At 58.0% G+C, this 49891-nt stretch carries 44 protein-coding genes and 3 pseudogenes; 22 read left to right on the forward strand and 25 right to left on the reverse strand.

From position 1 onward, the window contains the following. Positions 1–399 precede the first annotated feature (399 nt). Positions 400–1691, forward strand: a pseudogene (locus tag AF71_RS21905) (IS66 family transposase); the annotation flags it as partial. Positions 1692–1886: 195 nt separating this feature from the next. On the opposite strand, the gene AF71_RS21910 reads toward AF71_RS21905, so the two are convergent. The 6 genes from AF71_RS21910 to AF71_RS21935 all read right to left on the reverse strand — a co-directional run bounded on the left by AF71_RS21910 (position 1887) and on the right by AF71_RS21935 (position 7630). Beyond that, positions 1887–2312, reverse strand: coding sequence for a BA14K family protein (locus AF71_RS21910; RefSeq protein WP_169683063.1), 426 nt, complete (start codon positions 2310–2312; stop codon positions 1887–1889). Positions 2313–2644: 332 nt separating this feature from the next. Further along, complete coding sequence (gene hydA, locus AF71_RS21915; protein WP_169683064.1) at positions 2645–4057, reverse strand: dihydropyrimidinase; 1413 nt, start codon at positions 4055–4057, stop codon at positions 2645–2647. Beyond that, positions 4057–5328 carry a cysteine desulfurase-like protein gene (locus AF71_RS21920; protein WP_169683067.1) on the reverse strand — a complete coding sequence of 424 codons (1272 nt, stop codon included), beginning with the start codon at positions 5326–5328 and terminating at the stop codon, positions 4057–4059. Before AF71_RS21920 ends, hydA begins: the two co-directional genes overlap by 1 nt. Positions 5329–5356: 28 nt before the next feature. Further along, positions 5357–6094, reverse strand: coding sequence for an amino acid ABC transporter ATP-binding protein (locus AF71_RS21925; protein WP_025662401.1), 738 nt, complete (start codon positions 6092–6094; stop codon positions 5357–5359). Beyond that, entirely contained in the window at positions 6091–6765 is a 675-nt protein-coding gene (locus AF71_RS21930; protein ID WP_113161976.1) for an amino acid ABC transporter permease, read from the reverse strand. The genes AF71_RS21925 and AF71_RS21930 overlap by 4 nt, the downstream gene beginning before the upstream one ends. A 70-nt stretch (positions 6766–6835) precedes the next feature. Next, complete coding sequence (locus tag AF71_RS21935) at positions 6836–7630, reverse strand: transporter substrate-binding domain-containing protein (protein ID WP_018116614.1); 795 nt, start codon at positions 7628–7630, stop codon at positions 6836–6838. Positions 7631–7793: 163 nt separating this feature from the next. Here AF71_RS21935 and AF71_RS21940 point away from each other — a divergent pair, with 163 nt between their 5' ends. After that, on the forward strand, positions 7794–8480 hold the full coding sequence (locus tag AF71_RS21940) for a FadR/GntR family transcriptional regulator (RefSeq protein ID WP_018857933.1): 687 nt from the start codon (positions 7794–7796) through the stop codon (positions 8478–8480). Between the two features lie 427 nt (positions 8481–8907). Next, positions 8908–9063, forward strand: a complete 156-nt coding sequence (locus tag AF71_RS21945) for a hypothetical protein (RefSeq protein WP_245271729.1) — start codon at positions 8908–8910, stop codon at positions 9061–9063. Positions 9064–9108: 45 nt separating this feature from the next. Here the strand turns inward: AF71_RS21945 and AF71_RS21950 are convergent, their stop codons facing one another. The 4 genes from AF71_RS21950 to AF71_RS21965 form a co-directional block, all read right to left on the reverse strand. Then, complete coding sequence (locus AF71_RS21950) at positions 9109–9531, reverse strand: type II toxin-antitoxin system VapC family toxin (protein WP_169683069.1); 423 nt, start codon at positions 9529–9531, stop codon at positions 9109–9111. Continuing rightward, a complete protein-coding gene (locus AF71_RS21955; RefSeq protein WP_025661968.1) occupies positions 9528–9782 on the reverse strand; it encodes a type II toxin-antitoxin system prevent-host-death family antitoxin in 255 nt (84 codons plus the stop codon). The genes AF71_RS21950 and AF71_RS21955 overlap by 4 nt, the downstream gene beginning before the upstream one ends. Before the next feature lie 891 nt (positions 9783–10673). Then, the gene (locus AF71_RS21960; RefSeq protein ID WP_169683071.1) at positions 10674–12611 is read right to left on the reverse strand and encodes a DUF5054 domain-containing protein; all 1938 of its coding nucleotides are present in this window, start codon (positions 12609–12611) and stop codon (positions 10674–10676) included. 29 nt (positions 12612–12640) lie between these two features. Beyond that, the gene (locus tag AF71_RS21965; RefSeq protein ID WP_169683073.1) at positions 12641–13678 is read right to left on the reverse strand and encodes a LacI family DNA-binding transcriptional regulator; all 1038 of its coding nucleotides are present in this window, start codon (positions 13676–13678) and stop codon (positions 12641–12643) included. A 274-nt stretch (positions 13679–13952) separates the two neighbouring features. Here AF71_RS21965 and AF71_RS21970 point away from each other — a divergent pair, with 274 nt between their 5' ends. The 5 genes from AF71_RS21970 to AF71_RS21990 all read left to right on the forward strand — a co-directional run bounded on the left by AF71_RS21970 (position 13953) and on the right by AF71_RS21990 (position 19655). After that, a complete protein-coding gene (locus AF71_RS21970; protein WP_169683075.1) occupies positions 13953–15317 on the forward strand; it encodes an extracellular solute-binding protein in 1365 nt (454 codons plus the stop codon). A 78-nt stretch (positions 15318–15395) separates the two neighbouring features. Continuing rightward, positions 15396–16304 carry a sugar ABC transporter permease gene (locus AF71_RS21975; protein ID WP_062368862.1) on the forward strand — a complete coding sequence of 303 codons (909 nt, stop codon included), beginning with the start codon at positions 15396–15398 and terminating at the stop codon, positions 16302–16304. Then, positions 16304–17134 (forward strand): carbohydrate ABC transporter permease, encoded by an 831-nt coding sequence (locus AF71_RS21980; protein WP_018857924.1) that lies wholly within the window; start codon positions 16304–16306, stop codon positions 17132–17134. The genes AF71_RS21975 and AF71_RS21980 overlap by 1 nt, the downstream gene beginning before the upstream one ends. Positions 17135–17147: 13 nt before the next feature. Then, on the forward strand, positions 17148–18248 hold the full coding sequence (locus AF71_RS21985; protein ID WP_169683077.1) for an ABC transporter ATP-binding protein: 1101 nt from the start codon (positions 17148–17150) through the stop codon (positions 18246–18248). Between the two features lie 6 nt (positions 18249–18254). Continuing rightward, the gene (locus AF71_RS21990) at positions 18255–19655 is read left to right on the forward strand and encodes a CehA/McbA family metallohydrolase (RefSeq protein WP_169683079.1); all 1401 of its coding nucleotides are present in this window, start codon (positions 18255–18257) and stop codon (positions 19653–19655) included. A 34-nt stretch (positions 19656–19689) separates the two neighbouring features. Here AF71_RS21990 and AF71_RS21995 read toward each other — a convergent pair whose 3' ends face one another. From AF71_RS21995 to AF71_RS22020, 6 genes and pseudogenes are all read right to left on the reverse strand, one after another. Then, positions 19690–20733 carry a glutathione synthetase gene (locus AF71_RS21995; RefSeq protein ID WP_018857921.1) on the reverse strand — a complete coding sequence of 348 codons (1044 nt, stop codon included), beginning with the start codon at positions 20731–20733 and terminating at the stop codon, positions 19690–19692. After that, entirely contained in the window at positions 20734–22620 is a 1887-nt protein-coding gene (locus tag AF71_RS22000) for a flavohemoglobin expression-modulating QEGLA motif protein (RefSeq protein WP_169683081.1), read from the reverse strand. Then, positions 22617–23453 (reverse strand): N-formylglutamate amidohydrolase, encoded by an 837-nt coding sequence (locus tag AF71_RS22005; protein ID WP_192241108.1) that lies wholly within the window; start codon positions 23451–23453, stop codon positions 22617–22619. The genes AF71_RS22000 and AF71_RS22005 overlap by 4 nt, the downstream gene beginning before the upstream one ends. A 383-nt stretch (positions 23454–23836) precedes the next feature. After that, positions 23837–24149: pseudogene (locus AF71_RS31845) on the reverse strand (sulfite exporter TauE/SafE family protein); the annotation flags it as partial. A 61-nt stretch (positions 24150–24210) separates the two neighbouring features. Beyond that, positions 24211–25470: an arsenite efflux MFS transporter ArsK gene (gene arsK / locus AF71_RS22015; protein ID WP_169683083.1), complete on the reverse strand. Its 1260-nt coding sequence runs from the start codon at positions 25468–25470 to the stop codon at positions 24211–24213. Further along, positions 25412–25771, reverse strand: coding sequence for a metalloregulator ArsR/SmtB family transcription factor (locus AF71_RS22020; RefSeq protein WP_025661954.1), 360 nt, complete (start codon positions 25769–25771; stop codon positions 25412–25414). Before AF71_RS22020 ends, arsK begins: the two co-directional genes overlap by 59 nt. Positions 25772–25813: 42 nt before the next feature. On the opposite strand from AF71_RS22020, the gene AF71_RS22025 reads away from it, so the two are divergent. The 10 genes from AF71_RS22025 to AF71_RS22070 all read left to right on the forward strand — a co-directional run bounded on the left by AF71_RS22025 (position 25814) and on the right by AF71_RS22070 (position 35121). Then, a complete protein-coding gene (locus AF71_RS22025; RefSeq protein WP_169683085.1) occupies positions 25814–26329 on the forward strand; it encodes a DUF6428 family protein in 516 nt (171 codons plus the stop codon). A gap of 178 nt (positions 26330–26507) precedes the next feature. Then, positions 26508–26777 carry an acylphosphatase gene (locus tag AF71_RS22030; RefSeq protein WP_169683087.1) on the forward strand — a complete coding sequence of 90 codons (270 nt, stop codon included), beginning with the start codon at positions 26508–26510 and terminating at the stop codon, positions 26775–26777. Between the two features lie 159 nt (positions 26778–26936). Continuing rightward, on the forward strand, positions 26937–27593 hold the full coding sequence (locus AF71_RS22035; RefSeq protein ID WP_169683089.1) for a Rieske (2Fe-2S) protein: 657 nt from the start codon (positions 26937–26939) through the stop codon (positions 27591–27593). Further along, positions 27586–28431 carry an aromatic ring-hydroxylating dioxygenase subunit alpha gene (locus AF71_RS22040; protein WP_018116632.1) on the forward strand — a complete coding sequence of 282 codons (846 nt, stop codon included), beginning with the start codon at positions 27586–27588 and terminating at the stop codon, positions 28429–28431. Before AF71_RS22035 ends, AF71_RS22040 begins: the two co-directional genes overlap by 8 nt. Next, complete coding sequence (locus AF71_RS22045; RefSeq protein WP_169683091.1) at positions 28428–29087, forward strand: glutathione S-transferase family protein; 660 nt, start codon at positions 28428–28430, stop codon at positions 29085–29087. Before AF71_RS22040 ends, AF71_RS22045 begins: the two co-directional genes overlap by 4 nt. Before the next feature lies 1 nt (position 29088). Beyond that, on the forward strand, positions 29089–30468 hold the full coding sequence (locus AF71_RS22050; protein WP_169683093.1) for an amidohydrolase: 1380 nt from the start codon (positions 29089–29091) through the stop codon (positions 30466–30468). A 23-nt stretch (positions 30469–30491) separates the two neighbouring features. After that, positions 30492–31589, forward strand: coding sequence for a BMP family ABC transporter substrate-binding protein (locus AF71_RS22055; RefSeq protein ID WP_026371865.1), 1098 nt, complete (start codon positions 30492–30494; stop codon positions 31587–31589). A gap of 3 nt (positions 31590–31592) precedes the next feature. Beyond that, complete coding sequence (locus AF71_RS22060) at positions 31593–33116, forward strand: ABC transporter ATP-binding protein (protein WP_169683095.1); 1524 nt, start codon at positions 31593–31595, stop codon at positions 33114–33116. Then, the gene (locus tag AF71_RS22065) at positions 33113–34213 is read left to right on the forward strand and encodes an ABC transporter permease (protein ID WP_018857910.1); all 1101 of its coding nucleotides are present in this window, start codon (positions 33113–33115) and stop codon (positions 34211–34213) included. Before AF71_RS22060 ends, AF71_RS22065 begins: the two co-directional genes overlap by 4 nt. Further along, the gene (locus AF71_RS22070) at positions 34210–35121 is read left to right on the forward strand and encodes an ABC transporter permease (protein ID WP_169683097.1); all 912 of its coding nucleotides are present in this window, start codon (positions 34210–34212) and stop codon (positions 35119–35121) included. The genes AF71_RS22065 and AF71_RS22070 overlap by 4 nt, the downstream gene beginning before the upstream one ends. Positions 35122–35303: 182 nt before the next feature. Here AF71_RS22070 and AF71_RS22075 read toward each other — a convergent pair whose 3' ends face one another. Continuing rightward, the gene (locus AF71_RS22075) at positions 35304–36050 is read right to left on the reverse strand and encodes a sulfite exporter TauE/SafE family protein (RefSeq protein ID WP_169683099.1); all 747 of its coding nucleotides are present in this window, start codon (positions 36048–36050) and stop codon (positions 35304–35306) included. A gap of 97 nt (positions 36051–36147) precedes the next feature. On the opposite strand from AF71_RS22075, the gene AF71_RS22080 reads away from it, so the two are divergent. Next, positions 36148–37029, forward strand: coding sequence for a LysR family transcriptional regulator (locus tag AF71_RS22080; protein ID WP_169683101.1), 882 nt, complete (start codon positions 36148–36150; stop codon positions 37027–37029). Between the two features lie 1689 nt (positions 37030–38718). On the opposite strand, the gene AF71_RS22085 is transcribed toward AF71_RS22080, so the two are convergent. Together AF71_RS22085 and AF71_RS22090 are read right to left on the reverse strand one after the other, a co-directional pair. Then, entirely contained in the window at positions 38719–39144 is a 426-nt protein-coding gene (locus tag AF71_RS22085; RefSeq protein ID WP_169683103.1) for a SyrB-like regulator, read from the reverse strand. A 245-nt stretch (positions 39145–39389) separates the two neighbouring features. Further along, positions 39390–39776: a hypothetical protein gene (locus AF71_RS22090; RefSeq protein ID WP_062368878.1), complete on the reverse strand. Its 387-nt coding sequence runs from the start codon at positions 39774–39776 to the stop codon at positions 39390–39392. 1543 nt (positions 39777–41319) lie between these two features. On the opposite strand from AF71_RS22090, the gene AF71_RS32165 reads away from it, so the two are divergent. Then, a complete protein-coding gene (locus AF71_RS32165) occupies positions 41320–41445 on the forward strand; it encodes a hypothetical protein (RefSeq protein WP_281412465.1) in 126 nt (41 codons plus the stop codon). Between the two features lie 533 nt (positions 41446–41978). Here the strand turns inward: AF71_RS32165 and AF71_RS22095 are convergent. Then, positions 41979–42905 carry a cation transporter gene (locus tag AF71_RS22095; protein ID WP_169683105.1) on the reverse strand — a complete coding sequence of 309 codons (927 nt, stop codon included), beginning with the start codon at positions 42903–42905 and terminating at the stop codon, positions 41979–41981. A gap of 270 nt (positions 42906–43175) precedes the next feature. Here AF71_RS22095 and AF71_RS22100 point away from each other — a divergent pair. Next, positions 43176–43625, forward strand: a pseudogene (locus tag AF71_RS22100) (alpha/beta hydrolase); the annotation flags it as partial. Between the two features lie 698 nt (positions 43626–44323). Next, positions 44324–45055: a hypothetical protein gene (locus tag AF71_RS22105; protein ID WP_169683107.1), complete on the forward strand. Its 732-nt coding sequence runs from the start codon at positions 44324–44326 to the stop codon at positions 45053–45055. 446 nt (positions 45056–45501) lie between these two features. Here the strand turns inward: AF71_RS22105 and AF71_RS22110 are convergent, their stop codons facing one another. The 5 genes from AF71_RS22110 to AF71_RS22130 all read right to left on the reverse strand — a co-directional run. Next, positions 45502–45762 carry a response regulator gene (locus tag AF71_RS22110; RefSeq protein ID WP_281412466.1) on the reverse strand — a complete coding sequence of 87 codons (261 nt, stop codon included), beginning with the start codon at positions 45760–45762 and terminating at the stop codon, positions 45502–45504. A gap of 65 nt (positions 45763–45827) precedes the next feature. Beyond that, positions 45828–46058: a hypothetical protein gene (locus AF71_RS22115; protein ID WP_169683111.1), complete on the reverse strand. Its 231-nt coding sequence runs from the start codon at positions 46056–46058 to the stop codon at positions 45828–45830. A gap of 18 nt (positions 46059–46076) precedes the next feature. Next, on the reverse strand, positions 46077–47288 hold the full coding sequence (locus AF71_RS22120) for an acyltransferase (protein WP_169683113.1): 1212 nt from the start codon (positions 47286–47288) through the stop codon (positions 46077–46079). Positions 47289–47362: 74 nt separating this feature from the next. Beyond that, positions 47363–49312, reverse strand: coding sequence for an acyltransferase family protein (locus tag AF71_RS22125; protein ID WP_169683116.1), 1950 nt, complete (start codon positions 49310–49312; stop codon positions 47363–47365). Then, the coding region (locus tag AF71_RS22130; RefSeq protein WP_169683118.1) for an NAD-dependent epimerase/dehydratase family protein at positions 49309–49891 on the reverse strand (583 nt) is incomplete at its 5' end. The genes AF71_RS22125 and AF71_RS22130, both read right to left, overlap by 4 nt.

The raw sequence follows: 49891 nt of genomic DNA on the forward strand, positions 1-49891 counted from the left end.
CCAAACGACGCGTGGAAGGTCGCTTGCGATTCTTGCGTGAGAGCCGCTTGCCACAAGCACCAGAGCCGCCTTTGTCACGGCCGCGAAAGAGGCCAAAATTAACGTCAATGCAAATTCGAAAACGTTCCGCGATCGGGCAGGGTGGCGGGTTTACGGTGATGACGTGCGGGCAGCGCTCGTCGTTGTTTGGGAGGCGTCGGATCGAATTTGCGGCAAGCGGCTACACATGGGGTAATCGCGGTGCGACTGCCCCCGGCAACTTTATGCAAGATGATGCTGGCTGGGTTGGTTGCCCCCGATAAGATGGAAATACGGGCTCACGATTGGAACCGGGGGCCCAAATATCGAATGGAGGCAACCATGGACCGATATATAGGGCTTCCGGACAAGGCGGTTCCTCGCAAGGAGCGTAAGGCCCGTGCACTGCCCGAACACCTGCCACGGGTCGAGAGAGTGATCGAGCCCGAGAGCATCGTTTGTCCCTGCGGTTGCGGCAACATGGTCCGGATTGGCGAGGATCGGACGGAACGGCTCGACCGGATTCCGGCGCGCTACGAGGTGATCGTCACGATCCGCCCGAAATACGCATGCCCCAAGGGTCGAACGGGCGTCGTCCAGGCGAGAGCGCCGGCACATCTTTTGGAAGGGAGCTGCCCGACCGAAGCCCTTCTGGCTGAGATTGCCGTCTCCAAGCATTCCGAACATATGCCGCTCAACCGGCAGGCTGAGGTCATGGCGCGACACGGGGTGCCGATAGACCGCACGGTCCTTTCCGATTGGATGGGGCGCACGGGCAGCGAAATCGCACCGGTGGTCGACCACATGGCAAAACGGCTACTGTTGGAAAGCACGCGGCTCTATGTCGATGAGACCACGGCTCCGGTGTTGGATCCGGGGCGAGGCAAGACGAAGACCGGTTATCTCTGGGCCGTGTTGCGTGACGATCGCGGCTGGAATGGCTCCGCGCCGCCGGGCGTGGTGTTCCATTATCGACATGGGCGTAAAGGCGAATATGCCGCTGAAATCCTCGAAGGGTTTAACGGGACAATCCAGGTCGATGCCTACGGTGGTTACTCTCACCTCGCCACGTCGGACCGGGTGGGCGGTGACCCGTTGAAACTGGCTTTCTGTTGGGCGCACGGACGCAGAAAGCTGATCAAGGCCACGCCAAAGAGTGGATCGCCCATCGTCGACGAGGCGCTGCTGCGGATCGCCGCGCTCTACAAGATCGAAGACAGTATCCGGGGCTCAGATCCCGATCATCGGCGGGCAGTTCGACAGCACCTGTCCCTCCCGCTGGTGGACGCGTTCTTCACCTGGCTGGCAGCGCAAGCCAAGCGTCTCTCACGCAAGTCTGACCTCGGAAAAGCCCTGGCCTATATGCTGACACGGCAGGACGGCTTCCGGCTGTTCCTGGACGACGGCCACGTCGATATCGACTCCAACCTGGTGGAAAACGCGATCCGCCGTCCGGCCATGAACCGCCGCAATGCCCTCTTTGCGGGGCACGATGAAGGGGGCCGTAATTGGGCCGGGTTTGCCAGCTGATCGGCACTTGCAAGATGAACGGCGTTGAACCCTGCGCCTATCTGTGCGACCTCTTCACCCGCCTCGCAAATGGCCACCTCGTCAAAGACATCGATACCCTGATGCCATGGGCCTATGTCGCCCGCATCAAGGCCTCACAATGAGCTCGTCAGGTACTCGTCGGTGAGCGCATTTGACGGCCCGTAGATCAACCTCAGATCGCTGCAACTGATTGAGAAATCGATGGGGCGTGGACGTCGCATACAGAGAGGCGAACGGCATCGCCGCAATAACGCTCGAATCCGCCAGAAGGGCGTTCGAACGTAGACTAGGGGCACCTGGCGGTAGGAGATAGGCGATTAGCGCCATCGATATGGTCCGACACATTCGCGACGGGGGCCGTAGTACGGCTGGAACGTATTGTCGAATGCCCTGTACGTACGATAGCGCGCATAGCACCAACTCACATGGCCGCCGCCCTCATAGGCGACTGACGGTTCATACCCGCGGTACGGCCAATAAGAGCTATCTGGCCGGCGCTGATACCCGTAGAACGAGCCGTAATATGTAGCCCCGTAGGGACCGTAGCGAGGCCGTGTTAATGCGCCGCCGACGATTACACCGTAATCGCCGTATGCGCCGCCGCCTCCGTGACGCCATTGCACGGTTTCTGTTTGCTGCGGCAATTGGATCCCGGGTGGACTAATTGCCGGAAACGCTTGAGCTGATGTGATGCCGAGAACGCTTATGATCAGTCCAAACGCTACCGGGCCTAACTTGTCCATGGTCTGCCCTGCTCCTCAACCGACGTTGAGCGTAGTATGACGACAATCGTTCCGTGTAGCTACAAGCAAATAGGTGCTCCCGAAGCGATCCTTGGCCACCTTGCACGCGACCGGCCGATGATGAAATGCCCCTTGGCAGACTTCTCTACAACAGTTGCGCTTTCGATGGCCGCTTTCGTGCCAAGGCAAAGACCTGCATCGGCTTCCCCCAAAATGCGAAAACGCCGAGAACGGGAAAGGGCTATGGCTCTGCGGTAGCACCCTCAGCCGCTCTCCAGCTTTCAACCACCATACTTCGCCAAGCTACGCAAAACCAAAGAGCGTTTTCGCATTTATCTATTTTGCGATACGACGCCAACTTTCGCCCGGCGAAGATAGGCACCCTGACCCGCAGCGCCGGTGAACGCCTCTCCATCAACGATGGTCGCGCCACGCAGGATGACGCGCACGGGCCAGCCCTCGACCTCAAGACCTTCATAGGGTGTGTAATCGGCGCCGTGATGCAGGATGTCGTTGGTGATGGTCACCTTCTTCGACGGATCCCAGAGGGCAATATCGGCATCCGAGCCGATCGCGATCGTGCCCTTCTGCGGATAGAGGCCATATTGCTTGGCATGATTGGTGGATGACAGCGCCACAAAGCGGTTGATATCGATCCGGCCTTTGCTCACCCCTTCCGAAAACAGAATGGGCAACCGCGTCTCGACGCCGGGAATGCCGTTTGGAATCCAACGGAAATTCCGCTTGCCCTTCTCGTTGAGCTTGCCTCCCTCATCCTCGTAACGGAAGGGGCAATGATCGGACGAGAAAAGTTCGAACGTGCCATTCTGCAGGCCTTCCCAGCAGGCAATCTGGCTTTCCTTGTCCCGCGGCGGCGGCGAGCAAACGAATTTCGCGCCCTCAAGCTCGGCAGCATCGAGATCGTCTGCCGTCAACAGCAGATATTGCGGGCAGGTTTCGCCCGCGACCTTGCCGCCGCGCTTGCGGGCCCGCTCGATTTCTTCCATCGCCTGGCGGTTCGAGACATGGACGATGACAATCGACGTATCGACGATTTCGGCAAGCGAAAGCGCCCGATGCGTCGCCTCGCGCTCAGCCGCGGCAGGCCTGCTCAGCGCGTGGAATTTCGGCGCCAGATCGCCATTCCGCTCATGTTTGCCGATCAGATAGCGGATTGCGTCTTCATTCTCGCAATGGACCATGACGAGCGCGCCGGAACGGCGGGCGCTGTCCAATGTATCGAGGATCTGGTCGTCGCGCAGGCGAAGGTTCTCATAGGTCATGAAGACCTTGAGCGAGGTATAGCCATCCTCGACAAGCGCCGGAAGCTCCTGCCCGAGCACATAGGCCGTGGGATCGCTAAGGATCAGATGAAACGATACGTCGATATGGCACTGGCCATCGGCCTTGGCATGGTAATCCTTCAGCGATTCACGCAGCGTCGTGCCCTTTTCCTGCAGGCAGAAAGGCAGGATCGTCGTGTTCCCGCCAAAGGCGGCCGAAAGGGTACCGCTCGCGAAATCGTCGGCCATGACGATCCCGTCGCCCGAGGGTTGGGCGATATGGACATGGCTGTCGATGCCGCCGGGCATGACATAGAGGCCGGTGGCATCGATGATCTCATCGGCATCATCAAGACCAGCGGCCAGCGCAGCGATCTTTCCATCGCGAATCCCGACATCGCTACGAAACGTATCGCTCGCGGTGAAGACTGTGCCGTTCTTGATGATGGTATCGAAATGCATCAGGCAGCCCCCTTGTTCAGGCCCGCATTGTCGCGCCCCAAGATTTCATCAAGCGCCGCAATCAGTCGATCGACCTCGGCAACCGTGTTGTAATGCACCATGGAAACGCGCACGGCGCCATTGTACTGTGGCAGGCCAACATGGTCGCCAAGCCGCCGCGCGTGGAAATCGCCAAAACGGATTGCGATCTTATAGGCGTCCATGGCCTTGCAGATATCTTCCGAATTGCGCCCCTCGAAGACGAAGCTGATCGTCGGGATACGCCGGCCATTGCGGTTTGCCGTCTCGCCAATGATGCGGCAATCGTTGCGGCTGCGCAGATAGGTTAGCAGCCGATCCGTCAGCGCGTTTTCCTGAATGGTGATCGCCTCGAAGGCCGCAAGGATCAGTTGACGCGGCGAGCCCGAGGCGCCGGATTTTGCGCCGAGTTCGCAGAGATAATCGACGATCCCCGTGACCGAATAGGCGAGCTCGTAGTTCGGATTGCCCGGCTCCAGCTTTCCCGGAACCTTGTCGCGCCCATAGAAGAAGTGATAAAGCGGATCGAGCTCCAGAAGATAATCATATTTGCCGTACATCATCGCGTAGTGCGGGCCGTAAGTCTTGTAGAAGCTGAAGACGTAATAATCGACATCCATCGCTCGGACATCGACGGCGCGATGCGGCGCATAGGCGACAGCATCGACACAGATACGCGCGCCGCGCGCATGCACCATGGCCGCGATATCGGCGATCGGATTGATGGCGCCGAGAATATTGGAGACATGGGTGACGCAGACGAGCCTTGTCTTCTCGCTCATCAGTGGTTCGAGATCGGCAAGGTCGAGCTCATAGGTCTTGGTGTCGAGCGGCCAGAACTTGACGACGACGCCCATGTCGCGCAGCCCGTCCCAAGGCCCGATATTGGACTCGTGGTCCGAAATGGTAACTATGATCTCGTCGCCGGCCGAAAGCTGGCTGCGCATGGCGCGCGCCAGATTCTGCAGCAGCACCGTGGTCGAGCTCCCGAAGATGATTTCTTCCGGTCGCGCCGCGTTCACCAGATGTGTGGCGGCGACGCGGCTTTCCATCAACGCCTTCGCCGCCTGCTGCGACACGTCGTAGCTGCCGCCGATCTGGACGTTCTTGTCATAGAGGAACGTATTGATGCGCTCGACCGCGCGCTTCAGGATCTGCGAGCCTCCGGCATTGTCGAAAAACGTCCATCCATGCTGAAGCCCCGGGAACTGGCTCCTGACAAAGTCGATGTCGAGTGGGCGTTGCGTCTCCATGTGGTCCTCCGGAACCTTGTCTTTATTGTCAGTGATTGAGAACGGCGCGCAGGAAGCTCTTCGTGCGCTCCTCCCGCGGATTGTCGAATATCTCGGCGGGTGTGCCGGCTTCCACTATCCGGCCGCCATCCATGAAAATGACACGGTCGGCGACCTGACGGGCAAAGCCCATCTCATGCGTAACCACGATCATGGTGACGCCGGTGCCGGCGAGCGTGCGCATGACGTCGAGCACTTCGCCCACCATCTCCGGGTCGAGCGCCGAGGTGGGCTCGTCGAAGAGCAGTACGCGCGGCTCCATCGCCAGCGCGCGGGCGATCGCCACTCGCTGCTGCTGGCCGCCGGACAGCTGTTCCGGATACTTCTCCGCCTGCTCGGTGATACCGACGCGGGCAAGTAGTTCGCGCGCCTTGCGGGCGGCCTCATCAGGCGGTGTGCCGCGTACCCGCATCGGCGCGATCATGATGTTCTTCATGACCGTCAGATGCGGGAAGAGGTTGAAGGACTGGAACACCATTCCGACTTCTGCGCGAACTTGCGCCAGATTGCGCCCGCGCTCCACCTTGATGCCATCGACCTCGACGTGGCTGTCGTTTGCGAAGCTCTCCAGGTGGTTGATGCAGCGGATCAGTGTCGATTTACCGGAGCCCGAGGGGCCGATGACGCACACGACCTCGCCTTCGCCGATTGCCAGATCGATGCCGTGAAGGACCTGGAAATTGCCATAAGACTTGTTGAGGTTGTGGATATTGACAATGGTTTTCATCGACCCCTCCCGGCACTGAAGCGTTTTTCGAGACGGGCAACGATGCTGACCAGCGGCCACAGGAACGCGACGTAGATGATGGCTGCGCCAATGAGCGGCGAGGGATTTGCCATCAATGCCTGCGCCTGCGTTGCCTGCTTCAGCAAATCGGGCATGGCGACAACGGACGCCAGCGCCGTATCCTTCATCACGTTGATGCAGTTGTTCGTCAGCGGCGGAATGACGATCTTGATCGCCTGCGGCAGAATGATTTCCACCATCATGTGACGATAGGAAAGTCCGAGCGCTTCCGAGGCCTCGAACTGGCCGCGCGGAATGGCTTCGATGCCGGCGCGAAAGATCTCCGCCGTGTAAGCCGTCGAAACGATCGTCAAGGCAGCGGCGGCCGAAAGGAACGGCGAGAGCCGGATGCCGACGAAAGGCAAGGCATAGTAGATCACGATGAGCAGCACTAGCAGCGGAATTGAGCGGAAGATGTCGATATAGATCTTGGCAAGCGCTTGGAGAAACGTCGCGCCATAGAGGCGCAGGAGTGCGAGGATCAACCCACCCGCCAGGCCGCCAACGATGCTGACGACGCCAAGTTCGAGGGTGATCCAGAGGCCGGAGAGGAGCAGCGGAAAAGAGCGCTCCAGCACCGCCAGATTAAAAAAGGTCGTAAAGATATCCATTTAGGCACCGGTCGGTCGTTGTGGGGCGGATGGCGGACAAGCCGCCATCCGTGGCCTGAACCATCCGGCCTTACTTAGCAGCAGGCATGTCGGCGACCTTGATTGTAGAGGTCGTATCCTCGGCCTTCGCGCCGAACCAGGTTTCGTGCAGCTTGGCGATGAAGCCCTCGCCCTTCAGTGTCGTAATCACGTCGTTGACCTGCTTGGCCAACGGGTCGCCCTTGTTGAACATGATCGAGTATTTTTCGCCGGTCGGGATACGCTCGACGACCTTGATTGTCGGCTTGTCCTTTACGTAATACTGCAGCGCCGGAATATCGCTGATATAGCCGTCGATGCGGCCGGCAGCGAGATCGAGCATGGCCGGTTGCAGGCCTTCGAAGCGGCGGATTTCGCCGAGGCTGTATTTGGCGGTGTTGGTGGTTGCCCACACGTCGCCAGTCGAACCCGTGTCGACGCCAACCACCTTGCCGCTCATGCCCGAGAGATCCTTGATGCCGGCGGTAGCCATGACAGTAAGCGACTGGTCGCTGTCATAGTAGGGCTGGGCAAAGCTAACCGATTCCAGGCGCTTCTCGGTGATGGTGATCGACGAGACGGCCATGTTGATTCGGCCCGACTGGACGGCAGAAAAGAGGCCGTTGAACGGGATGTTGACGAATTCGACGGACTTATTGAGGCGCTTGGCAATTTCGGTGATGAGATCGACTTCAAAGCCGACGGTCTTGCCGGTTTCGTCCTGGAATTCCCATGGCACATTGCCGATATTGGCGCCGACGGAAAGATCGGCGGCAAGGGATGCATGGCTGGCGAAGGCGAGAACGCCCGAAATCACCGCAGTCTTCAGAAAGGAAAAATGACGCATCTAGGTTCCCCTTGTTTTATGGCGCGTATTTTTGCTAATGGTCTAACCGGTCTGACCAGTCAGGCCAAATCAATCATGGTATCTTGTCATTTGCAAGCGCGTGATGGATTTAAATGTACGGGGCGAACCAGACGCGCCGATCAGATGTCGGAGAAGCGCAAGAATGCTGAACAGGACTTTGGTGCCGCAATCGGCGGCCCGACTGATACAGGACATGATCCAGAGCGGCGAACTCGCCGCCGGTCAGAAGATTCCGTCGCAGCGTGATTTTTCCCTGAAGCTCGGCATCAGCCGGGCCTCGCTACGCGAAGCGCTGCTGACTCTCGAAACTCTGGGCTTGATCAAAACCGAAGCCGGCCGAGGCACCTTTGTTGCCGACCCTGGCGCCCCGGGAAGCAATATGGCACCCTGGCGCTACTCCGACACCTATTCGGTCTTCGACGTCTTCCAGACGCGCATCATGCTTGAGGGCAATATCGCCGCACTCGCCGCCGGACGCCTCACCGGCAATCAGCTGCAGGCGATGGAAGCGGCAACGAAGCAGATGGAGGATTGCTGGGCCAAACAGGATCTGCTGGCCAATGTCGAAGCCGATCTCGAATTCCACGGCATCATTGCGTCTGCCTGCAGCAATGCCATGCTGCGGGCGCTTTACCAAGTCGTGCGCGAGCAGCTGACGGAAACGCAGCGCCAACCGATTCCGATCACAGAGCCCGCGCGGATGCAGGCCTCCATCGCCGAGCATCGCCGCATCATTGCGGCTCTAAGCGACAATGATGCGGCACGCGCCCGCCTTGAAATGGAAACGCATGTACTCAACACGGCGCGCTGCGCTGGGCTGAACCCGTGAACTTCAGTGGCGCGGCCATCATGACGGTTTCGATCGAGCAGAGGTGCCCCCCACAAGCAACGCGAGCCGCGTCAACAACGCCGGCCATATATCGCGGGCACGACTCGCCTGGTCTAGAGCGGGGTCGAACCTACGACCCACTGTTGTTTCGCGTCGATCTCATCCGAACTCTTAGAGACGTCAGAGGCTTAGAAATCCCAGTCCTCGTCCTCGGCCGCCAGTGCCTTGCCAATTACATAGGAGAACTGTCTCGAATTTCTGATAGCTGTCGTCCTCTCGCTGCAAAAGTCTGAATCCGCTCGAGTGAAGTCTGGGCAGTCATCTAGCTCGCGATCAACTGACAGACCTGACAAACTATCTCGTGGAAATTGGATGGAAACGGATGGATAAATAGTGCATGACAGTGTCCCAAGAATTGGATGGGAATATGGAATTTCTAAACACGGCGACCGTGCGGATCACGCCCGAAATCCTGTCGCTGATCACCGAAATCGACGAATTCAAAGGTGCTTGGCGTTCTATCGGCCGCATCGCGCCTGAGGGGCTATCCAGCCTCTGGCGATCACAAAAAACTCTGGGGTGATCTAAGGAATTAAAAGGACATCCCTAGCGGGTGCCCGCGCCGAGTTCAGTCTTGCCACGGGTCGACGACGATCACGCCCGTATCATCGAAATCCTGAACATTACGCGTGACTACAGTTAAACCGTGAACCAGCGCGGTAGCGGCGATCAAAGCATCAGCCTCGTTGCGGCGGTCTGGAATATGTAAGTGGGCACGACGCGTCGCTATCGCGTCATCGATTGGCAAAACTCGCTCGGCGAATTCAGGGCGAACACGACTATCCATCCATCCTCGCAAGCGAGAGCCCTGGGCGGCGTCGCGACGTTGGATAGTTAATATCCCGCGCTCAATTTCCAGGATCGTAATCGCGGAAATGAACAAGTCATTTGAATCTTGCGCCCCGACCCACTTTGTCACATTGGCGTCTGCTTTACCGTCTCCAACTTTTCGCAACTCGGAGACGACGTTTGTATCCAGCAGGTACTTCAAGACAGATCGACCTCGCGAGGTGCAATTTCGGCTCTCGGCGGATCCAATTCGATCGTCGACAAACCAGGCATTGAAAGAGCATCGACGAGATTGCGGCGCTTGCCGGTCAGGCGCACGAATTCGCTGTACGTCATCAACACATGTGACGGCTTCCCGCGATCTGTAATAACTACAGGTCCTTTTTTTGCAGCCTTCTTTGCCCTACTCACGTCGTGGTTCAACTCTCGGCTAGACAAACTTGTGATGCTCATAGAATGCCTCCATGTAGGAACATACCTACATATAGGATACGATTGGATGTGGAGCAATATCCAAAATAGCCGCCGTGAACGGGTTGGAACTGATGACCCCTTTGTTTTGTTTTCCTCTGACAACAAATTGTCCAGGCTGGGCAATGACCTGTAACGGGACTCACAGATTTCCAAGTTCGAGATTTACCAAACCTGGTGTTTCCGCTCACCTTCGACGGACGGTGCTGGAGTCCGTTTTGCTCGCACCGGTCCACAGACATTCGTTGTCAGGTAACGCTGAGTGAGACAGGCGCTATCGGTCGAAATGACCGTGCAGTAGTAAAATGCGGAGATTAGCCTCAACAATATCCGCATAAATGCGGAGATTATGCTTGCCATTCTCCGCATTCCGATTGCTAGAAGGAAACTTCGAAGGCAAGCTTACATCGACGAAATGGGCGAAATTGACGAACGCATCCCAGGACACAGCGTCTCGCGATATTGCGGACCTGTTGGCGAAAGGGATCCTGGAAAAAGGTGAGGCTGGTGGGCGCAGCACAACCTATGAACTGGTTATGGACTTTCCGACGCACACCTCGCGATCCGAGTGAGATCGATCCGATCAGCCACAAGACCCTCCGGTGAGCCGTACACCATGGAAGCAATCAGACGAGATCGCCGGCGGTTTGCCGGGTTGGTCGCTTATTGCGACTACTCTGCGTCTGTCTCTACCAGAAGCGACGAGCGTTCCTCGATTTGGCGGTGAAGTGCCTTCAGCCAGGGTTGTGCTCTTGATAAGATCTGAGCCATCAATCCTGTATACTTGAAGACTGAAGCTCTCTAAGAGCGGGGCGCGGCAATGCCGGTGAATTCCGATCGGGCGGGCCGGACCAGTTTCTCACTTTGTAGACTTCAGTATCCGGTGGATTCGGTGATCCGGAAGCGGGCGACGATATCGCCCTCGCACCACATGGGGAAATTGGTTCCCCACTTATTGTTGTGCAGATTGAAGCGGATGCCTTCTGCAAAGCTCGGGCGCGTCTTGCAGAAGGTCATGAAGTCCCAGCTCTGCGGCGCCACCAGCGGCGTATCCAGCGGCTCGATCGTCAAAGTGGAGGCCTCGCGCGCGGCAGCGACCGCCTGAAGCTGTGCCCCGCCACTTTCGGCAATGCGCTCCGATGAGTGCCAGAGGCCCATCTTGTTGAAACTCCAGTCTGATGCGCCGGCCGGCGTGAAAGACAGGAAACTTGCCTCCGGCATTCGGTTCGCGGGCTTGCCGCGCAACACGAACGCCAGGATCAACCCCTCCCCCTCCTCCATATGCAGGGACAAAATCGGCGGCGCGCCATACTGCCCGTTTGCCTGTTTGGGCATGGAGAGGACGGCGGAGGATCCCTCTGCAGCCGTCAACACCGGCACGAAGACCTTGGAGAGACCGGCTCCAGAAGTGGCAAGGCCCGGCTTGTCGTGGTCGAGGATCGCCCATTCCTGCCGATGCGTCAGATAGGTGTCCATATGCCGCGCCATGTCGGTGGCGTCGTAGCTCTCGTAGCGGTATGCGACCAGAGAATGTCGTCCCTCCGTGTCAGTTCGACCTTCAATCGTACGCCCGGCGGGCGTGACAAGGGCCGTGAGATCTCCGGTTACCGGGTCGACATGAGCTTCCCATCGGCCGGCACTGATCGTTCCGGCCCGAGCCGAAATCGCTGGCAGGGCGGGTGCGGCGAGCCTGGAAATGGCCGCTTCAGCAATCTTCCGGTCATCAGACCCCAGCATCGAGACAGCCTTGTCTATATAGGCCCGTTGCTCGGCCCAGGAAGCTTCCGAATAGGCAAACCGGTAGTCGGATGCCCGCGCAACTTCGAAGTCCTTCCGCGACCAGGCCTTGTCGTCCCGGAGATAGGTCTTGATGTCAACGCCGCACGTGTGTTCGGCGACCATTGCCAGGCCGCGCCCGAATGCGAGCCGGCTCGGTGTCAGCCCGTCGTTAGCGAAACGGTCATACTGGCGTTGCAATGCGAGGAACCGGGCGGTCTTTTGGGGATCCGTGGCGCTTCCGTGGATCCAGCTGTCGCCGAGTTCGATATCGAGCACCGGGAACTGTTCGCGGGCATCCCAGAGGATTGCGCCGTAATCTTCGAGTGTCGCGGCGCGTATGACAGCATCTGGCGCCTTGTGGCGCATCTCGCGATAGACGTCCACAGTCTGAGCCACGCTCTGCGGGCCGATGTTGTCGCTGGTATGGGCAAAGCTCAGCGCGTCGCTCATGCCTTCCGGAAAATAGGTCTCGCCATAGGAACGTTGGTACATGACGACGATCTCCTCGCCTCCAGGGGCTCGCCAGCGGAAGACATCCGGCACGTTCGGTGGTGGAGAGGCTGTGTTGACGCCCAGATGCAAGAAACGAATGCCGGCCTCGGCGAGCATCGGCACCATCCCGAGCGTATGACCGGGCACATCCGTCATCTTGGCGGCGATCGTCCTCTTGCCGAAACGGCGGTCGAGTTCCTGCGAATAAGAGAGGCCGGCACGGAAAAGCGCCGGGGACATCAGTTCCGTATGCGTCGTGTAGGGCAGGCCGTGCCAGCGGATGAGACCGTGCTCGATCGCCTGTTCCAGACGCTTGACCTCTGCCGGCGAGCGGGAATTCAGGTGATCCCAGATCAGCCAGGCGCCGGTCGTCCAGATGAAGCGCGGCTCATCCGGGTTCTCGGCGAAGAAGTGCGCGCCCGTCTCGATTGCCTGAGGAATGAACCGGTCGTGATACTGTTTGCGGACCTTTTCCGCGTGATCGGTGAAGCCGATGTCGAGATGCGTCTTGAAGACCAGATGGACGCGCTTTTCTGTCATTTCCATTTCAATCAGCCGATCAATTTCAATCAACCCACAGTGCCACGCACGACAAGCCGGGTGCCGAGCGTTTCGGTCAATGGACCGTCGTCGGGATTCCTCAGACGCCGGAGTATGAGGCGAACGAGGGCGCGGACGCGGTCCTCGAGATCGATCCGGACGGTGGTGAGATTGTAAGCTTTCCAGTGCGACTGCGGAATGTCGTCGAATCCGACGACCCTGACGTCGCCCGGCACCGAAAGGCCAAGATCGTGGCGCAGGGCATCAATCGCCCCGAATGCACCGACGTCGTTGGCGGCAAAGATCGCGTCCGCACCGTCATCGACCCGGAAAAGGTCGAGCGTGGCGCGATAGGCGGTATCGTAGGTATAATCGCCGTCGATGACTGTCGGCGGCTGCATACCGCGCTCGACGAGGATTTTGGTGATCATCAGCTCGCGCTCGCGGTTGGCGAGCGACTGGCGCTTGCCGCCGAGATAGGCAACGCGACGCACACCGTACCCCTGCAGCAGCGCAACGGCCTGCTCGATACCGTCCCGCTGGCGCACCAGCAGCCGGTCGTAAAGGCTGGAGGACGTGCCGGCAAATTGCGCACCGTCGTCGTAGATCACGTAGATCGGCACGGCCCGGTCGAGAAAGCCGCTCAATACGTCGGCATCAACATTTTCCGTGAAGGCGATCACAGAATCGGGGTTGAAGCCGCGCATGTAGGTAAGCAGTGTCTGGTCCATGCTGAAGTCGGCCTTGGCCTTGAACAGCAAGGTCGCGAAGCCTTCGGCCTGCAGCGCCGTCGTCAGCGCGTCGATCTCCTGGCTTTCCCAGGGTGAACAGACATCAGGCACGATCATGCCAACCAGATGCGAGCGGCGCGTAACGAGCGATCGGGCCGCCATGTCCGGCGTGTAATTCAGTTCGCGGGCAATCTGCAGGATTCGGTCGCGCTTTTCCGGCTTCAACGATGCATTCGGATTGAAAGCGCGGGACACGGCGACGCGCGAGACATTCGCTTCTCGGGCCACGAGATCCGCCGTCGCACGGGCGCTCTTTCTGTCATTTCGTGCGGTCATCAATGCATCAACAAAATGAAAACGTGTTCACTACCTTGGAACCTAAACAATAGTCGCGTCAAGTGCCGGCGATGCGATTCCTGCTGACAGTCGCACAACTTGCGAATTTGCGGGACCAAAATTGATTTCTCGTTTCGAAGGCACTGTTGACAAAAATGAAAACGTGTTCACTCTAAGGGCCGGGTGAGGCGAGGCACGCCGGGAGGAGGGTTCCGGCGGTCCGAATGCACCGAACCAACTTGTCCGGTAACGGACCAATTCGGGAGGAATTCACATGCGCAAGAGCATACGTTTTCTGTTGTTGGGCGCTTCGGCGGTGATTGCGCTGTCAAGCCAGGCCATGGCGGCGACGGAACTCAACATCACCTGCCGCTGCGTCATCGGCGGCGTCAACAGCGGCATGGCGGAATGGATCGAGAAGAAGGTCATTCCCGCCTTTACCGCCAAGATGAAGGCAGACGGCAAGGATGTCACCGTCAAGCTCACTCAATTCGGCGGAGCTGACGAGCAGCTGACCCAGCAGCTCGCGCTGGACTTTTCCAGCGGCGCTGGCGCTGATGTTTCCGGCTTCGACGGCTTCCTCATTCCGAGCTTCGTTCAGGGCGGCCTCCTGAAGCCGCTCGATGAGATCGGCGGCGCCGATGTCGAAAAATGGGATGGCTGGGGCCATATTTCCGACGGCACCAAGGCGCTGATGAGCTATCAGGGCAAGCCCTATGGCATCGCGCTCGGCACCGATGCCCGTATGATCTTCGTACGCAAGGACCTGTTCAAGAAGGCAGGTATTGACGCCGACGGCTGGCAGCCAAAGTCCTGGGCCGAACTGCTCGACGCCGCCCGTAAACTAAAGGCAGCTGATCCGGCGAGTTTCCCGCTACAGATCAATGCCGGCGTCTCGATGGGCGAAGCCACCACGATGCAGGGCTACTGGATGGCTTTGCTCGGCACTGGCGAACAGGTGACTGACGAGAGCGGCAAATATATCGTTTCGAGCCAGGGCATTCTGGACACGCTTAATCTCTACAAGACCGTCTATGTCGACGACAAGCTTGGCGATCAACGCGCCCAGATGCTTGGCGATGGCCGCAACCGCACCTTCGCGAACTTCCGCGATGGCAAGACGGCGATGTTGATCGAAAGCGACTGGTTCTATCGTTCCGTTACCAAGCCGGGCGCGGAATTTGGAGTCGCGGACCGCGACAATGTGATGACTTGGAAGAAGATGCCGTCCGAACAGCCGGGCCGTGGCCTGCGCGGCCAGGATTTCGTCACCATTTCCGGCGGTACCGGGTTCGTCATTAATCCGCATACGGACGCGCCGCAAGAGTCCTGGGCGCTGCTCTCCTTCATGAACAGCCAGGAACAGCTCACCGCCTTTCAGGATATCCAGCCGGCCATCCGCATTCGCGACGATGTCGCGATCCCGAATTCGCCGTTCCTGACGGAAACCGCCAAGACGCTGCTGCCGTTCACGACAGCCCGACCGAACGACGCCAACTACAACAAGATCTCCGCCGAAATCCAGCGCATGACCGAGGCCGTCGTTTCAGGCGAACTGACACCGGAAGCCGCGATGAAGCAGTACAAGGAAGCAGTCACAGCAATCGTTGGCGAAGAGAACACGATCAGCCGTCTCTGATCACCAAAATCAAACGGAGGCCGGTCGGCAAGGTCCGGCCTCCGCGTCGCGGCAGGCGCTGCCACGGGGTAATCGCGCATGAAAAAATTCTCCCTGCTTTCCACGCGCGCGGGCGCGGTGTTTCTCGCCCCCGCCGCCGCGCTGGTCGGCGTTTTCGTCATCATCCCGTTCTTCTGGGTGATCGTCGTTTCCTTCACAAACAAAACGCTACTCGGCCGCACGGCCCTCGATCCCGATTTTGTCGGGCTGCAGAACTATTTTACGCTGTTCAACCCCGCGACGTTCTTTACGCGCGGCCAGTTCGGTTTTTCGCTGATCCTGACGGTCCAGTTCGTGTTATTTTCGGCACTGATCGGCCAGGCCTTGCTCGGGCTCATCCTTGCCTGGCTCAGCCAGTCCGTCTCGCCGACGCTCAAGAATTTCCTGCAGACGGCTGTCATCGCTGCCTGGATCCTGCCGGAAGTGGTGATCGGCTTCGCCTGGTTCGCCTTTCTCGATTACGACAATGGTACACTGAACATGATCATGCGCGGCCTCGGTCTGCCGCCGGGCGACTTGCTGCTGCAACAGCCTTTCTGGGTCATCGTGGTCTTCAACACCTGGCGGGGCGCGGCCTTCTCCATGATGTTGTTCAACTCCGCCTTCCAGTCGATACCGCCGAGCTATTTTCAGGCAGCCGATGTTGCCGGTGCGAGTTCGTGGCAGAAACTGCGCGATATCGCCCTGCCGCTGATACGCGGCCATGTGGTGACAGATCTCATCCTTATCACCATGTGGACATTCAACGTCTTCACGCCCTTCCTGCTGACCAGCGGCGGCCCCTCATACCGGACCGAGCTGCTGTCGATCTACACTTACCGGGTTGCCTTCAAGGACTTCGAATTCGGTCGCGGCGCGGCAGTCGGTGTCATCATCATGCTGATCAACCTCGCCTTCGCGCTTGTCTACCTGCAAATTGCCAAGAAGAAGAAGGCGGAGGCCGAGTGATGCAGATTTCCCGCAGCATCTATATGCGCCGCGCGGTCTTTTCGGTCGTCGCCTCGCTGATCGGCGTGGTCTTCGCCCTGCCGCTTGTGTGGTTCATCTTCGCGCCGTTCAATGCGCGTGCCGAACTCGGCCTTGCCATTCCGTCGCCGTTCACACTGTCCAATTTCGTGACCGTGTTCCAGAACAGCTTCGCGATGCACGCGCTCTTGAACAGCCTGATCCAGGCCTTTGGGGGTGTCATTCTGGTCGGCGGCGCGGCCACACTTGCGGCCTACGCGCTGTCGCGATCGTCCATTCCCGGCAAGGGCGCGGTCACCTATATCCTCCTGCTTTTCTCCTCGGTCGTGTCCGGCTCGGCAGCCATGGTGCCGATCTTCCTGATCATCTCGGCAATCGGACTGATTGACACGCATCTCGCCGTCATCCTGGTGTTCGCTGGCGGGCTGTTGCCGACCGCCATGTTCATCCTGCGTGACTTCATCGACGCCATTCCGCGATCCTATGAGGAAAGCGCCATGGTGGCCGGCGCCTCACCGATCCAGGCCTTTTTCGATGTGGCGCTACCGGTCATCCGGCCCGGGATCGTCGTGGTCGTCGTCTGGGCCTTCGTGAACATCTGGGGAAGTTTCCTCATCCCGTTCATCCTGCTGCGCAAGGATACGCTGATGCCGGCTTCGGTCGCGATCTATTCCTTCTATTCGGAGGCCGGTACGCCGATCGTCACTTTGCTCGCCGCCTATTCGCTCATCTACTCGCTGCCCGTCATTGTGCTTTACCTATTCGTCAACTGGAAGTTCGGCTTCCGGTTCTTCGGCGGCATCAAGTCGTAATTGGACCTTTCTCATGGCTTCAGTCGAATTCCAGAACGTCTCCAAAACATTCGGTTCGTTTACCGCGGTACCGGACATCAGCTTCTCGATCGCCGATGGCGAATTCGTCTGCCTGCTCGGCCCTTCCGGCTGCGGCAAGACGACCAGCCTGCGAATGATTGCCGGCCTTGAAACTCCCTCCGCCGGCAAGGTCCTGATCGGCGGCAAGGACGTCACCTATCTGCATCCCAAGGATCGGCAGATCTCGATGGTCTTTCAGGACTATGCGCTTTATCCGCATATGAATCTCGCCGACAATATCGCCTATCCGCTGAAGGTGCGCGGCGAGACCGAGGACAAGAGACATGCACGCGCCAGAGAAGTGGCCGACGTCCTGAAGATCGGTGACCTCATGAAGCGACTGCCGAGTCAGATTTCCGGCGGTCAACAGCAGCGCACCTCGCTTGCTCGTGCGCTCGTCTATCCGAGTCAGGTCTATCTCTTCGACGAGCCGCTTTCAAACCTCGATGCCAAGCTCCGCCTCGAGGCCCGCGGTTTCCTCAACCACCTGCAGCGCGACATGGGCATGACCGCCGTCTACGTGACCCACGATCAGGCCGAGGCCATGGCGCTTGCGACCCGCATCGCCGTCATGGACAAGGGCCGGATCGTGCAGTTCGCGCCGCCAATCGAGATTTATCGCCGGCCGGCTACGACATTCGTGGCAAATTTTGTCGGCAATCCACCGATGAACCTCGTGCCGGTGGCGGCAATGGTCGATGGCGGGCAACTGCGGTTGCGCGCAGACGGCCTGACGCTGCCGAGCCTGCCTGTGTCTGATGCCATCGCCAAGGCTGCGGTGAAAGGCAAGATGACGCTCGGAATTCGCCCGGAACACCTACGAATGGCGGAAGCGGGCGACGCCAATACGATTGCCGGAAAGCTGTTTGCCAACGAGAACATGGGACCGGAAAGTCTGGTTACGATGGAACGTGCAGATTCCGGCCGGGTGACCGCGCGCATCTTCACCGACGACGAAATACGCACCGGCGATCAGGTCACACTCTCCTTCGATACCCGCCACGTGACGCTGTTCGACGAGACCGGCGCCCGTATTCCGGCAATAGGCGAGTAAGCCGTCATGGTCGAAATCACCGTTCACGTGACCCCTGCCGATCAGGCCGCCGATCCATATTTCTACGTGCCCGTCGATATTCCCGCCGACACGACACGCATCGACGTGACAATGAGCTACCCGAAGGCTGACGATTGCATCATCGATCTCGGAATGCTCGATCCCCATGCCAGCGATTATCCGACCACGGCGGGTTTTCGCGGCTGGAGCGGCGGGGCGCGGGATCGTTTCTTCGTTGCGACCGATGATGCGACACCGGGCTACATTCATGGTGAAATCCCGGCCGGCCTATGGAAGGTGATGCTCGGCCTCTACAAGGTACCGCCCGACGGTGCCGATGTGCGGCTGACAGTCGTCTTCGACAGCGCATCGCGCGAACTCTTGCCACCGCCGGCGCGAACTTTCCCGGTACGTCAGGGCGCGGGCTGGTATCGCGGCGACCTGCATTGCCACACCTTTCATTCAGATGCGGCCGGCTCGCCCGAACTCCTGCACGCTGCGGCCAAGCAGGCAGGCCTCGATTTCCTTGCGATCGCCGACCACAACACGATCACCCAGCGACGTTATTTTCATCCGCATTCCTCGCCGGAACTGATTTTTGTGCGTGCGATGGAAATCACCACCGCCGTCGGACATGCCAATGTCTATGGCGTCGATGAATGGATAGATTTCCGCATGACGAAGCCGGAGCATGCCCATACGCTGTCGCGTCTTGTTCATGACCATGGTGGCCTTCTTTCGATCAACCACGACAAACCGACGATCCAATGGGACTATGACCTGCCCAGGATCGACTGTATGGAAGTCTGGCAATCTCACTGGATGGCCTGGAACTGGGTATCGCTCGGCCGTTATCAGGACCGGCTCGCCTCTGGTCTCAAGATTTCAGCAATTGGCGGCAGCGACTTTCATCAGCCTGCTCGGCTGATGCCGGAAGGACCGCTGGCTCTGGCCCGCCCGACGACGGTGCTATGGCTCGATGAACTTTCAGAAGACGCGATCCTCGCCGCCATGAAGGCCGGGCGCGGTTACGTAACAGAAAGCCCAACCGGTCCGCACCTTGCTCTGACCGTCAATGGCCAGCCGATGGGGTCGACGACGCACGCCGAAGTTACCGCAACGGCGGAAACGAAACGCGCGGAAGGCGATACGCTCGTATGGATCGACGCGACCGGCATAGTTTCGACCGAGACGATAGGTTCCGATGATTGGACCGGTGGTTTCACCGGCAGGCCGAAGGCGTTTCTGCGCACTGAAATCATCGCTGCTGCAAGCCGCGAAGGCTTGACTTCCGAATTCTCCGCGGCGCTCGAAGGACGTTCGCTCCCTTGGCAGCTCCAGGGCATTGATATGGCAAACCAACCGATCCGCCGGGCGATCAGCAACCCGGTCTATGTAGAATGGTGACAGGAGCGCCGGAAGATCCTTTTGCGACGGCTTCTCAGAGTGTCGCCAGCACTGCGTTCGACAGTTGGGAACCATAGTTCCGGCGAATGCTGACTTTCCTTTCGAGAGCCTCGATGACCGTTGCGGAGAAGTCCACGGAATAGAGCTGTTCGAGATTTCGCAGTCCGCCCGGCGTGAAGACATTGATCTCGAGGATCTTGTCACCGATGATATCCAAGCCCACGAGAAACATTCCGTCTGCGACAAGCTTGGGCCTGACAGTCTCGGCAACCTCAAGAATCTCGGGGGTAATCTTTACTGCTGCAGCTGTTCCGGCGGCACTGATATTGGAGCGGATCTCTCCTTTCGCAGGAACTCTGCGAAATGCCGCATAGGCACCGTCCTTTTCAAGGGGTTGACCGTTCATCAGGAACAACCGGATGTCACCATCAACCGCATCCGGGAGGTAACCTTGAGCGATCAGATACCCTTCGCCACTGACTGCTTCAAAAATCTGGTTGAGATTGGATTCCTTGCTCGATTTAATTCTGAATACATGCCGGCCTCCCGATCCCTGTAGTGGTTTCAGGATCACACCGCGTTTCTGGCTGTCGATGAAGGCTCTAATTTCGTCCAGGCTTTTCGAAATCAGTGTCGTGGGACGAATAGCCTCGGGAAAGTCTTGGAAATAGAGCTTGTTCTGAGCCTTCATCAAGGTGTCGGGATCATTCACCGTCAGCACGCCTCGCTCGACGGCAAGTCGCCCGAACATCGCGCCGACATGAGCGGCCCAGGGTCGCTCTTCGGCATCAAGGGAAGGGTCGTTGCGCAAAAACAGCACGTCCACATCTTTCACGTCAATCGTTTCGACGCGCGCCTTCTCGTTGAGATCGGCAATGAACGCGTCTTCATTCTTCGGTTTGCCCACACTCGGAGCTCGTACGCGCACTGCCAAGCTGTCGTCGGATCGCAGCACAAAATCCCCAGGCGTGACATAACAAACATCATGGCCACGGGCGCATGCGACCATTGCGAGGGATGTCGTAGTATAATAAGGCGCCTCGCTTTCGATCGCGTTCACGAAGAATGCTATTCGCATTTAGGCTTCCTTTGGTTGAACCAGGTCGATGGGGCGCAATCCCTGTCTTGCGCTGTCAAGTCGTTCGCGGCCTTCAGCAGTCTCCAGAAACAGCGGATGGACGCATGGCGGCTTGAGCAGTCCGCGTAATGCAAGCTCTTCCATAACGGCGAAATGGGAGGAAGCGATTTTGCCCATCCAGAACGGCTCGAGTGCGCCACCGCGTTTCAGATGGTCCAATATTTGAAGGAGGCCTCTCAAGTAGATCGCATCCTTGGCCAATCCGCCGCCGCGGTAAACACGCAGTGCAAGGTTGAACGCCCCGTGATCGGAGAATTTGTAGCTGGAAACGAGCCGACCGAAAGTTTCGGCGAAGCTTAGCCCCGAAAGCATGTAAGCGCATGCGACGACCCTCGCAGCTATCAGCTTAAGCCGCTCGGCAGTCAGGCCACCCGAGAGATACTCAGCGAAAACCGCCAGCCCCTCCTGCATGCCTTCGTATCCGGACAGCCCGGAGCGAAAGAGTCGCAGCCCTTGAGAGGAACCATTAAAATAGGTGAGGAGATGAACGCCGATTTCATGCGCAAGAAGCGACTCGACACGTCGTCGGTCCATGATTGTCGACCTCGAAATGAGGAGACGATGATTGGTCACCATCAGGCCAGAAGGAAGGTCATCGCGAAGCACAATGCTTGCCTTGAAGTCCGGCCAGACCGTTCGGTAACGATCAATCATGGCTTGCGCACGTCGTTCCACGTAGTCGGCATCGGCGGTGGGAATATTGGAACGCGACTTAAGATGATCCACAGGATACTCGTCCGCGAGCATTCCAAGAATATCCTCGGCTTCGAGCAAAAGAGAATGCTCGACCGGACCATAAAGCGCCCTGCCAAACTCTACGAAGCTCTTGGTCTGGCGCGCAGCAATCAGCGAAAGTTGCAAGTCGACTTCACGCTGTTTTTCCCGGCAGAGGTCGTATAGGACCGGATCTTCCATTTGGTCAAAGGAGATAGCAAAGAGCCGATGCTTCGCATTTTCCACCTGGGTCGTCAGCGGGCGGTATAGAAAGACCGGCTCGCTTTCAAACCCAGCCAATCTGAATTCGTCAAATGCTTGCCTTGCGTTGATGGGGGTGACGGCAAGGAGAACGTCGAAGAGCGATGCAATCTCGTCGATGCTTCTGTCGACGCGGCTGACAGCGTCGACGAAGGCACGTCTGCCAAGGGACCGATACGACGCAAGCTTGACAATTTTCTTGGTTTCCAGAAAGGCGCCACACGCGCGGAGCCCAGCGTCGAACAGTGTCGAGACCAATTGGTCGCGAACTTCAGGGTAAATCTCCCCGGATTCGGGCGTCCGGTAGATCGGCGCGAACTCGACACCAAGTATGGCGCAGCCGGGCATGGCCGCAATCTGTGCGTCAATGGTCGACGTGGGGATATTCCGCTCAAGGACTCTCGGTGTGCGGAACCTGGCCTCGCTCGCCATAATGGTCTTCGAGAAAGTCGTCTTTGCAAGGGCGGCATTCTCGGATGACCAAACGGAAACCTCAAACGGCGGGAGATAGGGAGCGTCATCGGTAAGAAACCGGTCACGCTCAAGCTCACTGCTTCGAACGACAAGGAGGGTCCCGAACTGCTCGACCGCGACCGCGGCGATCGCCTCGACAATCGACACGACCTCCTGAGGGTCCGATGCAAGGAGATAGGAAGCATTGGCCTGGACTACCGCTTGCGCCACGTCCTCCGCCTTTCCTGTGTTGATATGGACGAACAGAAAGGGGAGTGGTCGATCGATATGCAAGCGACCACCTTCGGGGAATTCCCTTCGGATCGGTTTGTCGTCGCGAAGCGACTGCTTGATATCACATAGCCAATCGTCCTGGGTCGCTGACGCGTGTTTCGTCATGACATTGGCCTCAAAGCACGCTCGAGAAGCGGAACGGCCGAGGTAAGCGCCTCCCGCAATTCACGAAGTGTCGAGTTGTCTGGCTTTCCCGTCCACTCGTCCATGAAAATCTTCTTGAACTCAATGGCGATCGCGCAGCCGATTCCCGGATATTGTTCATGGACGAACCGCGTCTGTTCTCCCTTCCCGTGAAAGGCAACGTTCTCCCGCACGTCAAGCCGCCTGCCGCCAACGCCGAAGGATCGGAAGTGATCCATCAATGGCTCGACTACATGGACCCATCGTTCTCGATCCATGGAGAACGTACCGATATTGACGTCGGGCGCCTGATCCTGGGGCGTTGGCGTGTCCGGATCCGCTCGACGATAGTTATAACTATGCACATCCAGGAGAACGAAGTGCTTATGGTATCGCACGATGCCGTCAAGAAAGAAGCGAAGCATCTCATAGTAGTCGTCATGGATAAGCAATGACCTACGATATTCCGATTGCGGAAGATCCTCTTTCCAAACTGTCAGCCCCCATGCCTGCTCGGGGCGAAGATAAACAGCCTGGTCACGGCTTCGGTTGAGATCGATTTCAAATCGGGAACGGTGAAATACAATCTGGTTTGGCAAGCCCCCGATCAAGCTCGCCGTGAACGGGTCTTCTTCGCGAAGACGCTCGACCTCGTTCAAGGCGTATCGAGAACGCAGACTTCTCCGAACATGGCTGCCGTCATGGATCGCCGTTCCAATAATGGGCGACTGACTTCTCGTGAGAGTCCACAGAGGATCGGAATTCTCCCCCTTTGGAACCTCGACGTTCTCTATCGCCATAGAGCCTCTCTGCATTGACTCCGCCTCAAGTTACGGGAACCTCGCGGCCGCGCAGAACAGAATGCACGTGTACGGGCCAGAGTTGATCATCGTCTGCCAAGCGCCGATTGGCGTGGCCCCTGAAACGAGAACCGGTCGCTGCTCCGTGTGGGATCGCCTCCCCGTTGAAACGCAATGGCCGTTTGGCTTCAAATGCCTGCTCGAAGAACGCAGTTACCGCGGAGCCGGTTCCGCTTGGGGGAAAAATAGCGGTCGATCGGAGTGGACGGCAGCGTTTCCCGACTGGAAGCCGGGAGCATGCCTCTGTGTTTCCTTGGAACCCTGAGGCCGACTGCGAATTTCCGGGTGATGAAGATCGGTGCGGTATGTCTCGCCATGTCAGAATCCGTCGTATGGCTGGCGATGACCACGAGACGCGCCGAGATTGTCTTATACAATGTCTCGGACTTCAGACGGGTCGCCCATCCAGCGCCGAACCACGCGCAGCGAGGCTTCCGGCCGCAGATTGACCGCGATCCGCCAATTCGATCCAATCTCGTTGAAAGGCACGGTCGCCGTGCGGAACGGCAGGGCTGACGCGCCAACCACCAGGCTCATGGCCTTGTTGAGGATGACGGCCCCGAGTGCCGCGAAGTTGAAGATACCGATGAGTAGAGGAAGACGGAATTCAGAGCCGCCAAGCCCGATCAGGCCACCCAACGCCCCGATGATCCCGCGGTCGGCGAAGGTCGGAACGAGTTTTCTCTGCGCGGTGTCGTCTGTCGAACAAACTTCACCGGTTCTCCGCAAGGACGCCAATAGCCCTTGATCTTGCAGACGCCGCCACCGCGACGAAAGCCGCGATGCTGATCGCGCCGAGGCAGGCGTTTGCGGCCAGTGCGAAACTTAGTCCGACATTTTCCATGGCTGCCGCAAACACGAACGGCGCTCCGGCCCCGACTGCCAGACGGGCGGTAGCCATCTTGCCGGTGATTGCGCCATATCCGTCCGATCCAAATAGATAGAGCGGCAGGCTACCCTGCGCGATGCTGTTGATACCGGAGCCCAAACCAAGGCAGATGGCGAATGCAACTGCTCCCGGTAGCCAGTTTCCAGTTACCAGCAGGATCAGGACGCCGAAGACGATCAGGACGGCTGAGAGAACAGCGAGTGTTGGCGGCGACAGGTTTTTCCCGAAGACCATGTTGATCAGACGGCTGAGGACCTGAGCAGGACCGAACAGTGAGCCGATGACGACGGCGACCGTGCCAAGCCCGATCGAGTCGAGCATCGGGACCATATGAGCCAGGATCGCGGCCAGGGTGAAGCCAAGAAGCGCGAAGGCGATAGAGACGATGACCATCGCGCGGCGTCGCTCATAAGGCGGGATTGCCCCGATCACCGTCTCGCGTGTCCGGATCGTTGCGTCGCCCGACTTTTGTCCGAGACTCCGGATCCAGAGGTGCAGCGGCATGCAGAGGAAGAGGTTCAGAGCCGCGAAGACGAGATAGATTTCGCGCCAGGAGAGATATCCGGTCAAAGCGGCCGAGATCGGCCAGAAGATCGTCGAGGCGAAGCCGCCGATCAGCGTCAGATAGGTGATGCTGCGCGAGGCGGTGCGGGGATCGCTTTCGACTAGCGCAGCGAAAGCCGCCTGATACTGGACCATGCCGGACGACACTTCGAGCAGGATGATGGCGACGGTGAAGATGGCGACCGATGGCGACCAGGCGCAAAGCGCAAGCGTCAGCGCCGCGAACATGGAGCCGATCGTCATAATCGCCGCTGCGCCGATCCGGTCCATTTGCTTGCCGATATAGGTAGCCGACAGGCCGCCGATGAATAGGGACACGGAGAAGACCCCGAACACTTCGGCCAGCGTCAGGCCGAGGTCATCCGCCATGCCGGGAGCCAGAATGCTGAAGCTGTAATAGAGCGTGCCGTAGCCGATGATCTGCGTCAGGCCGAGCGCCGAGACGATGCCCGCAGGGATTTTATGCAACGATCTCACCCTTGCCGGCGGAACCGCAGCAGTCGTCGCTACGCTCGACATTTTCCCTGATCGCCGGATGGCCGGCGCAGCAGTCCTCCATCAGGAATTTGACGAGATCGGCGAGCGCGTCGTAATTGGCGCTGTAGATGATCGAGCGGGATTCCCTTCGCTGGGAGATCAATCCCGACCGCTCCAGCTCCTTCAAATGGAACGAGACGTTGGTCGCCGACACGCCCATGCGTTCCGCGATCGCGCCAGCGGCCATTCCCTCGGGGCCGGCAATAACCAGCGCCCGGACAATGGCGAGACGAGTCTCTTGGGACAGCGCGGCAAATGAAGATAGGGCTTGACGTTCTTCCATTATTCAATAATCCTTGAACTATTGGATATAGGAATAGCCCACATGAACGCAATCGACAAGACACATTCTTCCGACATCTCTCTCGGCCATCTCCTCGATGTTCTCGCGGTCGCGCCAGACGCACCACTGGTGTTCAGCTATGAGGGCATTGCCGTCCGGTCGGGCTACCATGTCACCGAGGTCAAGGCAGGTCAGTTTTCGGCGCTGGACTGCGGCGCCAATCCGGAAGCCTGGTCTGAGATCTTCGTCCAACTCTGGGATATCGATGAGGACGGTCGGACCCATATGCCGGCAAGCAAGTTCTCTGCGATCATCCGCAAGGTCTCCGATCACGTACAGCTCGAGCCATCGGCCAAGCTCACATTTGAGGTTAGTGATGGAGAGCGGCCGATGGCCCTTTATTGCGCGGCAGCGCCGCGGCTCATCGCCGGCACGTTCGAAGTAGCGCTTGCCGCCCGACCCGCAAGCTGCAAGCCGCGGGATCGCTGGCTGGCGGAGGAGCAGGAAAAATCATCTTGCTGCGCGCCGGCCACCAACTCGTCGAAGTGCTGCGGGTGAACCGACCAGTCTGGATCGCTCCCGGACGCTACGCCGGAAGCGGTGAGTTTTCAGGACGAAGCGCGAGCTCTCCGAAAGCCCTTTATGTTGAACCGGATTCTGTGAACTGGAAAAAGAAGGGGTTTCGAAAGTCCATTTAGGCGCTATCGTGCCAAGGAGGCGCCAGCACGAGACTTTCATGACAGCTCAACATCACGGACACCTGCACGAACGAATGACGATCCTTGGCGACCTCCAAGCCGCATCGTTTGTTCCGTGGATCCGTCGTCACGCAGCAAAGCTCGGCCTGTCCCAGGCCATATCTCATCGAAGCGTCGACCGGATCGAACTCGAGGTCGCCGGACCGATAGAATTGATCGACATGATGGAGGTGGGATGCTCGCTCGGACCTATTGATGTATGGGTGGAAACCATACTCCGCACGCCGATCGAAAGCGACGCAGAGTAGGCGTTGAGACGCCCTTCAATTTTCCACTGCACGTTATTTGATCAGCGTTGCCAATGCGGAAAAATTATGCAAACGTGCTCCCGTCCGCTACGAACCGCCGCAATCAAAGCGGTTGCCTTGAAGCGGACAAAACGTTGATAATGCTGAGAAAGTTCCACCATGTCAGCCGATACGACGGGCTTTTGGACGCCAGTCGCGCTTTCAGCGGATTTGCCGTCAGGGACGGTAATCCCCGCACGCACAAGAGCCGGCTCAATTGCCCTCTGGAGAAGTGATTCAGGACGGGTCGCGGCATCGGCAGACCGCTGTCCCCATCGTGGCATGCGCCTGTCTTATGGCTTTGTGCGCGGTGAGTCGCTGTCTTGCATCTATCACGGCTGGAGTTACACGCAGACGGGAAACTGCCTGCGCATCCCGGCTCACCCTGGTCTTACCCCGCCCGACACGATCCGCGTTGCGACGCATCTGGTCGAGGAAGCCGATGGCGTGATCTGGGTAGCCGTCGGAGAACCCGTGCATCCGCCCCCGAAATTGGAGGGTCTCGTTGCATTGCGCTCGCTAACAATGCATGCCGATGTTACCACCATTGAGGCGGCTTCCGGCGCGAAATCAGACGAGACCGGCCTTATAAAAGCAACGCAGCAATCCGAAACGATGTGGCTGCTGCTTTCCGAACAGGAACAGGGCCACACCCTCGTCCATGTACTCCTTGACGGCGAGAACACGCTCGGTGACCGCATCTCAGCGTCGCGGGGCGTCGAAAGCCTGCGCAGATGTGCTGAAGACCTTCAGGCAAGGAGATCTCGTGATGGCTAAGGAAGCTATGCTCGACGAGTGGTATCCAGTCGGCCTCTTCAGCCAGGTCAAAACGACCGCATACAAGACGGCCCTGATGGGCGAACCGATCGAGGTTTCTGTCGGGGCTGACGGCAATGCGATCGTGACGACGTCGGGCGGACGTGTTTTGTCGTCACGTGTTCGCTATGGCCACGTGTGGTCGTCCATCGGAGATCCTCAAAAGGAGATCTTTTCCATTCCCGAGGCTGACCAACCTGGTCGCCGGTTTGTCGATGTTGGTGTGGTTCGCGTTCGCTGTTCGCCGCTTCGCGCGGTCGAGAACTTTCTCGACATCGCTCATTTTCCTTTCGTCCATACTGACATCCTCGGAGCAGAGCCGCACACGGAAGTGCAGAACTACAAGGTTGAAATTCGCGACGTCGAGGATGAAGTCTGGGCAACGCAGGTGAAATTCTACCAGCCGCAAGCAGCAAAGTCGGCAAGCGGCGGGATTACGACAGAGTACATGTACCGCGTGCCGGCCCCGACCTGTTCAGTGCTTTATAAAACCTGCCCACCGCGCCCTAGTGAATGGGACGTCATTACGCTTTTCGTCCAGCCGCTGGCCGAGGATCTTTGCGATGTCTGGCCGTGGATGGCGCTGTTTGACGATGAAACATCGATGACCGACCTCATCCATTTCCAGCAGACGATCTTTCTGCAGGACCGCTCGATCCTTGAGAATCAGATCCCGCGTCTTTTGCCACTCGACCCCGGCATGGAGATCCCGACGCGCGCCGATCTGACATCGGTAGCCTACCGACGCTGGCTAAAGCGCCACAATTACACCTATGGCGCACAGTTGGTGGCGCAATGAGGCTTTACGATTACATCCTCTCGCCCAGTTGCTACAAAGTGCGCCTGATGGCGGCTTTGACCGGGCAGTCACTGGATATCCGGCCGGTCGACTTTCATCCGGGCGGCGAGCACCGCAAAGCGGAACTTCTGGCACTCAACCCGGCTGGCTCCATCCCTATCCTGGAGGACGGGGATCTGCTCCTGACGGAATCGTCAGCAATGCTCGTGTACCTCGCAAGAAAGGCGGCTCCGGAGTGGCTTGGGGACGGAACGGCCGAGCAATCGGCCAGGCTGCAACAGTGGCTTTCCTTTTCTCACCGGCTGACCGCAAATCTTGGTGGCGCGCGCCTCCACGAGATGTTGCTTCGCCCGGGCGATATCGCCCTGTTGCAAGCGCAGGGCGTTGCTGCGCTGCGCGAACTTGAAGCCGGGCTGGTCGAGCAAGATCTTCGAGGCATGCCGTTCCTCGCTTCCGATCGCCCGACGGTCGCAGACATCGCGTGCTTTCCCTACGTGGCGCTCGCGCCAGATGGCGGTGTCTCGCTTGACCCCTACCCTGCGATCCGGCGCTGGTCGCGCGCCATTCGCGCGCTCGATAACTTCATTGAGATGCCAGGCATACACCGACTGCATGAGTTGAAGCCCGAGCCCCAGATTGGAACGGGCGAGGAGTAACATGACCGGCTATCTTCTGAAGAACTGCGCAGCGGTTATCGTCGATGAGGGCAAGGGCCAGACGACCCGTCGCAACGTTGACGTCCTGACAAACGGTTCCGCCATTCAGGCAATCGGCGACAATCTTGGACAGGACGAACTGCCGACCGGTACGATCGTTCAAGATGCGAGCGGCTGGTTCGTCTATCCTGGGCTCGTCAATACACACCACCACTTCTTTCAATGCTTTGTGCGCAACCGTGCGGATCTCGACTGGACGAAGCTGTCGGTCATCGAGTGGCTTGATCGCATTTATCCGATCTTTTCGCGATTGAACGAGGATTGCTTTTATCACTCCTCAGTCACCGCCATGGCCGAGATGATCAAGCACGGGTGCACGACGGCTTTCGATCACCAGTACTGCTTCCCGAGGCATGCAGGCAAAAGATTGATCGACCGCCAGTTCGAGGCGGCCGATCTTCTGGGCATGCGCTTTCATGCCGGCCGCGGTGGCAACACACTTCCGAAATCCGAAGGCTCGACCATTCCCGACGCGATGCTCGAAACGACGGACGCGTTCATTGGTGATTGCGAGCGGCTGATCGACACCTATCACGATGCCCGACCTTTCAGCATGCGCCAGGTGGTGGTCGCCCCATGCCAGCCGGTAAACTGCTACCGTGAAACCTTCGTGGAATCGGTGGCTCTGGCACGTGATCGTGGTGTTCAGATGCATACCCATGTTGGGGAGGGTGAAAGCCGCGTGATCGAGGCCCGACATGGCATGCGCACCGTAGATTACTGTGCAGAGCTGGGTTTTGCGGGGCCTGATGCCTTTTACGCCCATTGCTGGGAACTGACCCAAGACGAACTGCGCAAGATGGCTGCGGACGGGACCGGCGTTTCACATTGCCCGGAGCCCGTCTATCTGGTTGGCGCCGAGGTAACCGATATTCCCGCCATGGCAGCCTTTGGCCTTCGCGTCGGACTGGGCTGCGACGGCGCTGCCTCGAATGACAACTCAAACCTGATGCATTGCATCCACTCCGCCTACATGCTGCAGTGCCTGACCGCATCGACGCGAAACCACCCTGTCCCGCCTCCGGTTGATTTTCTGGGCTATGCGACGGCGGGAGGTGCGGCTCTGCTTGGTCGCCAGGACATAGGCAGGCTGGCGCCCGGCATGGCCGCCGACCTGTTTGCTATCGACACGCGGCGGATGGACTATGTCGGCACACGCCATGATCCGCTGAGCCTGATGGCCAAGGTCGGTATCGGCATGCCGACGGACCTGACAATGATCAATGGCCGCATTGTATGGCAGAAGGGCGAGTTCATCGGCCTCGATGAAAGCCGGATGTTCGCTGAGGCTGAAGCTGCACTTGCGACTGTCGATCTCTAAAATCACAAAGAAGGGGAACCAGCATGACAAACATTTCTCGAAGAACCCTGATGCAGGGCGTTGCAGCTGCCGGCCTGGCCGGCGCATTTGGTGGCCGCGCCGCATTTGCGGCCGACGGCCCGCTCGGGATCACGCTCGTCGTTCCCTCGCCCATTGGTGACGTTGGCTGGGGTCACGCGCTGGCTGCGGGTCTGGAGCCGATCAAGGCAGCATATGGCGACAAGGTGAAGGTGACGGTCGTCGAAAACATTGCGGAGGGTCCGGATGCTGACCGCATCATGAACAAGACAGTCGCCGACGGAAACAAGTTCCTGATCGCAGGCTCCTTTGGCTATCAAAACGGTGCCCTGCAGATTGCTCGCCGCAACCCTGATGTCACCGTGTTGCATGCATCGGGTTTCCAGGTGGCCCCGAACTTCTCGCCGTTTGCTGCCAAGTACTTCCAGGGGACGTATCTGCTTGGCATGGCGGCGGCTGCGCTGTCAAAGACCGGAAAGCTCGGTTCCGTATCCGCCTTCGCCATTCCGGAACTGATTACCTCGATCAACGCGTTCACGCTCGGTGCTCAGGCCGTGAACCCCAACATCGAAGTTTCGGTCGTCTGGGTAAACTCATGGTTTGATCCGGCCAAGGAACAGGAAGCGGCCAAGGCGCTGATTGCGCAAAAATGCGACGTGATCTTCTCCAACGCGCAGGATACGCCCTCCGTCATCTCCGCCTGCGAGGAGGCTGGCGTCTACGCATTCAACCTCAATTCGTCGATGAAGAAATACGCGCCGAAGACATATCTTGGTTGTGTGTCCACCGATTGGTCCCCGTTCTTCAAGGCCTCCGTCGACGCTCATCTCGCCGGCACCTTCAAGGGTGCAAACACCTTCCTGGGTGTTGCAGACAAAGTCGTCGAGGTTGTTGACTGGCACCCTTCGATCCCCGCAGAAACGATGACGAAGATCAAGGCTGCAGAGGCAAAGATTGCCGACGGAAGTCTCTCACCGTTTACCGGCCCGATCAGCAAGGCCGACGGCAGCGAGGGCGCGGCCGCTGGAAAGACCCTGGCCGATGGAGAAATCGTGGCCATGGACTGGCACGTCAAGGGCGTGACCACGCCGCTGCCAAAGTAAGCCATGACCGCCCCGCTCCTGTCGCTTCGCGGCATCTCGAAGACCTACGGCCAGGTCCATGCCAACCAGGCCGTTGATCTGGACGTAGCCCCGCAGTCGATCCATGCAATTCTCGGCGAAAACGGGGCGGGCAAATCGACGCTGATGAAAATGATCTACGGCGTCGAGCAACCAGACAGCGGGTCGGTCGCCTGGGAAGGCGAACCCTTGGCCCTTGCCTCCCCGGCGGAGGCAAGGGCCAAGGGTATCGGCATGGTATTCCAGCATTTTTCGTTGTTTGAGACCCTGACCGTCGTTGAAAATATTCAGCTCGTTGTCCCTGGCAAAAAAGCCGATCTCGTTAAACGTGTCCGTGCTCTTGGGCATGAATTCGGCCTTGAAGTCGATCCGCTCGCCCACGTGCATGCGCTTTCGGTCGGTGAACGTCAGCGAGTAGAGATCATCCGCTGCCTGATGACCAATCCGAGGTTGCTGATCCTCGACGAACCGACATCTGTTTTGCCGCCACAGCTGGTTGAAAAGCTGTTCGAGACGTTGCGCCGGCTGCGGGACGGCGGTGTATCGATCCTCTTTATCTCGCATAAGCTGGAGGAAATCCGGGCTATCTGTGACCGGGCAACCATTTTGCGCGGCGGCCGCGTCACGGGACATATCGACCCGCGAGAACACGATGCCCATGACCTCGCCCGCATGATGATTGGCCGCGACATGCCCGAACCCATGGCCGCCGTGCCGCTCTCAGGCGGCGAGAAACGCCTTGAGATCATCGGCCTTCATCATCGGCCGGAAGATCCCTTTGCGGTGCCGCTTTCTGATATTGCGCTGACGGTCCGTTCTGGCGAGATCCTCGGGATAGCGGGCATTTCCGGCAACGGGCAGAGCGAGCTTGCCTCGCTGATCTCAGGCGAGATCGTCCTCCCGAGAGACCAGCGCGACCGGATCTACATGATGGGACGTGATGTGGGAAGGCTCGACGCAGCTCACCGACGCCAGCTTGGATTTGCATTCGTTCCGGAGGACCGGCTGGGACGGGGAGCAATTCCTGAAATGTCACTCGTACTCAACGGGCTGTTGACCGCCCACCCTTTGAACCTTCTTCGTCACGGCCTGATAGACAGGACAAGGGCGTCTGCCTTTGCCGAGGATTGCATCCGCCAGTATGATGTGCGCACGCCTGGCCCCGACGCCGAAGCTGGCGCACTTTCGGGCGGCAATCTTCAGAAGTTCATCGTTGGCCGTGAGATCATGTTGGCGCCGAAGCTGCTCTTTGTCGCGCAGCCCACATGGGGTGTGGATGTTGGCGCGGCGTCCGCTATACGCGCCCGTCTTGTCGCGTTACGCAACGAAGGCATGGCCATTCTCGTCATTTCAGAAGAACTCGAGGAACTTTTCGAGCTCTGCGATTTCATCCAGGTATTGTACCACGGCACATTGAGCCCGCCGCTTGTCACCAAGGAAACGCAACCCGAGGAAATCGGCCGCTACATGATTGGCGCGCAAGACGCTTCAAAGAAAGTCATCGCATGAATGCCGTGTCTGCCGCCTTTCTGCCTACGCTTATCCGCCGGGAACGCGCTTCGTTTTCTGCGACGCTGGCTGCGCCATTCCTGGCGCTGGTGGTAGCAACCATCCTGAATGTCGCACTCTACGTGGCGATGGGCCGCAACCCGGTCGCCGTCGTCTATGCAATGCTGCTTGAGCCCTTTCTGTCGTGGGCATCGTTTTCGGAAGTGCTTTTGAAAGCAGGGCCGCTATTGCTCATTGCGCAGGGTCTCGCGATCGGCTTCCGAGCCAAGGTGTTCAACATCGGTGCCGAAGGCCAGTTCATTCTCGGCGCCATTTTTGCCTCTGCAATTCCCGTGTGGTTTCCTCAGGCAACCGGTCAGTGGATTTGGCCCCTGATGCTTGTCCTTGGGACAGTCGGTGGCGCCCTTTGGGCGTCACTCACAGCGTTCTGGCGTGTCAGGCTGAATGCAAACGAAATCCTTGTTTCACTGATGCTGAGCCTGGTTGCATCGCAGCTTTTGAATTACCTGCTGCTCGGCCCCTGGAAGGATCCCAACGGTTTCAACTTCCCGCAATCGGTCATGTTCCAGTACGACGCGATGGTGCCGCTCTTGATTTCGGGTACGCGCGTCAACGTCTCGTTGATCATTACAATCGTCCTGTCCTTGGCTGCCTGGATATTCATGCAGCGGAGCTTTGCCGGCTACAAGCTACAGGTTGGAGGCCTGGCGCCGCGTGCTGCAGCCTATGCCGGCTTCAAGGAAGGCTGGGCAATCTGGCTCTCGCTCCTGATCGGTGGATGTGCCGCAGGTCTTGCCGGAGCCGCTGAGGTCGCAGGGCCTCTGGGACAGTTGCAGCGGTCAATCTCCACCGGCTACGGCTACGCGGCCATCATCGTCGCCTATCTGGGCGGTCTGCATCCAATCGGCATCATCGCCTCATCATTGTTCATGGCGGCTCTCTACATTGGCGGCGACAATGCCATGGTATCAGCAAACCTGCCCATCGCTGCGGTCCGGGTTTTCCAGGGAAGTCTCCTTCTCGCTTACCTGGTTGCAATCGCCTTCGTCCGGTACCGTCTTGAGTGGCGTCGGATCGTCCACCGGAGCCAATCATGAATGCCATCGAGTTCATTCTTGCGGGCATGCTCGCAGCCGCAACCCCTTTTCTTCTTGCGGCGCTTGGCGAGCTGGTCGTTGAGCGCGCAGGGGTTTTGAACCTTGGCGTAGAGGGTCTGATGGCCTTTGGCGCAGCCTTGGCCTTCATCATCGTCTATCACGGCGGCGGGCACTTTGCGGGGTTTGTCGTCGCGGGGCTTGGCAGCGCCGCCCTTTCCCTGGTCTTTGCGCTGATTGCCCTTGGCTTCAGGGCCAACCAGGTGGCAACGGGCCTTGCGATCGGCATCCTTGGCCAGGGTCTGTCTGCACTGTTTGGCAAGTCCTACGAGAGTCTCACGGTCAAGGGCCTGCCCAAACTTTCCCTTCCGTTTCTGTCCGACATCCCGGTCATCGGTGGGATCTTTGTTCAAGACGTTGTCGTCTGGCTGTCGCTCGCCGCAACGATCGGCATCTGGGCCTTTTTTACCTTTTCGAAGGTTGGGCTCGTCGTGCGGGCAGTGGGTGAAAACCCCAAGGCTGCTCACGCCATAGGCTATCACGTGATTGCTGTTCGCGTGATTGCTGTAGCCTTCGGCGGCGCGATGGCAGGCTTTGCGGGCGCCTATGCTTCGGTGGTCTACACGCCGCTTTGGGCAGACGGGATGATCGCTGGTCGAGGTTGGATTGCCATTGCGCTTGTTGTCTTCGGCACATGGCTGACTGGCCGCATCTTTCTCGGAGCGTGCCTGTTTGGCGCCGTCTCCCTGATGGGCCTTGCCGCACAGGCGACAGGGTTGAACGTGCCTTCGCAACTTCTTGCAAGCCTGCCCTACCTCGTTACCATCATCGTGCTCGGCATCATTTCGGCAGATCGTCGCCTGTTGAAGCTGAACGGGGTCGCCTCGCTCGGCGAGCCCTTCGAACGCTGAGCGTTGCAAATAGCTGCATCGAGCACGATCGAAGCTGGTGGGAGAGATTATGATGGCTTCGCCGCCGGCTAACCCAATCGCACCTGCCAAGAGCGTCGATGTTCTCAGGGCCATACGTATTGAAGCGAGATCCCCTTATGCGCGGTCCCGATCTGGCCAGCGGTCATGCCAGGAGAGGCTGACTAAACGCTTCGCAGCAGCATTTCTATCCCGAGAAGCGCAAGGGCGATCAAGAAGCAGCGCTTGAACGTCACTGGGCTAACCGCCTTCCTCATGTACTGGCCGGCCCACATACCGATCAGAGCTGGAAGAACAGCGAGGCTCGACAGCGCTACTCCATCGAGCTGAAATGTACCTTGCAGAGCAAGCCCAGCGGCGAGCGCGATGGTGGAAATCGTGAAGGATAGTCCGAGCGCCTGAACGAGATCATCCCGTTCAAAGCCAAGTGCCTGGACATACGGTACGGCCGGAATGACGAACACGCCGGTTGCGCCTGCGATGAGGCCTGTCGCCAACCCAATCATGGGCGAGAGCCAACACTCGTGTGTTTGGTCAATATGGCAAGGTTTGGCTGACAGCGTGTAGATCGCATATGCCGTAAGCGCGAGGCCGAGGAAGACGGTGCTCAGGCGGGTTTCGCCACCTGTCAGCACAGACGTACTGGCGAGTGTGCCGACAAAAACTCCAGCCAGCATCGGCCAAAGCCGACAAACGACTGCGACAAAGTTCGGGCCAGCGATGAGCTGCCAGACATTCGTTGTGAACGAGGGCATGATGAGCAGCGATGCCGCTGTAACGGGCGACAACAATCCGCCGAGAATGCCCATGGCGACCGTCGGAAGGCCCATCCCTGTGATACCCTTTACGATACCGGCGACAAAAAATGTAGCTGCGACAGCGAGCAGCAATGAGATCGAGACATCATTCATGTCTTCTCATTACGACTTCTGACATCGTCCACAATGCGGCAGTTCCGTTTCCAGCCTTCGCCTGGACCGAAGGCAACGAGGAGTGTAACCTTCGAGGATGCGCTTCGACTTTACCGATCTTCGCCTCTTTCTTGCTGTTGCTGACGCTGGCAGCATCACCCACGGAGCGGCGGAGGTGAACCTCTCGCTTGCGGCGGCGAGTGAGCGCCTGCGGGAAATGGAGACAACCGGAGGCGTACGCCTGCTCGAACGAGGTCGTCGGGGCGTGACATTGACCGAAGCGGGCGAGGCGCTTTCGCACCACGCTCGTGAGATTCTAAATCAAGTGACGCTAATGCGTGGGGAAATGGGACGCTTCGCACAAGGCATACGCGCGACTATTCGTCTAATCGCAAATACTGCGGCCATCGTCGAGGCTCTTCCAATCCGTCTATCGTCGTGGCTTGCTTCGCATCCGCAAGTCGATATTGATTTCCGGGAGCGCCAAAGCCATGAAATCGCCCGAAGCGTCTCTGCAGGTTTCGCCGATGTCGGCGTATTGTCGGATGCAGCTGCCCACGAAGGTTTAATCCTTAAACCTTTCGCGGTGAGCAAACTCGTCGTGGTCTCAGCAAAGACACATTGGCTCGCGACTGAAAAGGAAATCCCATTCGCCCGGCTCGCCGAGCAATACTTCATAGGCCTGGAAAGCGGCGCATTGCAGGACCATCTCGACACTCAAGCCGGGAGGCTGGGCGTAGTGCTCCGATACCGGATCCGCCTCCGCACGTTTGAATCCATATGTGCAGCAGCAAGTAACGGCGTTGGGGTCGCTATCGTGCCGGACACGCTGGCGCGGCAGTGCAAGCGGGCTTATAACTTCGGGATAACGCCCTTAACCGACGCATGGGCGCGGCGAAATCTTTCCGTTTGCGTGGCCTCTGGATTCGATCCCACTCCAATTGCTCGAGAGCTGTTCGACCACTTGGCAAATACATGACCTGATGCCAGCATTTGCCGCGGCAACGAAGCGGGCTTTTTGTTGACGTATGCGACTTCTGCGCTAGTTTATCTCTTGCACCTGTTCTGGTGCGTCCTCTTAATTCCACCTAAACGGCCCCGCCAATTTGCGGGGTTTCTTTTTCGCCTTCGACGCAGGGACCCGTACATTTGCAAGGTAAGGATTCCACGGTTCGCTCTGCTATCCCGGAAAAAAAGCAAGGAATTTAAGAAAACATCACACACCTGTCCGAGTCACCACTTAGCGAGCGGACGGCATGTGGTATTCTTCACCAGACTCGGGTTTGCGGGACGAGCCGCACCGACCCTGGTCCGTTATTCAATAATCATTCGACGAAGCGTCGAAGCATCGTCTGGAGCTGCAGATTTTCTTGGCGAAGGCGTATTGCCAAAAGTCGTTTCAGCCGCCTGTTCTCCTCCTCCAGGTCAGCGAGATCGTCGAATTGCGTTTCGATCTTCGCAATGCGCGTGGTCAGATTGCTCGCCTGTGGGACGCGATTTTTCTGGCGGGCGGCGCGTTTCTTGGGAGGAGGCGCACTTTGATTTGGCGAAGTGACCTCAGGTTCCATTATCTCTGCCTTGGAATCCGAGCTGACTGTTACGCCGTCTTTTTGCTGAACCGTTGGAGCCTCAAAAGCGGCGACCGGAACCTGGATCGTTTGGTCGGTGCGACTTTCGCTCGGCACATGAATTGATCGCACTGGAACCGGAACCGACTCGATTTGGCTTTCTTGGACGGCAGGTATCGAAACAGTGCTCGGCCCGAAAAGGTTCGGTGTCTGCGAGGCCGTTTCACGGACGGCGGCCTCAAGATCCGTACCGGCCCAAATGGAAGCCGACTGTGTTTTCGATCGACGCCGCGCTGACTTGAACTCGACGACAAATTTCCGTTGCTGTGTTTTCATGGTTTCCCAAACTGTGCGAACGACGCAATTCAGCTTGCGTCGAATCTCTTGAGCATCTCTCTAAGCTGAGCATTCTGCTGGCGCAACTTTTCAGCCAGTCGCATCCTCAACTGCCCTATTTCGTCATCGAGTTCCCTCAACGGGTCAATGGGCGTTTCTCGGGGCGGCGAAATTGATCTCGCTCTTTGACCCTCCCCTGATACCACGGTCTTTCCGACAACTCCATCCGGGCGGTTTTCTTTGACATGGCGCATGCGTCGCGCGTTGCTTTTGCGTGCGTGTTGCCCACCGGAGCCGCCTTCCCCAAACGATTCCTGAGCTCTCGCGCCCGGCGAAGGGACCTGAGCATTGCTCCGTGCTTCATCCCCGACAAATTCGACTGGCAGCCCCGATGATGGAGGATCAATGTCGCTTCTGGCCGCGTCCGGACCTGCGAGCGTGTCGTCGTTTCCTGGCGCCAGATCCAGCGCATCCGGTACCTTTGGCGATGCGGGAAAGTGCTCTTTCTCGACTTCAACCGCCTTTGTGTCGGCCTCGTCACCGGGTGAAGATACACCTTCCGTTCGCCGTTGGCGCAACGTCAGGTTTGACAGGAATTTCCAAGGAGATTTCATCGTGTTTCAATCTTGAACAAGCTGCATCGCGAGGTTGCAGTAGCATATTGGTCGGGCCCGGAACTGGGCCCGACCAAATCAGTTTAGACAACGTCCGTCGCCACATCATGTCACGCTGGGTTACCGCAACTGATCGAGTTCTTTGAACTCTCAGTTAAGACCAAGCCGTTTGCGAAGGTCAGCATTTTCGGCGCGTAGCTTTTCAGCAAGTGTCTTGCGCAACCGGCTGTTCTCTTCCTCGAGTTGGATAAGATCTGCCATATCGTCCAGCGCCGAGACAGAAGCGGGAGCTGTCTTGGTCAGTTGTTTTTGCGCTCCAAGTCTCCGGCCTTGCTTGACCGCGCCCTTCGCTTTCGCCGTGGCGGTCGTTGCCGAAGCAGCTGGCTTTGGCTCGCTCGCTGGCTCTTCCACCTTCTTGCGGCGACCTCGGGGCGATTTTACGACCGGCGCTGCCGCTACGTCGGCAGCGGCCTTCGGACGTCGTGGTCCCCGTGTTTTCTTCGGCGCAGGCGCCTCCGCCGAAGTAGTCGCTTCTGCGCCCTCGGTTATCGACGCGGTATTATTGTCGTCAGCCATGATTTTCTCCCTCACTAGCTGGGGATTCTTTTCAACTGCGCGGGGGACAGAGTCAACATAAGGCCAATCGGCGGGATTGTGATTTCTACCCGCTTCATTCAATTCGGTGCGACACCCCCTATTCTGGTGGCTTGCTCAAGTCGTGAGCGGTCGCTTCGAGGGCGACGAATGGCCGCTTGAATGAAGCTGGCGGGATCCTGCAATGCCCCACCAGCGCTACGGGCATAAACTCTCTTCGATCAAGCCTAGTTCCTTGCGAGAAGAACAACGTTCTCGTTCGACAAGGTTACAGTCACAGGAGCGCCATTGATCCGAATGGTAACCTCTCCCTTTTCGTCGTCCACGGCAGTAATCTCACCAAACAGACTGACACGGTCTTTTATGGTGAAACTCCTGCTAGACGTGTCGGAACGCCACATCGAGTCGTCCCAATATAGGTCGAGTTCCGATATGCCAACGCTCGTGAGAAAGCTGGTCTTCAGGTTTTGTTCCAGCCACTCTGCCGAACAGCCAAGCGCGGTCGCGGCCGCGTTGACGTCAGAATAGTCGTTCTCCCCGCCCTCGCCCCAAGTGACCTTGACGGACTCGCCGCGCTCTGGATTTCGATAGATCCGAACGTTCTTCTGTCTCATGGTTCGACCTCCTATTGGCTGTGACTTGGCGTTGATGTGCGAGTTTTCTTCCGCGCTGATTGCGTTTTTGATTATCCCGGCTCAAGGATTGCGGATCGGCGATATATTGTAAAGGTCTCTGGCGAGCTAGCCGCTACTCGTCTCACTTGCAGGGGCGGCCGCCGCAAGCTTTGATGGGCGAGGAGAACAATCGTGGGACCGCGGGTCGTTACGCAGCGCTAATAGCCGGCTGTGAAAAATAGACCCCGCGACGCCATCTCTCGCGCAGCGCTCAAGGTAAAGATCAGCTGTTGAACGTTAGTCTTGGTCATTCCCGGTCATTCCAGCAGGGAAACCTGCGGCGATACGCTCGAAAATTCGGCCACGACACGGGCTGGGCCGCCCTGAAATGGGGTGTCATCGACTTCGCTCATTTGAGGGCAAGCAACACAAGCTTCGAGACCTATCTGAAGCGAACAGCGCGGCCAATACCTTTCGTGAAAAGATGAGGCGGGCACGACAAGTTGGCCTCGTCGCCGAATTCAATCAGACCTGCAAGAAACTGGAAGATGACACATACGACTACCTGGTCTTCTACGATTCTCTTCCAATCGCCGTGCGTCCTCCCCGACCAACATGATTGCGACACCAGCGGCGTGTTATGCAGTTCCGAATCCTCCTCGATATTTACGAAGGTATCGCATCGCCTTCATGCTTGGCTCCATTCACCGCTTGGTTGATGAGGATAGCAAGTTCGCTATGCTGGAGAGCCGTTGGCGGTGTGTCGCTATTGGATAGACGAATGTCGTAATCTGGACATCACGTAATTAAATGAAAGGTAATGTAGTTATAATGAAATAAAGCGCAAACAAATCGCGCCGGGAACGAATCAAATGACACCGTCCGAGTACCGGGCGACGCTGGCTGTCATCGGATTGACGGCAAGCGTCGTGCAAGAGCTTTTCGATGTAGACGAACTTACAAGCCGCCGATGGGCCACAGGCGACTTGCCCGTTCCGCGCGCCGTCGCATTGAGTTTGTTGCTGATGGCATCCTATGGCGTCTCCATAGGTGAGGCACGGATTCTTACAGGCTCCATAGCCCTATTAAAGTCAGCTTGAGCGCCCTTCCCCCAAACCGCATGCAAGTGGGATCATGTTAAAGCTGTCCCATCCTTCTGCAGGATAGTACTGGTCAATAACGCAGTCAGCAGCAATGTCGCCGACGCAGGGCCGCCTTGCGGCGGACTGAACGCGAGAGCCTTCACTCGATCGGAAAGAGCGTGGGTTTGAGCAACGACCGTGTAGGCTGTTTGACCAGCACCGTTTTAAGCAGGTCTGGGGGCCCAAAGATATTGTCGGTCTGAAGCGGGCGAAGGGAAGCCGTTTGGGGCGGGGGCTTCCCTTCTTGTGCTTCCCAGCCGCTCAGCGATCAGGACAACCTAGAGATAGCCGCCGTGGGCGGTGCACGCTAGTTGGACCAAGGTCCGAGCACCTCGGTCCAAAGTCCTAGGTGCTGGCGTCACGTTTGCCCATCGCCGATTTGGGCCAGGGTGATGGAGAAAATGAAAACCGCTGAGCGCGACGATATCGTCGAAACCGCTCGATCGTTGGCAAGGACAGGCAGCCAGGCAGTGGCGATTGCGGCCCGCCTGTTTTACGTTGCGGGCAGGCTTGCAGCGCGGCATTGACCTTTGTCAAAAACCCATGGCTCTAGCCACAATCCAGGTGGGAACCCCGGCCGTTACGGCTGACGCCAACAATATCGAGACTATCTTGATCACATAAGCCCGAGCATCATGCCGTTCGTATCTCATTGACCTACCCTCCAATCCCCGTTTGCGAATTGAACTACGGGCGTGAAGGACAAGTCGAGTCACGATTCTTCAACGTCGTTAATAGTCGGCGCCGCGCGGCCCCGCGATCGGTCACGGCTGATTGTTCTCGGCGCGGCGGTTCCGGGTAGGCGTTGGTGTCGACCTTAACGGCGCGGTCAGCGTGACCTGCCAAGCAGCTCTCGGATCTGAGGAAATGGAGGCTTGGCATTTTGAAGCGTCGCGTGATAGCGGACGCTGAGAGAAAGTCGGCGCCCAAGGGGTCTTCTGAGCTGTCACCGTATCGAGTGAGGCCTCTTGTGACGAAGCGGTGTTCAAATCAGTCAACGGCAGTCAATCATGCTCTTCAAAGCGCAAGAGCTGTGCCGAAAAGCGCGATGCTCGAAAGGCTATTCCGCCCATTCCGCATCGGCCGTGAACGCAATGGTGAGCCAGCGGTTGGTGCTTTCATCGCCGATCGCATTCCCTATTTCGTCGCGCAGCGCATCCCAATCCTCCACCGTTTTCGGCGGAAGGCCCTTGGGAACGATGAAGTAGAGTTCGATCTGTGTCGCCCGACCGACACGAGCAACGTAGGCGCGATATGAAAGAAAGTGGAGGCGACGCACGGTCTCGGAAGCGACGTTGTCCACATGGTTCTTAAGTTCGACCGGCGCGATGAGAAGGATCTCGGTCAGTGCCTTCCAGATTGTACCGATTGGAAGCGGAATCATCACCACGCAAACCAATGCGAGGACGACTGGGTCAACGTAGCTGGCGATCCACGCGACAGGGGTCGGCTGAACAGCGAGACCGATGAAAAACGCGATCAGCAGGGCAAGGGCAATACCTCCCGACATGATCCAAGCCTTGACGTCGAGAGAAATGAAGTCCGATTTCAGGCGGCGGTTCAACCTGACACCAATAACGGCCATGACAGCGCAGACGAGTACGGTCGCCGCCGTGTAGGTGATCGCCACGCCGTAACGCAGTTCGTGCCCGCCATTGAGGATGCTGATGATCGCGTTAATCAGCGCGTAAACCGCAACGGTCATCAGCAGGCTGCCGTTAAGCATCAAGACGATTGGCTCCAGATGCCAGAAGCCCATTGTAAAGCGGTTACGAACTCTTCCAGACAACGCGTCGGTTTGCGCTGACTTCACGATCAGGCTCGACACCCAAAGCGCAAGGCCGGTCATCGCCGCGTCGCCCAGAGAATAGACGCCGTCAAAGGCGATGGAGAACGAGCCCGACAATATGCCAAAGGCCACTCCAAGAGCGGCGACAATAACCGTTGCCGCGATAGAAATGCGTAGAAACTGCTGCTCGTTCAACATTCACGTATCTCCACAGAACCAATCCAACATATCGTTATGGCATCGCTGGGACGAAAATCTCACGAACGACGTCGGAACGCTTGAATTGGCGGTCTTGATGGGGGTCAGAACCAACGACCCCTTTGTTACAAATTCCTCGTCAAACTAGATCCGGTGAACGACCCATTCGATCCCAGGGGGTTTGCTGCCGGCCTCTTCGAGAGCCTCCCTCTCGGCGGTGTCCCGAGACGTTTCCCCCTCGACACGTCCTTTGCGGATGCCCAAAACCGACCGACGCCGAAATTCACGATCTTCGTGTCTCAGGATGACAAGGCGCTTGCGGTTTCGAGTTTCATCACTGGAAAGGTTTCGCGTTTGGGCGCGATCGATCCGACCGTCGAGCCCTATCGCTCGAAACTCGAAGCCGCCGGCATTACCGCCATCGATCTCACCAAGGTCAAAGGCGAAGGCCTGAACCACGGCAAGTTCGCCGAAAGTCCTGAAATCGTTCAGCTGATTGGCCAGCGGATCGTCACTGGTCAGACGCTGACGGATTCCAACGTCACGCTCGGCCAGGGACTTACCGCTGTTGTTGGCGGAACAGTGACGACCATCGGTAACGTCGCAGCCACGGCTGTCGCCGCGCCGGTCACCGTGCTTGAACAGCCGATGCGGGCCAAGAAGCGCCCTGTCGACGAAACCCTGCAAGGCGATCTCAAGCCGCAACCGTTGACCGAGTAGGCGCTCCCTTCGGCTCGCAACTCAGATTCAGAACAGGCTGCATAAGATCTGAATGACAATGGATTTGGCCAGACCTCAATGTGCCGCCTCCGATACATCCTTCCTTAAAACTGCGCTCCTATTTCCGCTCGCCCTCGGCAATGGTGCCGAGAGAAACGGGATGAGTATCGCCAAACAAGTTCATTCATCACGTCATTTTCAGCGAGGAATCTCGGAATTCTGCGAGATGCGCAACTCACCGATCGCATCAAAGCAAGTGCTGGACAACATCCGGCTCTACCTTGTCAGCCTGATTGGCCGACGGCTCCGGTTTGGCAAGACAGTTGGGCCAACTTTCACGCGCTTTGCTCGTCGGAGCCGCCATGCGTCCGGCCTTTTGATGCGGTACAGAACAGCCGCTGGCCATCATGCGCGGATCGGATGCCGGCTGCAATGCAGTCGGCAACGCACTCGTAAAAGTTGCTTGCATTCTGGTGCCGCGGTCATTTCCACCTCTCCATATGTGCGCGAGGCAACTGTGGTTACCATGATGCAACCACAGTTTATCCATTTATGAAAGGCCGCGGAGACGCGGGGGCAGAGCGCTGCGCCCCTGCGAACGATGCCGTATTGGCCTCGATTCTTTGATCCAACGACTAGACAACCCTAGATATAGAAGCTATGGTTGTGATGGGAGGTCAAACGCTTCGAGGTCCGTCATGGATACTACAAGTGCGCTTGATGAAAACACCCCCGAAATCTCCGATGCCCAACTGCAATCACTCTTCTCCACTATGGAGCGCGACGGGTATTGCTGCGTACCGGATTTCCTGGCGCCCGCCAGTTTAGTGACGATGCAGGAGTTCGTTAAATCATCCGTGCGCGACTCCCGGAACGAATATGTTGCCTTCAAAGGGAGCGAAGCCGTCAAGGGTTCCGGGCTTGATCAACTGGCCAAATCCACGCGCTTCCAGTCTATCTTTTCGAGGCTTTATGTGGCGAGCCGCAGCAAGCCTGCTCCTGCTGTCGAATTCTATCAATTGCTTAGATGCCTGACCGGCAAGGGGATGATGCAACATTCCCTCAACTTCCACTACGACTCCTACCTCGTCACAGCATTGCTTCCCATTGTCATCCCCACCGTCGGCCTGGCCGGCGATCTCCTCCTCCTCCCGAATACCAGACCCGTCCGGGAAACCTATGCAGGAAATCTCGTCGATAAAATAATGGTCGACAAGATCCGGCAACGGTCACTGAGAACCCGAGCAGCGAAGGATCCATCGTCATTCACGAGGATCAAAATGGTTCCCGGAAATCTCTACCTGTTTTGGGGCTACCGAAGTATCCACGCAAACGAACCATGCGATCCCGGCACCGTGCGCGCGACGGCTCTCTACCACTATTTCGATCCCCACGCCGATAGCAGGTTGAAGGCGCGGCTCAGGCATTGACGCAATACGGCAACGAGGTTGTGGCTTGCCGCCACGCGTTAGGGCCGGCGTTTTCCGCCGGCTCGTGACGGGATCTCAAGAAGACGAACGATTTGGTTTCCCCGGCCGCGGCTGAAGAGGCCACGAACCCTACTGCGATCCAAATGCGCGCTCGAAAAGGAAGAAATGGCTGACAGAGGGCTGTTCCTGCACAAAGCTTATTCGAAAACCCCGAACAGACCATTCCAGGGCTCAGCTGGCGATCGTTCATATGGCCGTTTGCAGCAGAGCTCCGATCAAAATCCGATCGATTGCCAGTGCCGATATGATCGGTGTCAAATTATGCCCAGGCGTAACCTCATACCATCCCGCGAATGATTGTGACCACCTGTCGTCCTTCGTAGATTTGGCGATGTGGCGCGTGCCCGAATGTAGGTCCCTGTCAGAGACTGCGTGCTCCCCCGACGTCAGCAGAATTCCAACAAACGTCCATCAACGTTCCACGAACCTTGCCAGGGCGGCTCCATCAAATCCCCAGGCATTCGGATATCGCTCAACACAGCCTCGATGCTCATATTTGTTTCGAGTTCCCACAACGCCTCTGTAGCGTTTCGCACTTCGATTACAGTCATCGCCGCATCCTCAAGCTCGGCACGCAGCGCCATTCGCACCGGTAGCTCGTCGTCCACGACGAGGATTGCAATCGCGTTCGAATTTGACGTTCGCATCCCACACCTGACGCGTTGGAGCGTTCACGAGCACGATTCGATGACCGGGCGAAGGGTTCGCTGATTTAGCGCCTGGATGTCTGGCTGCGAGCAGCACAGGCCAGGGCAAGGCGCTGGTATTGGGCCTTGACGTCCTCGTCAGTCGCAAGACGGTACGATGCGCGCCTAACTTCGACGAGAACACTCCTTGCACTGGAGATTTCAATTGATGAAGAGCTGGCCGAGCTCAGGATGGACGCTGCAATCAACGCCATTTCATCAATACTCTTCGGGCAGCTCGGGTCATTGGCATCCATCAGCTTTCTCCTTCATGATCACTGCGATTGAACTTGCATGTCTTCAGGCTGATCAATCGACGATTTTCTTGTCCCGGCCGGGCGTTGCTCGTCACGCCCGCCTTGGCTGCCTGGGCTCGAGGCCTTACCTTGCCGCCCGACTATTCTTGAAAGAGCTATCGAGGGACGTTCCACAATCACGAACAGCACCGTTGCGGCAATAACGCTAAGCGTCGGGGCAATGATAAGGAAGTAACCATCGCCGATGGCGCCTCCCGTCAATCGCAGGACCGCCAGCGAAACAGGCATGTGAACGAGGTACAGTGAATAGGATATTCTTCCGAGAAACTGGATCGGCGCCAACTCCAGCCCTTGCTGCAATGGCGCGATGCGCAAAATGCAAAATATCGCACAAGCCGCCGCCAGACTTAGAAGTAGGTCGCTATGGGTGATAATGCCTCCAAGCCAGAAGGCGAGGAATGCCACCACCATCAATAGTGTGAGGCGCCGAGCTCCGTTTGGAGCACAATTCCCTTCGCTTTGATGCAGGCAATGGCAGATCACGCATCCTAGAAGAAACGACCCCAGATAGTGGAACGTTGCCAGCAGCGAACCAAACAGTGTCTCGCCATAGAAAACCGGGTTTGGTAACCCGAACATGGACAGTGAGATCGAGGAAAAAGCATAGAGGGCGATAATCAGTATAATATTGCTGTGAAGCGAATATCGTTTGAGCGAATACATGAACAAGGGAATGAAGAGCCCGGCGCGCATTTCGTAAACGAGGCTCCACAAGGGAGGATCCAAGTCGGTGTCCATTCGACTGACCCCGATCAACAAGACGTGTCGGGCCAACAGCTCGCCGTTAATCGGAAGCTTCCACAAATCGACAAAAGCGCCCGAGAGCATGTCGACAGAAAGGTCCGGCGTCATCAACCGAAGGATTGTTGCGGTAGCGACGACGGCTGCTACACACGGCACCAGACGCGCCAGCCGGCTCAACTGAAACCGCCAGTATGAACTGTTCTTTCCCAAGGTGTAGCGAATGCCGAGAGCAAACCCACTGAGGACAAAAAAGAAGATGACGCTCAGGTGACCGAGCGTAAGGAAAGCCTTCAGAGCGTTCAGCTGCAGCGACGACAGCTCAGGGTGGCGATATGCCCTGGATAGGCAATGGCATAAGACCACCGCAAAAGCGGCAACGCCGCGTGCACCATCGAGGGCATGATATCGCGGTGTTTTCGTTGTCATGACAATTTCCCCTGATGGATCTCACGCCGATAGCTTGCCTTCGATCAAGGCGCCTGCCCGGGCAGCAGCCCCTTTCACATTGTCCTGTTGAGTGCTTCCAGCACCTTCGGCCCAAATCTCTGCTCGCCCGCGACGCTCCAGTGGTCGGCATCGATGAAGTAGACATTCTGGCAGTCGACAAGATCGTGCCGCGCGTTGAAATTCAGCGCGTTGATCGTCGACAAGTAGGATAGTTGCCTTTTACGAGCCAACGCGTTCACTGTCTGATCAAGGTGCATATATGACGGTATCACAAAGGAATTGGGCAGGTCAGTTGCGCCGTTGCAGCCGTTTGCAACAAGCTGGTTATGTGTGACATGCGGATCTATCCACGGACCCAACCACACCACATTTGCGTGGTTCGCAAGCTTGCCGAGATACGCCAGCGTCTGGTCGATACGAGATTGGCTAACCGGAAATTGTCGGTCGGTGTAGCGTTGGAACATGTCCCGACTACCGATGGCGCCGTCCGGGGCATCGAGAAGATAGAACCCCGCCTGCATGTAAATGATCTTATCGATTGAAGCAGCGTTCGTTGCGACGAAGTCCAATAGTTCATCATAGAAGCATTGAGGGTTGGATTCGACAGCGCGGCAAAAACCCTTGTTTATTCCGATGAAAAACGGCCGGCCCGATAGCGGCGCGATCGCGTCGAAAAGGTTGCCTGCATGCGAATCGCCGACAATGATGGTCGCGGCGCCATGCTCCTTTGAACAATCAGCAAATTGTCGACGGAAGGTCTCGTTCAGTTCACCCGTGCGAAATACACACTCAGCGAACTTGTTGCGGTCTGCTACCTTGTCGATACGACCGCGCTCTTCCAGCAGATTTCGATAGACCACCGCCTGCTGCGGCGAAAGCCGTGCTAGCGTCCAGGAGGGGAAGCCTGCGTTCAGGTGCGCCACTACGCCAAATGAAATCAAAACAAGGCTGCCACATGCGGCTGAAGCAAAGACCGTGCGTGACCGATAGCGGACCCGTCGGAATGGTTGCTCCACAAGCTTCCAGGATATCGATGCCAACACAAAGCTCAACGCGATCAAGGCCACCATCTCGAAGCGAGACGGTTCAGCGATGCGGGCATATCGGTACAGTGCAAAGATGGGCTGGTGCACAAGATAGAGACTGTAGCTTATCAAGCCGATGGCGACCGGAACCGGCGAACCGAGTATCCTGCCGATCAGATTGGAGGGCTGTGCAAAATGCAGGACCAATAAGGCTCCACAAACCGGAAGCAACGCCCATCGCCCCGGAAACGGGGTCTCAAGATCGAGACCGACGATCGCATAGGCAATCAGCAGAAGACCGACGATCGCAGCTATCGACGCGATACGTCCAGCCGGGCGCGATCGTCCATTTTCATAAAGTGCAAGGAGCGCACCTACCGACAGTTCCCATGCCCGGAAGGGTAAAAGGAAGAACGCGCTTGCTGGAGATCGCAGCGAGGCAACGTCGGCTGCTGCAAAACTTATGAGGGTTAGGATCGCAATAACTGCGAATTGGCTGCGTCGGCCCCGGTAAGCAAGAACGGAAAGAAGCAGCGGAAAGAGAACGTAGAACTGCTCTTCAACCGCGAGTGACCAGGTATGCAGCAGCGGCTTGAATTCTGCATTTGGCGCAAAGTAATTGGTTTCATGCCAGAACAAGACATTGGACATGAAGGTAAGCGTTGCAATGACACTTTGCCCGAAGTCCTTTAGGTCGTCGGCATATAGGACGAACGCGGCGGCAATCGCCGTGACGACGATCGTGGCAAAAAGTGCGGGATAAATGCGCCGGATACGACGATCATAGAAGCCGACAACCGAAAAGCTGCCTTGCTCGATCTCGTTCAGCAAAATGCCGGTGATAAGGTATCCGCTGATGACGAAGAAGATATCAACACCGACATACCCGCCGCTGAAGGGATAGATCGCGGCATGAAAGAAGAGAACGGGAACAACGGCGATTGCTCTCAACCCGTCAATTTCCGCACGATAGTTCATCGGATGACCCCTGGTTCACGGTCGAGTTCGCCGCGCGCTTCCAGATACCAGTCGACGAAAGCCTTCACACCGACATTGAGTGTCGTCTCCGGCTTGTAACCGGTCAGAGCCGCCAGCAGATCGGGGCTCGCAAAGGTGCGCGGTACGTCACCCTTCTGCATCGGCAGCATCTTGCGCTTTGCCGGCTGGCCGAGGGCCTTTTCGACCGTCTCGACGAAGGTCATCAGGTTCTCCGGCTGGCCGCCGCCGATATTGACGACGCGGAATGGCGCCTGATGCGAGAGCGTCTCCACCCGTTCGTCGGCCACGCGGTTGGCCTCCGACGGGGCGACGGACGACAGGCGGACGATCGCCTCCACGAGGTCATCGATATAGGTGAAGTCGCGACTCATCCGGCCTTCGCCGTAGATCTCGATCGGTTGATCCTCCAGCATGTTCTTGACGAACTTGAAGAGGGCCATGTCGGGACGGCCCCAGGGGCCGTAGACGGTGAAGAAACGGAAGGCGGTTGTCGGGATCTTGTGGAGATGCGCGTAGCTGTGCGCCATCAGTTCCATTGACTTCTTCGTCGCCGCATAA

Source organism: Rhizobium sp. 57MFTsu3.2 (assembly GCF_012932765.1).
Classification (GTDB): Bacteria; Pseudomonadota; Alphaproteobacteria; order Rhizobiales; family Rhizobiaceae; genus Rhizobium; species Rhizobium altiplani.

Coding starts and splice junctions, on each gene's coding strand:
- AF71_RS21910 (WP_169683063.1), bottom strand. CDS start 2,312: ATGGACAAGTTAGGCCCGGTAGCGTTTGGACTGATCATAAGCGTTCTC.
- hydA (WP_169683064.1), bottom strand. CDS start 4,057: ATGCATTTCGATACCATCATCAAGAACGGCACAGTCTTCACCGCGAGC.
- AF71_RS21920 (WP_169683067.1), bottom strand. CDS start 5,328: ATGGAGACGCAACGCCCACTCGACATCGACTTTGTCAGGAGCCAGTTC.
- AF71_RS21925 (WP_025662401.1), bottom strand. CDS start 6,094: ATGAAAACCATTGTCAATATCCACAACCTCAACAAGTCTTATGGCAAT.
- AF71_RS21930 (WP_113161976.1), bottom strand. CDS start 6,765: ATGGATATCTTTACGACCTTTTTTAATCTGGCGGTGCTGGAGCGCTCT.
- AF71_RS21935 (WP_018116614.1), bottom strand. CDS start 7,630: ATGCGTCATTTTTCCTTTCTGAAGACTGCGGTGATTTCGGGCGTTCTC.
- AF71_RS21940 (WP_018857933.1), top strand. CDS start 7,794: ATGCTGAACAGGACTTTGGTGCCGCAATCGGCGGCCCGACTGATACAG.
- AF71_RS21945 (WP_245271729.1), top strand. CDS start 8,908: ATGGAATTTCTAAACACGGCGACCGTGCGGATCACGCCCGAAATCCTG.
- AF71_RS21955 (WP_025661968.1), bottom strand. CDS start 9,782: ATGAGCATCACAAGTTTGTCTAGCCGAGAGTTGAACCACGACGTGAGT.
- AF71_RS21960 (WP_169683071.1), bottom strand. CDS start 12,611: ATGACAGAAAAGCGCGTCCATCTGGTCTTCAAGACGCATCTCGACATC.
- AF71_RS21965 (WP_169683073.1), bottom strand. CDS start 13,678: ATGACCGCACGAAATGACAGAAAGAGCGCCCGTGCGACGGCGGATCTC.
- AF71_RS21970 (WP_169683075.1), top strand. CDS start 13,953: ATGCGCAAGAGCATACGTTTTCTGTTGTTGGGCGCTTCGGCGGTGATT.
- AF71_RS21975 (WP_062368862.1), top strand. CDS start 15,396: ATGAAAAAATTCTCCCTGCTTTCCACGCGCGCGGGCGCGGTGTTTCTC.
- AF71_RS21980 (WP_018857924.1), top strand. CDS start 16,304: ATGCAGATTTCCCGCAGCATCTATATGCGCCGCGCGGTCTTTTCGGTC.
- AF71_RS21985 (WP_169683077.1), top strand. CDS start 17,148: ATGGCTTCAGTCGAATTCCAGAACGTCTCCAAAACATTCGGTTCGTTT.
- AF71_RS21990 (WP_169683079.1), top strand. CDS start 18,255: ATGGTCGAAATCACCGTTCACGTGACCCCTGCCGATCAGGCCGCCGAT.
- AF71_RS21995 (WP_018857921.1), bottom strand. CDS start 20,733: ATGCGAATAGCATTCTTCGTGAACGCGATCGAAAGCGAGGCGCCTTAT.
- AF71_RS22000 (WP_169683081.1), bottom strand. CDS start 22,620: ATGACGAAACACGCGTCAGCGACCCAGGACGATTGGCTATGTGATATC.
- AF71_RS22005 (WP_192241108.1), bottom strand. CDS start 23,453: ATGCAGAGAGGCTCTATGGCGATAGAGAACGTCGAGGTTCCAAAGGGG.
- arsK (WP_169683083.1), bottom strand. CDS start 25,470: ATGTCGAGCGTAGCGACGACTGCTGCGGTTCCGCCGGCAAGGGTGAGA.
- AF71_RS22020 (WP_025661954.1), bottom strand. CDS start 25,771: ATGGAAGAACGTCAAGCCCTATCTTCATTTGCCGCGCTGTCCCAAGAG.
- AF71_RS22025 (WP_169683085.1), top strand. CDS start 25,814: ATGAACGCAATCGACAAGACACATTCTTCCGACATCTCTCTCGGCCAT.
- AF71_RS22030 (WP_169683087.1), top strand. CDS start 26,508: ATGACAGCTCAACATCACGGACACCTGCACGAACGAATGACGATCCTT.
- AF71_RS22035 (WP_169683089.1), top strand. CDS start 26,937: ATGTCAGCCGATACGACGGGCTTTTGGACGCCAGTCGCGCTTTCAGCG.
- AF71_RS22040 (WP_018116632.1), top strand. CDS start 27,586: ATGGCTAAGGAAGCTATGCTCGACGAGTGGTATCCAGTCGGCCTCTTC.
- AF71_RS22045 (WP_169683091.1), top strand. CDS start 28,428: ATGAGGCTTTACGATTACATCCTCTCGCCCAGTTGCTACAAAGTGCGC.
- AF71_RS22050 (WP_169683093.1), top strand. CDS start 29,089: ATGACCGGCTATCTTCTGAAGAACTGCGCAGCGGTTATCGTCGATGAG.
- AF71_RS22055 (WP_026371865.1), top strand. CDS start 30,492: ATGACAAACATTTCTCGAAGAACCCTGATGCAGGGCGTTGCAGCTGCC.
- AF71_RS22060 (WP_169683095.1), top strand. CDS start 31,593: ATGACCGCCCCGCTCCTGTCGCTTCGCGGCATCTCGAAGACCTACGGC.
- AF71_RS22065 (WP_018857910.1), top strand. CDS start 33,113: ATGAATGCCGTGTCTGCCGCCTTTCTGCCTACGCTTATCCGCCGGGAA.
- AF71_RS22070 (WP_169683097.1), top strand. CDS start 34,210: ATGAATGCCATCGAGTTCATTCTTGCGGGCATGCTCGCAGCCGCAACC.
- AF71_RS22075 (WP_169683099.1), bottom strand. CDS start 36,050: ATGAATGATGTCTCGATCTCATTGCTGCTCGCTGTCGCAGCTACATTT.
- AF71_RS22080 (WP_169683101.1), top strand. CDS start 36,148: ATGCGCTTCGACTTTACCGATCTTCGCCTCTTTCTTGCTGTTGCTGAC.
- AF71_RS22085 (WP_169683103.1), bottom strand. CDS start 39,144: ATGGCTGACGACAATAATACCGCGTCGATAACCGAGGGCGCAGAAGCG.
- AF71_RS22090 (WP_062368878.1), bottom strand. CDS start 39,776: ATGAGACAGAAGAACGTTCGGATCTATCGAAATCCAGAGCGCGGCGAG.
- AF71_RS32165 (WP_281412465.1), top strand. CDS start 41,320: ATGAAAACCGCTGAGCGCGACGATATCGTCGAAACCGCTCGATCGTTG.
- AF71_RS22095 (WP_169683105.1), bottom strand. CDS start 42,905: ATGTTGAACGAGCAGCAGTTTCTACGCATTTCTATCGCGGCAACGGTT.
- AF71_RS22105 (WP_169683107.1), top strand. CDS start 44,324: ATGGATACTACAAGTGCGCTTGATGAAAACACCCCCGAAATCTCCGAT.
- AF71_RS22110 (WP_281412466.1), bottom strand. CDS start 45,762: ATGCGAACGTCAAATTCGAACGCGATTGCAATCCTCGTCGTGGACGAC.
- AF71_RS22115 (WP_169683111.1), bottom strand. CDS start 46,058: ATGGATGCCAATGACCCGAGCTGCCCGAAGAGTATTGATGAAATGGCG.
- AF71_RS22120 (WP_169683113.1), bottom strand. CDS start 47,288: ATGACAACGAAAACACCGCGATATCATGCCCTCGATGGTGCACGCGGC.
- AF71_RS22125 (WP_169683116.1), bottom strand. CDS start 49,312: ATGAACTATCGTGCGGAAATTGACGGGTTGAGAGCAATCGCCGTTGTT.